A 57,265-nucleotide genomic window follows, 5' to 3' on the forward strand; every position below is an offset into this window, starting at 1 on the left:
CGAAGCCTTTGGAAACGGCTTCCAGGTTGACCAGATTAGGTGCGGGAGAACCAGCCATATCGCGGACCAGGGTATCCGACGACTGACCGCATGCCAGGATCGTCCATGTGCTGACTCCTTCCTGGCTCGACGGCCTCGCTCTGGGGGAACCCGTGTCCTGTGACGTGCTGGAAGGCGGTTATGCCAGCAAGACCTTCCGAGCGCGTACGTCGCTCGGCCGGTCGGTGATCGTGAAGACACACGACGATCCGCCGCCCGGGTTGTACACGTTGGAGGCGGACGGCCTGAACGCCCTCCGGGTACCCGGCGCGTTCGTCGTACCGGAAGTGCTCCGGGTGACGGAGCGCTTCTTGGTCCTCACCGACCTCGGCTCAAGCGTCCTGGCCGATCAAACCCCGGACTTCTGGCGTGATGCCGGTCACCGGCTCGCCATCCAGCACCAGCAGACCGCGGACAAGTTCGGCTACCACCAGGACAACTACCTCGGTGTACTCCCCCAGCGAAACCCCTGGACGGCGGACGGCCACGCCTTCTTCGCCGAACACCGCCTCCTCCGCTACCTCGAAGTCCCCAACTGCGCCAACGCCCTCCCTGCCGAGGACCGCACCCGCCTGGAACGCCTCGCTGCCCGCCTCCGCGATCTGATCCCGGAGCAGCCCGCAGCCCTCCTCCACGGCGACCTCTGGCACGGCAACCTCCTCCCGGCCCCGGCCCTGATCGACCCCGCCGTCTATTACGGCTGGCCCGAAGCCGAACTCTCCATGCTCGACGGCTGCGGCAACATCCCCGAAGACTTCTTCACCGCCTACGAGGAGGCACACCCCCTCACCCCCGGCTGGCAAGACCGCCTCCCCCTCCTCCACCTCCGAGAACACCTCTGCGTCCTAGCCCACTTCGGCCCCACCGAAAGCGCCCTCACCAAAATCCACGACACCCTCGCCCCGTACTAGCTCGCATCCGGCGAGGGCTCGCTCCCACGCCTTTTGGTGGCAGTGGCTCTGGTTGCCTTGGTCCGTCCGCGTTCGGCCAGCAGGTCCAGAACCGCTAGGTCTGTAGCCGCCTGAGCCACCCGCCGCTGCAACCAATCCGACCACTCGTCGAGATCCACTGATCATCAATGGTCATCGTCACGCCTGGTTGAGGTGGAGGAGGTATTGCTTCTGGTTGAGGGGGTTGCCGTCGGTTCGGGGGCGGGTGGGGGTTGGTGCGGGGGCCGGGGTGTAGGTGGTGTCGGTGGTGGTGAGGATGCCTTCGCCGTGGGTTTGGCCGGGGAGGTGGGTTTCGAAGGGGTGGGTGGTGGCGGCCGGGATGGTGCCCTGCAGGGTCGCGATGTCGTCGTGGAGCGTGGTTTGTTCTACCAGGGCTCGGGATTCGGCCAGGAGGGACAGGACTTTCGACAACGAGTCGGGCGGGACGTCCAGGTCGAAGTGGTTGACGGGTTCGTGGACGGTGGTGCCTGCGTCGGCGATGGCCTGCATGAGGACCAAGGGCACGAGGCGGCGAAAGTCGGCGGCGACAGTGCCGGCTGAGTCGTAGCCGGTGTGGGTGACTGCTACCTCGATGTCTGGGATCTCCCAGCCGTAGAGTCCCTGCTGCAGGGTCAGCCCCACGGATTCCTCGATCGCGGTGTGGAAGGCTCGCGGGAGGGCTCCGAGCTCGGACTCGATGCGGTAGTCGACGCCGCCGTCACCGGGCGAAACGCGGAAGCCGACGGTTGCGGTCCAGAGGTTGTCGGGGGCACCCATCTCCCGGTACGCCGTACCGACGCCGTTCAACCGTTCGATGTGGATCGGCCTGGTCTCACTGAAGTCGACGTCGAGGCCGTACTCACTTTCCAGCAGTGATGCGATGACTTCTTTCTGCACCTCGCCGTACAGATGAACCGTGATGTCGTCGGCCTTGCGGACGCGGATCAACGGGTCCTGCTCGGCGAGTTGTGTCAGCGCCTGGAAGAGCTTCACCCGGTCGCGCGCACTGACGGCGGTCTCGAGTGTCGGCGGCGCGAACAACCGTCCGACGCCGCCGACGCGGACGCCGAGGTGGTCACCGATCCGGACATCCTTCAACCCCCGCAGCGCGACGATCTGGCCGGCTTCGGCCCGGTCGACGGTACGGCGGGATCCGCGCTCGAACAGCTCGACAGCACTCGGACGAGCCTGGTACGACGGACCTGCCGCCGGGTGCACGTCGACGTACGAACGCGGCGACAGCGAGCCGGAGAACACCCGCGCCGACGCGATCTTCTGACCGGCCGCTCCGCGCTCGACCTTGAAAACCCTTGCCTGCAAGGACTCCGCAGCCGATCCCGTTGCGCGCGGCAACCAGGACTGGATGCCGGCAATCACCTCCGACACTCCGTCACCGGTCATCGCGGACCCGAAGTAGACCGGGTGCACCTGCGCCGCGCCGACCTGTCGCCGCAGCTCGGTCTCGATGTCATCCACCGTGAGCGACTCCTCCAGGTAGCGGGCCAGGAAGTCGTCGTTGCGCTCGGCAAGCAGTTCGCACAGCGCCTTGTTCTGCAGGTCGAACGGCTCGAAGCGTGCCGCCCGGATACCGAGATCCAGCACCGACCCCATCGGCACGCAGGCCGGGGTCAGCAACCGTCCGACGTCGGCCAGCAGGTCGTCGTACCGGGCGCCGAGGCGGTCGATCTTGTTCACGAACAGCAACGTCGGGATGCGCAGACGCTGGAGGGTGCGCATCAGCAGGCGGGTCTGGACCTGGACGCCCTCCACCGCGGAGATCACCAGCACCGCGCCGTCCAGCACGGACAGCGCGCGTTCGACTTCGGCGATGAAGTCCGAGTGCCCGGGGGTGTCGATCAGGTTGACGGTCAGGTCGTCCAGCTCGAACGACACCACCGCCGAACGGATGGTGATCCCACGTCGCCGCTCGAGGTCCATCGAGTCGGTCTGGGTGTTCCCGTCGTCGACCCGGCCGATCCGGTCGATCACACCGGCGGCGTGCAGCAGCCGCTCGGTCAGGCTGGTCTTACCGGCGTCGACATGCGCCACAATGCCCATCGTCAGAGAGTTCAAGGGTCCTCGCGAATGCGTCGAAGTGATCAGTCCTGTTGAGGTCGATCACTACGCAGCGCATCCCGTTCTCCCTTTCATCACCTAGTCCGAGGGCAAGCGCTTGGAGGGTAGCGCGGCCGCGCATTGAGCCGCGACTGATTTTCCGTGTGCCCTTTCAGCGCGCCCCGGCCTAGTCAAACGCTCGCTTGGCCCACCGACCCGAAAGCCCTTTGTTTTCAGGGGTTTTGGGCTGGTTGGCGAGCCACGAAAGGAGTAATGTCGCCGTCTGTGATCGACTCGGTGACGAGAGTGACCGAGTCGACTCCGTGCCGCCGCCCACGGTAGGAGTACCCATGCCCACTGGTGTGACCGCTGTGATCGTTCCGCCTGCCACGGTCAACGGACCGGTCCCTGCCACCCTCTCCGAGGCCGACCTGAGACGAGCCGCGGCAGCACTCCACCCGCACGACTTCGACCCGCCCCTCGCCGTCCGCTCGCTCCTCACCGGCCTCGCAGCCAACACCCCCGGCGCCGAATCCCTCCTATCCATCCTGACGGGCCGCGCCGGTCCCTCGCGCCATCGAACCCAGAATCCCTTCCAGGCTGAGGCTTTCAGGCCTTGAGGATCGGCACGTCGTACTTGTGGATGAGCTCGTCCCGGGTGACCAGCGTGAGTCGCTCGGTGAGCGCCTGGGCGATCAGCATGCGATCGAACGGATCCCGATGCACGGGCGGCAAGCGGCCCGCACGCTCGGCGTGCTGGAAACGGATCGGCAGCTCGCTCAGTCCGCTCTGCTCGAGCAGCTCGGTCAGATCATCGGGGATCTCGAGTTTCCCCAACGCGGTCTTGATCGAGAGCTCCCAGACGGTGGCCGCGCTGACATGAACCTCGAGCTCGGAGTCGATCCGGTCCTTGAGGTTTTCGGAGAGCTCCGGGCTGTCTTCGAGCCACCACAACAACACCTGCGTGTCCAGCAGAAGTCTGGCCGAGGCAACCGTCACGAGGGCAGACCGAAGTCGCGGGCGATGTCTTCGTTCGTCTCAGCAGAATCCCAGTCGTCGGCCCGGTGGATCCGGCCGGCGAGCGAACCCCGGCCGGCCCGCCGTACGGAGGTCGGCAGAGGCACGACCTTGGCCACCGGCCGGCCCGCACGGCTGATGATGACCTCTTCGCCGTGCTCGACGCGATCGATGATCCGCGAGAGTTGGGTCTTCGCCTCGTGAATGTTGAACTGTGCCGCAGCCGGCTCGCCCATCGGCCCTCCTTAGTCCGCTTAGCTAAGCGTACCTCGGTTCGCGCCCTAGCGGTTGACGGTGGCGGGGAGGATTCGGGCGCCGGGGACTGGGCCTTCGGCTTGGCGGACCATGCGGCAGAGGCCGGATTCGGCGAGTTCCACCGCCAGGTCGACGGCGCTGCGGCTGTCGGCGGCCAGGAAGACACAGGTGGGGCCGGAGCCGGAGACCTGGCCGGCCAGGGCGCCTTGGTCGAGGCCGAACTGGAGGGTGTCGCCGAGTTCGGGCCGCAGCGACAGCGCGGCAGCCTGGAGATCGTTGCTGAGAGCAACCGCGAGGGCGCCTGGCTGGCCGGAGAGCAGGGCCGAGAGGAGCTCGGGGCGGACTTGCGGAGGCTCGACGCGGCGCAGCGGACGCAGCCGGTCGAGCTCGCCGTAGACAGCAGGTGTGGACAGACCGCCGTCGGCGATCGCGAATACCCAGTGGAAGGTCCCGCGCGACATCACCTCGGTGACCTGCTCACCACGCCCCCGGCCGAGCGCCGTGTGCCCGACCAGGCAGAACGGTACGTCGCTGCCCAACTCGCCCGCGAGATGCTGCAACTCGGTCTGCGACAACTGCAGACCCCACAGCCGATTGCACGCCACCAGAGTCGCTGCCGCGTCAGTCGAACCACCCGCCATCCCACCCGCGACCGGGATGGTCTTCCGGACGGTCAGCTCGACGCCCTCCTCGACGTCGTACTCGGCCTGCAGCAGCCGCGCCGCCCGCACCGCGAGGTTGGTCTCGTCCGTGGGTACGTCGGCCGCGAAGTCGCCGACCACCTCGACCGAGATCGACGCGTCGTCGTCCCGGACCACCGCGGTGACATCGTCGTACAGGGCAACGGCCTGGTAGACCGTGGCGACGGGGTGGAACCCGTCCGGGCGCGGCGGACCGACGGACAGACCGAGATTGATCTTGGCCGGGGACCGCACCGTGACCTCAGCAGAAGGTGGCACTCGCACAGGCTAGGGCATGTCCGTCTCTTCCATGCAGTCTCGAGCAGGTGCTCGGCGGAGTGCCTCGGGGTGCTGGGGCGAAGGTTGCGATGCCCCAGCATCGTGACCTTTGCCCCAGTGCCGCGAGGTGCCCGCCGAGTGCCGCGCAGCACGCATGGAGGAGGCGGACATGCCCTAGGTGCCTTATACAGGCCGAGCCGCACCGGCGATCGCCGCGAACTCGGTGATCCCGAGCATCTCGCCACGCAGCTGAGCGTCGATCCCGGTACGGCGGAACACCTCGTCCAGGCGGTCGCGGTCCGGCATCCAGCGGGCCAGCGCGGACCGGACGGTCTTGCGCCGCTGCGAGAAGGCCGCCTCGATCACCGCGAACACCTCCTCGCGCGTCGCCGAGGTGGCCGGTGGCTCCCGCCGTTCGAAGGCGACCAGTCCCGAGTCGACGTTCGGAGCGGGCCAGAACACGTTCCGCCCGATCGGGCCGGCCCGGCGGACCTCGGCGTACCAGGCCGCCTTCGCCGACGGTATGCCGTACGTGCGTGAACCCGGCCCGGCCGCGAGCCGGTCGGCGACCTCGGACTGCACCATCACGAGCCCGTGCCGCAGCGAGTCGGACACCTCGAGCAGATGCAGCAGCACCGGTACGGCGACGTTGTACGGCAGGTTGGCCACACACGCGGACGGCGTACCGATCTCGGCCGGCCCGACGGTCATCGCGTCCGCCTCGATCACCGTCAGCCGATCGGCCTGATCCGGCGCGTACGACGCGATCGTCGACGGCAGCGCCGAGGCCAGCAACGGGTCGATCTCGACCGCGGCGACCCGATGCCCCGCGGCCAGCAACGCGAGTGTCAGCGAACCCAGTCCGGGGCCGACCTCGAGCACCGTCTCTCCGGCGTCGGCGAGCGACGCGGCCCGGACGATGCGGCGGACGGTGTTCGGGTCGATGACGAAGTTCTGGCCGCGCTGCTTGGTCGGGCGGACGCCCAGCGAAGCGGCCAGTGAACGCACATCCGCCGGACCGAGAAGTCTCGGTCCGGCGGAGGTGGATGAATCAGACGAGGTCACCCCGTCAGTGTGGCAGCACCGGTCAGGCGCGCTGACCGCAGACCGGCCAGTCGCCGTAGCCACCGCGAGCCGCCCGGACCTTCTCGGCGATCGCGATCTGCTGCGCCTTGCTGGCCAGGTGGGCGTTGCTGGCGTAGGCGTCGCCGCCGTACGCGACCCAGGTCTGGTGGCTGAACTGCAGGCCGCCGTAGTACCCGTTGCCGGTGTTGGTGGCCCAGTTGCCGCCCGACTCGCACTCGGCGATCCGGTCCCACGCACTGGTGTTCCCGGTGGCCGGCGGCTCGGTGTCGGTCGTCGGCTCCTCCGGCTTCGGCTTGGTGCCGACGGTGACCTTCGCGTCGACCGGCGCGGTGACGACCTTGCTCGTGACCACCTTCGTGGTCGACAGCTTGCCGTCCAGGTAGGTGTACAGGTACGTGATCGACTTCTGGCCGGCCTTACCGGCGGCCGTGGTCTTCTTCGTTCCCTCGAGCACGGTGGCCGACTTGGTCTCGTCGGTCCCGAACGCGATCGCCTCGGTCTTGGTGACCCTCTTCAGGTCGACCTTGACGTAGCCGATCTTGTTCACGCCGGGCTTGAGCGCGGTGGCCGGCGCCGGGCTGATCCGGTCGTCCTTGTCCCAGACGACCTTGGCCGCGGTCAGGGCCTCACCGACGGTCCCGGCCATCGACTTGATGGTCGCGACCTTGCCCTGCCGCACGATCTGCACGGTCTTCGGGGTCTTGACGACGAGCTCCAGCCCTTCGCGCCCGATCGGCGCGCTGCGGCTGGTGGAGAAGACGGCCGCGGTGTCGTAGCGCAGACCCAGGTCCGCGAGCGCCTCGTTGACGCTGTCGGCGGTGGTCCAGAACGCCCTCTTGGTGCCGTCGGCGTTGACGGTCAGCTGGCGACCGTACTCGACCGCGATCTCCTGGCCGTCCTTCAGCTTGGAGTCCGGCGAGGGAGCGACGACGTCGTGCTCGCCGACCTGAACTTTCTGGTCCTTCAGGGCGTCTGCCACGGTGGAGCCGAAGGTGTGCACCTTCCGCACCTGGCCGTCGACGGAGACACTGACGGTCTTGCTCTTGCTGGCATAGGCCACGGAGCCGCCCGCGACGGCAAACGCAGCCGTCAAGCCGACGGCCACGATGATGGACTTACGCACTAACGCTCCCAGGTAGGGCTACCCGGGCACGGGGTCGGACAGCACTGGCGCAGGCCGCGAATGCCGGGATAACAGGGCCCGGAAACCACGGTTCACGCCGAGGGGCGTGCTGCCCGGGATCTTCCCCGATCCCGGCCAACATCACGAGACAGTAACGAAGAAGTCCCGGAAGTGCCAATCCTCTCGTCGGCGAGTCGCAAAAAGGTGTAATGAGGCGATCACGCCTCGTGATGGCCCCACTGCCCTCGATGCACGACTTCCGCCGTACTCCGGCGACCTCGTTCGAGCGACGGCGACCGCTTGTCCGGGGCCCGGTAGCCGACCGACATCAGGCCGATCAGATCGAACCCGGCCGGCACCCCGAACTCCTGGTAGAGCTTGCCCACCTTGTCCGCGGGAGGCCCGAAAAAGCACGCTCCCAGGCCTTCGTCGACGACCGTCTGCAGCATCAGCAGCACCGCCATCCCGGTGTCGACGTACCAGTACGGCGCCGTCCAGCGGGACTCGTCGCGATCGGTCCAGCCCTTGTCCGGCTCGGTGTAGCGATCGAGGTACGCGTCCTTGTGCGCGAAGGCCAGGATCAGCAGCGGCGCGCGGCGCAGGCCTGTGATCCATTCCACATACTTCTCGTCGACATCCTCGGCCGTGATGGCCCAGTACCGGTCCCGGTCGTCGCCCTCGAGGGTCAGGAACGCCCACCCCTGGCTGAACCCGCCGGAGGGTGCGTGCAGGCCGTTCTCCAGGATGCGTTCCCGGATCTCCGCGGGAATCGGGCGATCGGGGTCGTAGTTGCGGACCATCCGGCGCCGCCGGACTACCTCACTGAACTCCATGAGGCACTGTCTATCAGCCGCGCCAGCAGGTACGCCTCGGTCCCGGCGAGCCCGACCGAGCAGAAGATCACGGTCTGATCCGGCCCGGTCTGGCCGGCCGCGTCACCGGCGAGCACCGCGCCCAGGCTGGTCAGCCGGGCGTGCTGCGGCGTCCCGACCAGGATGAACGGCGGCTCGTACGCCGACGTCTGCGCCCGGCATCCGTGAGGACTTTCACCATGCGCCGCCGAAGGCCCTGTTCGCGTTGGTGTTCAGGGCGTCGCAGAGCTCCGCGACCGAGATGTTCAGCACGCCGGCCATCTTCCGGACCGTGTGCGGGATCAGGTACGACGCGTTCGGCTGACCGCGATGCGGTGACGGAGTCAGGTACGGCGCGTCCGTCTCGACCAGCACGTGGTCGAGCGGGGTCACAGCCAGCGCGTCCCGCAGCGACTGAGCGTTCTTGAACGTCACCACCCCGGCGAAGCTCAGGAACGCACCCCGGTTGACGCACTCGCGGGCGAACTCGGTGTCGCCGGAGAAGCAGTGCATCACCAGCCGGTCCGGCACCCCCTCGCGGTCCAGGATCCGCAGGATGTCGTCATGCGCGTCCCGGTCGTGGATCATCAGCGTCTTGTCCAGCCGCTTGGCCAGGTCGATGTGCGCGGCGAACGACTCGTGCTGCGCGGCCCGGCCGTCCTCACCGGTCCGGAAGTAGTCCAGGCCGGTCTCGCCGATCACCCGGACCTTGTCCGAGCTCTTCGCCAGTTGCTCGATCTCGGCCAGCGCGCTGTCCAGCTCGCCGACGGCCTTCAGCTTCGGCGCCTCGTTCGGATGCAGGGCGACGCCGGCGACGACGCCCTTGAACTGCTCCGCGGCCTCGACCGCCCAGACCGCGCCCGGCAGGTCGCAGCCGACCTGGACGATCCGGGTGACCCCGACCGACGACGCCAGCTTGATCGCGTCGGCCGGGCTCAGCCAGGCACCGTCCTCGCCGTCGGCGATGTCGAGATGGCAGTGCGCGTCGACCACACTCATCGGCAGTGGATCGGGCACCGCCGGCCGGGTCCGGTCCCGCGAGCGGCCGTCCTCCCCGATGGCGGCCCGCTCGCGAGTGGGCCGGTGGACCTCCACACCGTCAGCAGACATACGGCCTAGATTACTGACTAATCCTCAGCGCTATTCCTCAGACGCTTCCTTGACCTTCGCCACGAGCATCTCCCACATGCCCTTCGAGTGCGCGGCCTCGTCCTCGCTGCTGTTGTTGTCCTGGGTGAGTGTCAGGTGTGTCGAGGTGCCGTGGTCGTCCAGCGTGTAGGTCAGCGTGTGGTAGTTCTCCGGTACGTCGGGCTGCCCGCTCAACGGGCTGTAGTGCGTCACCCGCAGCGTCCGGCCGGGGTCGACCTCCAGGATCTCGCCCTTGTCCTCGTACGCCTTGCCTTCGTACTCGCCGCTCCAGGTGATCGGACTCCCCTGCTGCCAGTCCGTCTTCACCTCCGCGCCGAACATGAACTTCCTGATCTCGTCCGGATCGGTCAGCACCTCCCACACCCGCGCAGGTGATGCCTTGATATCCGTCTCCGCAGTAGCCAGGTAGTCGGCCATGTCCCTCAACTCCTCTCTACCCCGACCGTACGACGACCCCGCCTTACGCGCTTGTAGAAAAGCGTCAACCGAGCCGCGCGAGCTCCTCCTCGACCACGTCGGGTGCCAGCTTCGTGAAGATCGGCGTCGGCGACGGCACCGGAGTCCCCGGTACGACGGGATCCGACGCCCACCGCGGTTGCGCGGAGTAGTCGCCGGTGATGATCGGGTACGACGGGCCGCCGTCGAGGTCGGCGACCTCGTGGATCTCCGGCTGCGGGAGGAACGTCCCCGTGCCGCCGAGGGCCTCGTGGACGCGTTGGGCCGAGTGCGGCAGGAAGGGTGCGAGCAGTCGGTTGCTGTCGGCTACCACCTGGGCGGCGACGTGCAGGATCGTCGCCTTGCGCTCCGGGTCGGACTCTTTCCAGGGTGCCTGCTGGGAGAGGTACTGGTTCGCCTCGGCCGCGTTGTGCATCGCCGCGCCGATCGCGAGCTTGAGCCGCTGGTGCCGGAGATGGTCGCCGACGGCACCGAACGCCTCATTGCTGGCGGCAAGCAGTTCGCGGTCGGCCGGGGTGAGCTGACCGGCCGCCGGGATCGCACCGAAGCTCTTCGCGATCATCGACGCGGTCCGGTTCACCAGGTTGCCCCAGGTGCTGACCAGTTCGTCGTTGTTGCGGCGGACGAACTCGGCCCAGGTGAAGTCGGTGTCCTGGGTCTCGGGTCCGGCGACGGAGATGAAGTACCGCAGCGCGTCCGGCCCGTAGCGTTCGAGGACGTCGCGGACGTAGATCACCACCGAGCGGGACGACGAGAACTTCCGGCCCTCCATGGTGAGGAACTCGCTGCTGACCACCTCGGTCGGCAGGTTCAGGGCGCCGTACCGGCCAGGAGTTCGGTTGTAGCCGAGGAGCTCGGCCGGCCAGATCTGGGCGTGGAAGGTGATGTTGTCCTTGCCCATGAAGTAGTAGGACTGTGCGTCCGGATCGCACCACCACCTGCGCCAGGCGTCCGGATCGCCCGTACGGCGGGCCCACTCGATGCTGGCGGACAGGTAGCCGATGACGGCGTCGAACCACACGTACAGCCGCTTGTTGGCGTTCTCCTCCCAGCCCGGTAGCGGGACCGGGATCCCCCAGTCGATGTCGCGGGTCATCGCGCGCGGCCGGACGTCGTCGAGCAGGTTGAGGGCGAACTTCAGCACGTTGGGACGCCAGCCGCTGCGAGTCTGCAGCCAGGAGCCGAGCGCGTCGGCGAGGGCCGGGAGATCGAGGAAGAAGTGCTCGGTTTCGACGAAGACGGGGGTCTCGCCGTTGATGCGGCTGTGCGGGTTGCGGAGGTCGATCGCGTCCAGTTGGTTGCCGCAGTTGTCACATTGGTCACCGCGCGCGGCGCCGTACCCGCAGATCGGGCACGTGCCCTCGATGTAGCGGTCGGGCAGAGTGCGTCCGGTCGACGGTGAGATCGCGCCCATCGTGGTCCTGGGGACCAGATATCCGTTGCGGTGAACGGTTCTGAACAACTCTTGCGCGACGGCGTAGTGATTGCGGGTGGTGGTCCGGGTGAACAGGTCGTACGACAGTCCGAGCCCCTGCAGGTCCTCGACGATCACCCGGTTGTACCGATCGGCGAGCTCGCGCGGGCTGACACCTTCCCGCTCGGCCTGCACCAGGATCGGCGTACCGTGCTCGTCCGTCCCCGACACCATCAGCACGTCATGACCGGCCATCCGCAAGTACCGGCTGAACACATCGGAGGGGACACCGAAGCCGGAGACGTGGCCGATGTGCCTGGGACCGTTCGCATACGGCCAGGCCACGGCGGACAGGATGCTGGTCATGGGGCCTCCCGGCCTGGACTGAGGAGCGCAGGGAGCGAAGCGACTGGAGTGACGAGGGAAGGCCGGGAGTTGAAGCCCCATGACCTCCGCGCCGGAGGCGCGGCATTCAATACAGTCATGCTGCCGACTGTAGAAGGACCGCCGGGGTTACGCAGCCGGATTGTGTAGGAAGTCAGCAGGTCCGGCGATGTTCGGGCAGCCTCCGCCGCATTAGGTTGCGAGTCGGTTCCGCCGACCGACAGGAGCATCCGATGACCAGGAAATCCCGGATCAGCGCGGCCCTCGCCGTACTGGGTCTGGTGGTGGGGACCACCGCCGCGCCCAGTGAGACAGCCGCGACCGTCACCCCGATCCCGGTGCAGGTTCTCAGCCTGACCGACCTGCACGGCTACCTGTCCGAGACCGAGAATCTGACCATCGCCGGGCCGTCGGGCACCTTGGCCGTCGGTGGCGCCGGCTATCTGAAGGCACATCTGGACAAGCTGCGGGCCGGGCAGCCGAACAGCTTCCTGATCGGTTCGGGCGACCAGTTCAGTGGCTGGCCGGACTACACGCAGGCGTTCGCGAACGAGCCGACGATCGAGGTGCTGAACGCCCTCGGGATGGACTTCGACGTGGCCGGGAACCACGAGTTCGACCGGGAGTTCCCGTTCCTGCGCCGGATGACGACCGGCGCCTGCTACGGCACGCCGGGCTTCGACTCCTGCTTCAAGGACTCGACCGGACGGAACTTCCACGGCACCGACTACGCCTACCACGCGGCCAACATCGTCGACCCGCGGACAGCACGTCCGGTGCTGCCGCCGTACTGGATCGCCAACGCCGGCTCGGCCCGCATCGGCTTCATCGGACTGGGTTTCCCGGGGACGCCGACCGAGACTCTGTCGATCGGCGGGTCCGGGTTCAACTTCCAGGGCCTGGTCGAGGCGGCGAACCGGGCCGCGGCGGAGCTGAAGGCCCAAGGTGTGAACGCGATCGTGGTCAGCATGCACGAAGGCGGTCAGCAGGGCGGCCTGTACGACGAGTGCAAGAACCCGATCGGCCCGATCTTCGACGCCGCCCGGGCGATGTCCCCCGACATCGACGTGATCCTCGGCGGCCACTGGCACACCGCGTTCAACTGCATGATCCCCGATCCGAACGGCGTACCGCGTCCGGTCCTGGAGGCGAGCAACCACGGTCGCGTGCTGGGTGAGGTGAACCTGTCGCTCGACCCGGCCACCGGTGAGGTCATCCGGTCCGCGACCACGGCCGCCAACCATGCGGTGACCAAGAACCTGACACCGGATCCAGGGATCCAGAAGACGGTCAAGTACTGGATGGACAAGTGGGCGGCTCGTCAGAGCCAGCCGCTGACCACGCTCGACCGTGATCTCGACTTCGCCAAGACGGCCGAGAGCCGCACCGGCAATCTGGTCGCCGATCTCTACCGCGCAGAGGCTGCGCACGACGACGCCGACTTCGCCCTGGTACCGGCCGACCTCGGCATCGACGTGATCGCCGCCGGTCTGCAAGCAGGGACAGTGATGTACGGCGAAGCCTGGCCGGTCGCCGGGATCTCGCCGATCACCACGCTGTCGATGAAGGGATCGACGGTCGAGGCGGTCCTCGAGCAGCAGTGGATCCCGCCGGCGTACGGCTGCAGCAGATTGTCGTCACTCGCGACCTCGGCCAACTTCCGCTACACCTACGACCTGGGCAGACCGGTCGGCGACCGGGTCGATCCGGCGAAGGTGCTCGTCGACGGCAGGCCGCTGCGGCTCGACCGCACGTACCGGGTGGCGACGACTGCGGTGATGCCGCTGCATGGAGCGCAGTACGGCTATCCGGGCTTCCAGCAGTTCACCGATCTCGACCGGGCGCCGCGGATGGGCCAGGAAGTGTTCCTGAACCACCTGCGGACGCACCAGCTGATCAAGGCGCCGGCGCTTGGCCGGGTGACCGCGATTCCGGGCACGCCGCCGCCGGTCGACGGGCCGTTCGGTCCGCTGAACCTGCTGCCACAGCAGGAGATGACGGCAACCGCGACCAGCCAGGGATCGACCGCCTACAGCGCGGCCGCCGCGCTCGACGGGAACTGCGCGACCATGTGGCACTCGAACTGGAGCCCGCACGCGCCGCTGCCGCAGCACATCACGCTCGACCTCAAGACCATGCGAGCGATCGAGGCCCTCGTCTACACCCCACGCCAGGACGCCGCGGTCCCGAACGGCCGGATCTCGTCGTACGACGTCCAGACGAGCACCGACGGAGTCACGTTCACGTCGGTCGCGACGGGCAGCTGGGACGGCACTGTGGATGCCAAGATCGCCCGGCTGCCGTCCGGTACGACGGCCCGCTACGTCCGGCTGATCGGCCTGGCCGGCGGCGCGGACTACGCGGCCGCGACCGAGCTCAATATAGCTCTAGCTCCGGGTTCCTGACCGCGTCGCGGTGGGCCGTCGGGGCCATCCCGTACCGGCGGCCGAACTGCCGGCTGAAGTAGTGCGCTGACTCGAACCCGACCGCGCGGGCGATCTGTGCGACGGACATGTCGGTGGCACCGAGCAGCTCGGCCGCCCGCTGCAATCGCAATGCCATCACCACGTTCATGATCGAGTCGCCGACCTGTTCCTTGAACAGGTGCGCGAGCCGGGAGACCGAGATCTGCGCGATCCCGGCCAGCGAGGTCAAGGTGTGCGGCCGCGCCGGGTCCGCTGAGATCGCGTCGAGCACGAGCTGGACCCGTGCGTCGAGGTGCTGGGTCTCCCGGCGCAGGCTGGCGACAGCGGTCAACAGCACCTCCTCGATGCCGTTCATGGTCAGTTCGACCGCGACGCTCTTCTCCAGCAGGTGCAGCTCGGTGTCGCCGGTCGGCGACAACCCTGCGCGCTGTGCGTCGCGGTGCAACCGGTCGAACGCCGACACCATCCGGTCCGTCTCCGACGACCTGGTCAGCCGCACGTACGACAGGCCCGGCATTGCCTGCGGCAACGAGAGCCAGGTGTGCCACTCGCGCCGCGGCTGGAAATGCGCCCACCAGGATTCCCAGTAGGTCCCGACGGTTCCGTAGTCGTGCGGGGTGCCCGGGCTGACCAGGACCAGGTCGCCGTGGCGCAGCGTGAGCCTGTTCGTGCCGATCACGTACCGGCCGGTGCCGCCGGCGGTGTAGAGCAGGTACCAGCTGCCCACGCCGTCCGGCCGGACGACCCGGTAGTCACCGCCGCTGTGGAAGTGGCCGGTGACCAGTTTGCTCGGTGGCGGGATCTCGCTGTAGAGCTCGATCAGCACCTGAGTAGCAAGATCGTGGTCGAAGTCAGCAGGCTCCGTCATGGTCGATCCCCTCGTTGGCGCTCCAAGATTAGCGACACAGCAGCAAGATCCTGCACCCCCAGCGAATCGAGGATCCCGTGGGTTTCAGCACTGTCGCCGAGCTCGGGTACGACGCCACCACCCTGGTCTTCGAGCACGGTTGGCAGTCGTGGAGCCCGAGCGGCTGGTACCGGCTCGACGACAGTCCGCCCCGGCCGACCGCGCCGAACCACCACGTGATGGCGTATCGGCCGGGCATCGCCGCCGGCCGGTTCCAAGGCGAGGGTCTGCTCGCGGTAGCCACCGGCGGCGAGGTCGTCGTGGCGGCCGCTACCAGCCCTGACGCGGTCCCGTCGATCCGCGCCGAGGTCCGGGACGGCCGGCTGGTGATCTCGGCCGACGGCGAGGTGAAGCTCACCACGAGCACCCAGACGAACCCGAATCAGGCGCTGGCCGACTGGGCCGAAGCCTTCGGTACGACGCCCGTCCGGGTGTTCGGACCGTCCTGGTGCAGCTGGTACGCGTACTGGGGCAAGGTGACCGAGCGGGACGTGATGAACGACGTCCGGCAGTTCGACCAGCACGATCTGAGCGTCGACCTGGTGCTGCTGGACGAGGGTTACCAGGCGGATATCGGCGACTGGCTCACGCCGCGCGACGACTTCGGGTCGACCGTGCGGCTGGCCGCCGACATCCGATCGAGCGGCCGCCGGGCCGGGATCTGGGTGGCCCCGTTCCTGGTCGGCAGCGCCAGTGAGACCGCCCGCCGGCACCCGGACTGGCTCGTCCCCGGAATCAGCGCGGGCACCAATTGGGGCCAAGAGCAACTGGTTCTGGACGTCACGCACCCGGGTGCCGCGCAACATCTGCAGGACGTGTTCACCGAGTTGTGCCGGCAGGGCTACGACCACTTCAAGCTGGACTTCCTCTACGCCGGCGCGATCGAAGGCCCGCGGCACGAACCGATCGACGGTATCGCCGCCTACCGGCACGGGATGCGACTGCTGCGGCAGGCAGTCGGGCCGAACCGGATCCTGCACGGGTGTGGCGCCCCGATCCTTCCCAGTCTCGGGTTGGTCGACTGCATGCGGATCTCGCCCGACACCGATCCGCTCGTCGACCCGCCGTCCGGCGACATCAGTCAGCCAGGGCAGCGCGGTGCGCGGTCCACCTCGGTCGCACGCGAGTTCCTGCACGGCCGGTGGTGGGCGAACGACTCCGACTGCCTGATCGTGCGGCCCGACATCCAGCAGCGAGAGCGCTGGGCCGATCACATCGACGCCGGCCCTGGGTTGCGGATGTCGAGTGACCCGATCGGCGAGCTCGACCGCTGGGGCCTCGACCGGACCCGTGAGTTGCTGGTCCCGAGTTCGCCTCGCCCGCATCCGCTCAAGGATCCCGATGCTTAGGCCGGCGCCCCGCCGTACCCGGCGAACCGGCCGCGGGCGGCAGACCCTGGCCGCCTACGCGCTGCTGGCACCGAGCATGGTCGGTGTCATCGGCTTCCTGCTCGCGCCGGTGCTGATCGTGATCGTGCTCAGCCTGTTCGACTGGAAACTGCTGGCGACGCCGGAGTTCGTCGGGCTGGCGAACTACCGCGAACTGGCCACCGACTCCGATGTCTGGCATTCGCTGCTCGTCACCTTGTACTACGTCGTGATCTGCGTCCCGGGGACGACGATCCTCTCGCTGCTGCTGGCCCTGCTGGTCGATCGCAAGCTGCGCGGGATGAAGTACTTCCGGGCCCTGCTGGTGATTCCGTGGATGGCGACACCGGTCGCGCTCGGACTCGTCTGGACGTGGATCTTCGACCCCGGCCGCGGCGCGATCAACCAGTTCCTCGGGCTGTTCGGTATCGACGGCCCGGCCTGGCTGTCGTCCTCACTGCTGGCGATGCCGAGCGTCGCCGCGGTCCACATCTGGCAGTTCGCCGGCTACAACATGCTGTTCTTCCTGGCCGGTCTGCAGCACATCCCACGATCGTTGCGGGAGGCATCGTCCTTGGACGGTGCGTCGCCGGTCGCGCACTTCTTCTCGATCACCCTGCCGTTGCTCCGGCCGACCATGCTGTTCGTGCTGATCACCAACGTGATCGGCTCGTTCCAGGCCTTCGACACGATCTTCGTGATGACCGAGGGCGGCCCGGGTGACAGCACCGAGGTGGCGACGTACCTGATCTACGACGAGGCGTTCCGCAAGTTCGACTTCGGCTACGCCTCGACCATCTCGGTGCTGCTGTTCGCCGTGGTGCTGATCGCCACGATCTCCCAGTTCGTGTACTTCGAACGCCGTACGACCTACGACTTCTCCTGAGGTGGTGTCACCGTGAGACTGCGCTTCCTGCCGTACGGCGTCCTGGTGGCCGGCTGTGTGTTCGCGATCTTCCCGTACTTCCTGACCGTCCTGACCGCATTCAAGGGCCCTGGGCAACTGTCGGAAACGCTGCCGTGGGAGCCGGGCCTGCCGCCGAGCACGGCCGCCTTCGACCGGCTGTTCGCGTCCGGTTTCGGCGGCTACCTGGTGAACACGGTGCTGGTGACGGCCGGGATCACGGCCGGCCAGGTGGTGTTCGCGATCCTGGCGGCGTACGCGTTCGCGCGGCTGTCGTTCCCAGGCCGGGACGCCTTGTTCTGGGTGTACCTGTCGACGTTGATGGTGCCGCCGGTGGTCACCATGATCCCGCTCTACCTGATGATGCAGAAGCTCGGGCTGGTCGACACCTGGGCCGGCCTGATGCTGCCGACGATGCTCGGCACGCCGTACGCGATCTTCCTGCTCCGGCAGTTCTTCCGCGGCATCCCGGCCGATCTCGAGGACGCGGCCCGGATCGACGGCGCCGGCCGGATCCGCACCCTGGTCGCGATCGTGCTGCCGCTGTCGAAACCCATCCTGGTCACCGTCACCACCCTGGCCGTGGTCGCCAACTGGAACAGCTTCCTCTGGCCGCTGATCATCACCAGCAGCGAGGACAAGCGGCTGCTCTCGGTCGGCATCGCCTTGTTCAAGAGCGAGATCGGCGTCGACTACAACGCCGTGATGGCCGGCAGCCTGGTCGCGCTGGTGCCGCTGCTCGTGCTCTTCGTCGTTTTCCAGCGCTTCATCGTCCGCTCGGTCGCGGTCACCGGGCTCAAGTAGGAGGCTCACATGTTCCCGAAGAATTCACCACAGCCCCTGTCCCGGCGGACCTTCCTGATCGGCGCCGGCTCTGTGCTCGCGCTGGCCGGCTGCGGGTCGTCGAACGACAACGCGAGCAGCAGCGGCGGCAAGGCCGAACTCGTCTACCGTCTGTGGGACGAACAGCAGGAGGTCGGCTACAAGGCGGTGTTCGCGGCGTTCACCGCCGAGAACCCGGACATCACCGTCCGGATGGAGGTGCTGCCGTGGGACCAGTACTGGACCAAGCTCACCACCGAACTGGCCGCCGGCAAGGCGCCGGACGTGTTCTGGCTGACGGTCGAGAACTTCCCCGACCTGGCCGGCAAGGGCGTGCTCGCGCCACTGGACGACCTGATCGGCAAGGCCGGCCTGAAGCTCGACTCGTACCACCCGAACGTCGTGGAGTCGTACAAGTTCGAGGACAAGCAACTGGGGATGCCGAAGGATCTCGGCGTGGTCGGGCTGCTGTACAACAAGGACCTGTTCGCGAAGGCCGGCGTGACGATGCCGGCCGAGCTGACCTGGGCCCCGGACGGTTCGGGCTCGTTCGTCGAGCTCGCCCGCAAGCTGACCGTCGGCACCAAGCAGTGGGGCTTCTGCTCCTGGAACCACAGCCAGACCCAGTGGCTGAACTGGATCGCCTCCAACGGCGGCCACGCGATGGACAAGCCGTACGGCACCTTCGACTTCGCCGGTCAGAAGTCGGTCGAGGCGCTGCAGTGGGCGCGCGACCTGATCTTCAAGTGGCGCGTCTCCCCCGATGGCACCCGGACCAACCCGCCGACCGGGCAGGCGACCGAGATGTTCTACCGGGGCGAGGTGGCGATGTTCCCGGCCAACAACGCGCTGCTGCCGTTCGCGCTGCCGGAGGTGAAGTTCCCGATCGGGGTCGCCCCGATGCCCGCCGGACCGTCGGGCCGCACAGTCGTGATCAACGGGCTCGCCGAGGTGATGTTCGCCAAGACCAAGCACCCGGAGCAGGCCGGCAAGCTGGTCGCCTTCCTCGGCTCGGAGAAGGCGCAGAAGCTGATGGGCGACGCCGGCTACATCATCCCCGCGCTGAACGACGCCGGTGCCGGGTACACGGCGTTCTGGAAGAAGAAGGGAGTCGACGTCCAGCCGTTCCTGGACTCGGCGGCCGGCAGCACGGTGAACATGCCGATCGCGTCCGGTTGGACCGCGAAGGTCGCCGAGATCAACAAGGCGGTCAACGACCTGTACGTCGACAAGGTGGAGGTCGCCGCGATCGCGGCGTCCATGGACAAGATCGGGAATGACAAGTGAAAGAACTGACCGACTCGTCCGGCATGCTGACGGACGCCGCCGTACTGCGGGCCCGACTGGCCGAGGACGGCTACCTCTTCTTCCGCGGACTGCTGCCCGTCGGCGTGGTCGACGACGTGCGGGAGCAGCTGGCCCGGATTCTGCACGACAGCAACTGGCTCGCGCCGGGCACTGACGCCCAGGATCTGGTCGCGTCGGATCGGGCCGTTGAGGAGGGATCGCCGGGGTTCTTCGGTGCCTACACGGCGATCCAGAGCACCGAGGCGTTCCATCAGCTGGCCGTGCGGCCCGAGTTGCTGGACCTGACGAGCCGGCTGCTGGGTGAGGAGGCGTTCGCGCACCCGGCGCACATCTGCCGGATCGCGCCGTCGTCGCCCGGGGCGAACCCGACGCCGATCCACCAGGACTACCGGTTCATCCAGGGCAGCATCGACACGCTGACGACCTGGCTTCCACTCAGCGAGGCACCGCCCGAGATCGGTGGTCTGCGGGTACTCGCGGGCTCGCCGCGGCTCGGTGTCCTTCCGGTCAAGGCGTCCGACGGGCCCGGGATGATGCGGGCCGAGGCGGACGAGAACCACCCGGAGTGGCGGACGACGTCGTACCGGCCGGGCGACGTACTGCTGTTCGGGAGCCTGACCGTGCATGGCGCGATGCCGAACCGGACCAAGCAACTGCGAGTGTCGGCCGACTTCCGGTACCAGGCCGTCAGCGCGCCGATGGCCAGGGACATGCTCGGCACCGGGAAGCCGCACTACCACCCGGACGTGCCGGACTTCCCGACGCTCACTCGCGGGTGGACCTCGACGGCCTGCGTCGAGATCCCGGATGGGGTTCGGTTCGTCGACCGCTGGGATCCGCGGTTGGACGACGTACCGGCACCAGCCTCGCGATTCGCGTACGTCTGAACTGTGCGGGCGGGTGTCCCCGCCCGCACAGTTCTCAGATCAGTACGACGACCTTGCCCTGGGCGTGGCCGGATTCGCTCAGCTCCTGGGCCTTGGCGGCGTCGGCGAGCGCGAAGGTCTCGGCGACCCGGACCTTCAGGTTGCCGTCCGCGGCGGCCTGGAGCTGCTTCGACAGCGCGGCGCCGATCTCCTCGGGCGAGGCCGAGCTGGCCGCCGAGAGCGCGACGCCCAGCGCTCCGGCCTGCATGTCGGCGATGGTGATGATGCGGTCGGTGCCGCCGCGGAGCTCGATCGACTCCTGCAGCCCGCCCTGGCCGGCGGCGTCGAACACCGCGTCGACTCCCTGCGGCGCCGCCTCGCGGACCCGGTCGAGCAGTCCGTCGCCGTACGCGACCGGGATCGCACCGATCTCGCGCAGGAAGTCGTGGTTCGCGGGTGACGCGGTACCGATGACCGTGGCGCCGGCGGCCTTGGCGAGCTGTACGGCGATCGAGCCGACAGCACCCGCGGCTCCGTGCAGCAACAGGGTCTCGCCGGCCTTGAGCCCGAGCTCGTCCAGGACCCGCTGAGCCGTCTCACCCGCGACCGGCAGACCGACCGCCTGCTCCCAGCTCACCCCGGCCGGCTTCGGTACGACGTTGCCGACGACCGCCTCCTCGGCGTACGAACCGGTCTTGGACCAACCGACGACCTCGTCGCCGATCGCGAAGTCCGCACCCTCACCGACCTCGTCGACCACACCGGCGACCTCGAGCCCGGGCGTCGCCGGGAAGGTGACGTCGATGAAACCCTGCGTCCAGCCGCGGCGGATCTTGAAGTCGATCGGGTTCACCCCGGCGGCTCGGACGCTGACCCGCACCTCCCCCGGTCCGGCATGCGGCTCGGCCACGTCCTCGGTCCGCAGCACCTCGGGACCGCCGAACTCCTCGAATACCACCGCTTGCATGTTCTGCCTCCATCGATTGATTGATGCTTCAATCAAGGGTGGCGGGACGCCGTGCTTTTCCGACTGGCCGTTCGGACAGTTGTCCACCGCCCGAAAGACGGGCTCGGGTGGACGCATCAACCGACGTACTCTGAACACCATGCTGATGACAGGCGAGAGTGTCGGAGTGGCGGAGGTGCTCGCGTCGGTCGCGCAGATCATCGACGGACCGCCGTCGGAGCTCCTCGAGCGCCTGTCGGCGGCGACCGCCGAACTGATCCCGCACCGCGCGGTCGCTCAACTCGCGTCCCAGTGCGCGTCCACGCCGGTCACCGCGCACGGAGAGCCCAAGCTGGCCGAGGCTGTTAGCGGTGCCGACCTGGCCGCCCTGCTCGGCACCATCACCGCCGGTCAGCCGTGGCAGGGCGTCGTACCGATCGCAGGCTCGGACCACCCCGTCCTGGCCGTCTCCAGCGACCGGGCACCACGCGGATCCGTGGTCGTCTTCATCCGGTACGACGAGACGCCGACGCCCGCCGCCGTGATGATCCAGGAGCTGTGGGACCTGGTCACCGCGCACATGTACCGACTCACGCTCGAGCGGGAGCCCGGCGCCCTCGCACAGAACCGGGCCGTGGCGGAGGCTCGCGCCGACGTCGCCGCCGAGCTCGGCGAGGCTCACGCAGCCACGCTCGCGACTCTCCTCGGCGTACTGCGAAACCAGCGGATCGACGACGCCTCGGCCCGTTCGATGGCGGTCGAGTTGGCCCTGAACGGCCTGGCGGAGCTCCGCACCGACACCCAGCGGGACCGGGTGTGCAGCGGCGAGGAACCGGCCGGCAAGGCCTTCGACCGACTCGCCGATTCGCTCCGCGCGCTGCTCCGGCACGGGCCGGTCGAGCTCGAACTGGATACCCCTGGCAATGACCGGCTGATCCCGGCGGGTGTCGCGCACCGGGCCCGGGTCGCCGTCCGGTCCGTCGTCCTCGCGATGCTCACCCAGGACCGGGTACGCCGGATCCGGGTCGGCTGGCGGTGGACCGGCACGGAACTCCAGGCGACGATCCGCGACGACGGCCCCGGTCGGCTCGAGGACGTCCTCGACCTCGGTCAACTGGCCGAACGGCTCCGCCTGCACGAGGGCGACCTGGACCTGGACGCCGTCCCCGGCTGGGGCCTGACCGCCCGGATCACCCTCCAGGCGAACTCGGCACCGCAGACGATCACCTCAGACCCGCTGGCCGCCCTCGGCACCCGCGAACTCGAAGTCCTCGAACGCCTCGCCGAAGGTCACCGCAACCGCTCCATCGCCGAAGCCCTCCACATCAGCGAATCCACAGTCAAGTTCCACGTCGCCAACATCCTCACCAAACTCGCCGTCACCAGCCGAACCCAAGCCGCCGCCCTCTACCACGCAACAGCGGTCTAGGACTCCTCGAGGCGGGGGAACAGGGCGTCGCCCTTGGTGAGGGTGGCGCCGGCGGGGAGTTGGCCCCAGGTGCCGGCGTCCTGGATCCGCTGGTCGGCGAGCGAACCGAGCTTCTCCTCGGCGCCGAGGAGGGTCCAGAGCTTGGCCGACGTCTTGGGCATGGTCGGGTTGTGCAGTACGGCGACCGCGCGGAGAGCCTCGGCGGCCGAGTACAGGATGGTGGCGAGGCGGTCGCGCTGGGACTCGTCCTTCGCGACCTTCCACGGCTCCTGCTCGGTGACGTACCCGTTGATCGCGCCGACCAGGTCGTTGATCGCGGCCAGCGCGTCGTGGAACGCCAGCGTCTCGATCGCCTTGTCCGCGGTCGCCACGGTCTGGGCGAGCTTGTCCGCGAGCGCCTGCTCGGCCGGGCCGTGGTCGGTCGGCTCGGGCAAGGCACCGTCGTAATACTTGCCGACCATCGCCGCGATCCGGCTGGCCAGGTTGCCCAGGCCGTTGGCGAGCTCGGAGGTGTAGACCGCGCTCAGGTGCTCCCAGGAGAACGACCCGTCCGAGCCGAACTGGATCGTGCGCAGGAAGTAGTACCGGAACGCGTCCGACCCGAAGTGGTCGGTGATCTCGTGCGGCGCGATCGCGGTCAGCTTGGACTTGCTCATCTTCTCGCCGCCGACCAGCAGCCACCCGTGCGCGAACACCTGCCTCGGAACCGCGACCTCCGCAGCCATCAGCATGGCCGGCCAGATCACCGCGTGAAACCGCAGGATGTCCTTGCCGACCAGGTGTACGTCGACCGGCCACAGCTGCTCGAAGCGCTCCGGGTCGGTGCCGTACCCGGCCGCGGTCACGTAGTTCAGCAGCGCGTCGATCCAGACGTAGAGGACGTGCTCCTCGTCCCACGGGACCGGGATACCCCAGTCGAAGGTCGACCGGGTGATCGACAGGTCCTGGAGACCCTGCTTGACGAACGCGATCACCTCGTTGCGGGCGCTGGCCGGGGCGACGAAGTCCGGCTGCGACTCGTACAGCTCCAGCAGCTTGTCGGCGTACGCCGAGAGCCGGAAGAAGTAGTTCGTCTCCGAGACCGTCTCCAGCTCGGTGCCGTGGATCATGCATCGCTGGGTGCCGTCCTCGTCGGTGCGGATGTCCGCGGGGAGCTTGAACTCCTCACAGCCGACGCAGTACATGCCCTCGTACTCGCCCTTGTAGACGTCGCCCTTGTCGTAGAGCGTCTGCCAGAACTCGCGGACCCGCTCGGTGTGCCGCTGCTCGGTGGTCCGGATGAAGTCGTCGTACGCGATGTCGACGTCGCCCCAGGCCGGCTTCCAGGCCTCCTCGACGAGCTTGTCGGTCCACTCCTTCGGCGTCATGCCCTGGGCTTGCGCACTGCGCATCACCTTCTCGCCGTGCTCGTCGGTACCGGTCAGGTACCACTTCCGCTCCCCGCGTTGCGCGTGCCAGCGGGTCAGGACGTCCCCGGCCACGGTCGTGTACGCGCTGCCGATGTGCGGCGCCGCCGTGACGTAGTAGATCGGGGTGGTGACGTAGTAGGCCTTGTCTTCGGGCATACGAAAAGGGTAGTGCCGCGCGCCAGCGCTATTTACCAGGGCCACCCGGTGCAGATCGACAGGAGGTGTGCCGCCCCCGAGGGCGAGCCTGCGCCTGGGCAGCGGACCTACCTGTCGATTTCGGGCTATACGTCCTGTCGATCTGCACGCTGTTTGGCCAGGACGGCGTCGTAGACGGTGCGTTTGGGCACATTGAAACGCTTGGCCACGTCTGAGATTGCCTGCTTACGGGGCGTACCCGCCGCCTCATCGGCGGCCACCTCCTCGGCCAGTTGCTCCGGGGTCAGCACCTTGTGCGGGTCGGCGCCGGACACCACGACCGTGATCTCGCCGCGGACGCCGTCCTTCGACCAGGTCACCAGCTCGTCGAGCGGCCCGCGCTTGACCTCTTCGTACGTCTTGGTGAGCTCGCGGCAGACCGCCGTACGACGTTCTGCGCCAAAGGCCTCCGCCATCGCCTCGAGCGACGCGGCCAGCCGGTGTGGCGCCTCGAAGAACACCATCGTCCGCGGCTCGTCCGCCAGCTCACCCAGCCGCCGGGCCCGCTCCCCCGGCTTCCGCGGCAGGAACCCCTCGAAGGTGAACCGGTCCACCGGGAGGCCGGAGAGCGCCAAAGCAGTCAGTACGGCGGACGGCCCCGGTACGGCTGTGATGTCGACGCCGGCCTCGATCGCCGCGGCCACCAGCCGATACCCGGGGTCCGAAACACTCGGCATCCCCGCATCGGTCACCACGACCACCGTCTGCCCCGCGGTCAGCGCGTCCAGGAGCTCCGGGGTCCGCTCCCGCTCGTTGCCCTCGAAATAGCTGACCACCCGGCCGGGGACCACCACTCCCAGCCCCGACGTCAGCCGCCGCAATCGCCGGGTGTCCTCGGCCGCCACCACATCGGCCTCACCCAGCACCTTCCCGAGCCGAGGCGACGCATCCTGCACATCCCCGATAGGACTCCCAGCCAGCACCAATCGCCCGGTCACGGGCCCCATCATCGCAGCCCCGGACAGCACGCCGGGGGTCAGTGCTACTGGGGGCTCCGTACCATGGCGGGCGTGACTGCTGCTTTCGAGGATGGATCCGCCCAGTGGGAGGACGCCCGCCGAGGGCGTGACGTGCTCGGGCGGGACGTGCTCGGGAGACGGCTGCCGCCGCTGAAGGAGCGGTTGTACCCGCCGATGCCGAAGGACTTCGAGGGCGGCTGGATCGCGACGCTGGTGATCACCGCGATCGCCGCGTTCCTGCGGTTCTGGAACCTCGGCGACCCGGTGAAGTTCGTCTTCGACGAGACGTACTACGCCAAGGACGCCTTCAGCCTGCTCAAGTTCGGCTACGCCCGGCAGTTCATCGACCAGCCGGAGGGCGCCGCGGACAAGGCGATCCTGGCCGGCAACCTGGACGTCTTCAAGGACACCCCGAGCCTGACCGTGCACCCCGAGGTCGGCAAATGGATGATCGCCGCGGGCGAGCAGCTGTTCGGGATGAACACGTTCGGCTGGCGGTTCATGCCCGCCCTGGCCGGCACCCTGACCGTGCTGCTGGTGATCCGGACCGTACGGCGGATGACCCGGTCCACCCTGATCGGCTGTGTCGCCGGCCTGCTGCTCGCGGTCGACGGCCTGCACTTCGTCATGTCCCGGGTCGCGCTGCTCGACATCTTCCTGGCGTTCTGGCTGGTCGCCGCGATCTCCTGTCTGGTCGCCGACCGGGACTGGACCCGCCGCCGGCACGCCGAGTCCCTCGACACGCCAATTCCTGAGGGCGAACGCCGTACCCTCGGGCGCTGGCTGCTCATCCGCCCGTGGCGGATCGCGGCCGGCATCTGCTTCGGGCTGGCGCTCGGCACCAAGTGGTCCGCGGTCTGGGTGATCGCCGGTTTCGGCATCCTCGTCTTCGCCTGGGACTTCGGCGCCCGGCGCGCGCTCGGTGTCCGGCACGCGTTCATCAAGTCGGCGCTGGTCGACGGCATCCCGGCGTTCCTCAGCATCGTCCTGGTCGCCCTCGTCACCTACACCGCGACCTGGACCGGCTGGCTGCTGCACGACAACGCCTACGACCACGACTACGCGTCCAAGAACCCGGCGCACGGCGTGATGAAGGTCGTCCCGGACGACTTCCGGTCGCTGATCCACTACCACCAGGAAGTGCTCGCCTTCCACACCGGCGACTACATCAAGAACGCCACCCACCCGTACGCCTCGAACCCGGCCGGCTGGCCGATCATCGCCCGCCCGATCGGGTTCGACGCGGTCAACGACATCAAGCCCGGTACGGCGGGCTGCACCGCGTCGGCCGGGACGAACTGCCTGTCGGTGATCTCCGCGCTCGGTACGCCGCTGCTGTGGTGGGGCGGCGCGCTGGCGCTGCTCGCCGCCCTGGTCTTCTGGATAGCCCAGCGCGACTGGAGATTCGGCATCCCGATCGTCGGCTACATCACCTGTTGGGTGCCGTGGTTCGCCTTCGACGACCGGCCGATCTTCTTCTTCTACGCCGTCACGATGATCCCGTTCACGGTGATGGCACTGGCCCTCGTGCTCGGCAAGATCCTCGGCCCGGCCCGGACAGCACTCGGCCAGGCGACACCACGCCGGCTGATCGGCAGTGCGGTGGTCGGCGCCTTCGTCGTCCTGGTCGTGCTGAACTTCGCCTACATCTGGCCGATCCTGACCGACGAGGTGCTGCCGCACCCGGACTGGCTCAACCGCATGTGGTTCAAGTCCTGGATCTAGGGTGCGTCTCTCAATTCCCTGCGTGCTGCGCCCTAGGCCTCAGTGGCCGAGGTGGCCGTGGCCCTTGGACTTGTTCTTGTGGCGTTTGGAGGACTTCTGGCCGCCGACGCCGCCGAACAGCGCCAGGCCCTTGACCACGACGACCGGTGCGTTCGGGTCCGGATCGTCGCCGCCGCGAACCCCGAAGCCGCCGAAGATCCCGACGCCCTCGCTGCGGACGGTGACCGCGTCCGGGACCGTGATGTCGATCCCGCCGAAGATGGCGAAGGCCCACACCGTCACCTCGCGGCCCTCGAAGACCGCGTTCGTCATGTCCAGGTCGTGCCCGCCGAAGATCGCGACCGCGTTGGTCCGGCGCCGGACCCGCCAGCGGCCGGACCGCTCACCGCCGCCGAAGACCGCGAACATGGTGTCGAAGCTGTCCGACGGGTTGGCCGGCTCCTCGATCGGCACCGGGCTGTTCGACGCTGCCGGACTCGCGGCCGGCATCGCCTGCTGCGGTACGACGAGATCCTGCGTGATCGGCTCGAGCTCGCCCAGCGTCCTCGCCTGCAGCGTCTGCTCGAGCCGCTCGGCATGCTCGTCCTGCGACAACCGCCCGGACATCAGGGCATCTCGCAGTACGTCGACAACCCGGTCACGATCGGTGTCTGACGCGCGCAGGTGCGCATGCGGATGCGGGCGCTCGGGCAGGTTCTCCATAAGACGGAACAATAACCCCGTCAGCGGCGTACTCGCAGGGCAAAAAGCACCGCGATCAGGGTGATCGACGCGAAAGTCAGGGCGGTGCCCGGGTAACCACCGAGGCCGAGGCCCAGACCGCCCAGCGCGGCACCCAGAAAGGTGCCGAGACTCATCCCGGCGGCGTTGACGCTGAGCGCCGAACCGCGGAGGTCGCCACTGCGCCGGACGAGCAGCGTCGTGACGCAGGCGGCGACCGTTGCGTGGCTGGCACCCATCAGTGCCGTGAGCAGCAGAGTGAGCGGGAGCGTCGGCGAGAAGTAGAAGGCCGCGACACTCGTCAGAGCGACTCCGAGACCGATCAGCAGCATCTTCTCGGGGCCGATCCAGGGACGCTCGAGCGCGATGTAGCGGCCGGCCAGCAGGTTGCCGAGGAAGAAGGACGCACCGCTGAGCGACCACACCAGCGCGAACCAACCCGGCGCGAGGTCGAACTTCTCGTCGTAGAACGCGGCCAGGTAAGCCAGGTACCCCATGAACGCTGCCGTCCGCAGCATCGCGACCACGAGCAGTGGCAGCGCGCCGGGAACCCGGGCCAGCTCCCGGTACGTCGCCAGGTAGCTCATCCGCTGACCGCCATCCGCCCGGAGCGGCGCCTTCCGCCCGCGGCCGCGCCAGAAGAACGCCGCCGACAACGCGAGCGAGACAGCCGACGCTGCGAGCAGGTTGCCCCGCCAGCCCCACAGCATCCCCGGTACGGCGAGAAGCGGTGCAGCCAGCATCGCCATCGCCGACGTTGTCGCGGACACCAGTGTCGCCGCTCGCCCGGCAGCCGCTGGCGACGTGAACCGGTCGGCCGCGGCGGCGCCGATCGACGGCGCCAGGATCGAGGTCGACGCACCGATCAGCAGGCAGAACGCGGCCAGCGCGAACACGTTGCCGACAGCACCCAATGCGGCCGAGATCCCCAGCAGCGCCAGGCCTCCGGCGGCCACCAGTTCACGCGCCATCCGGTCGATCAACGGCGCCAGCGAGAACCCGACGACGAGCGCCGCCAGACCGCCGAGCCCCCGCAGCCCGCCGATCTCCGCCACGCTCCCACCGGCCGCCGCCGCGATCGGCACCAAGTACATCCCGAACACCGTGAACGGAATCAAACTCACCGCCGACGCCAGCAAGAAAGGCCAAAGCCGCCGCGCCATCCGCCAGTCCCCAGGCACCTCCGCCCCCGCGCTGCGCGCGTGGGCAGAGGGAGGAGCTGCGTTCAGCGCAACAGCGGGGCGAGGGCCGGCGGCAGGCGCCGAGTTGGGGGTACTGCTGCTCATGTGTCCGTCCTGGGGTAGCGGTAGAGGCTGCTCGGGCGGGAGCTGAACTGGGAGAAGGGAAAGGGTTCGGCGGAGAGGGCTGTGACACCGGAACCGAGGAAGGACCGGATCACGGCGCTTCCGGTCTGAGCATAGACCGCCAACGGCTTCTCTTGCTGACGGCAACGATCAACGAGGACGTCGAAAGACCCATTGGACAAGGTCATTCCGGTCGCCACGACAGCATCGGCGGCATCGATAACCTCCGTCATGTCGCGGGAAACCGGCAGCCCGGACGCGGTCTCGCGAAGGTTGAAATCACAGGGCAGACAGACCCCACCGCGCGCGGTGATCGCGTCGACGAGCGGGTTCACCACTCCGATCAACGCGACCTTGGTGCCCTCGGCAACATCCAGCAACCCCGCGACGGCCGCATCCCGGGCCCGCGCCCGCACGTCCGGCGTACCAGCGGGAAGCACGATCTCCTCGGCCAGCGGCGACGCGTGATGCGGCTCGACCGCGGCCAGATAGGCGTCCAGCGCCGCGATCCGCACCGGCAACGCAACGCCTTCCGAGGACAACAAGTCCTGAATCGTCAGGCCCGAGGTGTCAGCGCAGTACGACGGATCGAGCTCGCCCGCCTCGAACGAGCACGCACCGAACACCTCGCCAACCCGGAGCAGCACGTAGTAGTTCCGATAGGTGACGTCCGCACCGGGCAGCCGGGTGGTGTGGTGAAGCCAGAAGGCACTGGTGATGGGCATCTCAGCAGGAGAAGGACCAAGTGCGGCGGACAGCACGGAGGAGGTCAGGGCAGCCACGGAAGCGGTCATGGCAGGTCGGCCAGCCTTTCGGGGTTGTAAGTGAGGGCGGATAACTCTGGACGACCCGCGGGCTGGAAGCAGTGCAGCAGCGAGCGCCGATCGGACGCGGTCCGCAGCAGCACATACCCCGTCACACCCTCAGACTAATGCGACGGGGTCGCAGATGGGAACTCCTCGCGCTGGGCCAGCGCCGAGTCCCGCCGGTCCCATGACATCGCCGACCACGGCACCGCGAGCTCGTCCAGCGAGGCGATCTCCTGCGGCCGCATCGACGCCATCGGCCGCGCCTCGGCATGACGGGCAAAAGCCGACTCGACGTACCGCGTCCCGGTGTCGGCGGCCAGGAAGACGTGCTTCCGGCTGCTGTCGCAGTTGTGCTCCCAGAGCGCCGACAGGTACGCCGCTCCGGCCGAGAGGCCGGCGAAGACCCCTGACGTCCGGAGCAGGTCGACCGCGGCCGACATCGCGTAGTCGAACGACACCCAGTGCAGCCGGTCGTACAACTCGTGCCGCACGTTCCGGAACTCGATCGAGCTGCCGATCCCGGCGATGATCATCTCCGGGTCCTGGGTGTGCCCGGCCCCGAACGTGATGCTGCCGAACGGCTGCACCCCGACCAGATTGACGTCCCGCCCGCGATTGCGCAGGTACTCCGCGATCGCACCGGTCGACGCACCGGTCCCGACCCCGCCGACCAGACACAGCGGCCCGGTCGGCGCCACCTCGTTCACCAGGTCGGCCACCGCGCCGTACCCGAGATAGTGGATGTCGTCGTGGTACTGCTGCATCCAGTGGTACGTCGGATTGTCGCGCAGGATCTCGCCGATCCGCCGGACCCGGAGGTTCTGGTCCAGCTGCAGGTTGTTCGACGACGGCACCTGTTCCACGGTCGCGCCGAGGATCTCCAGCTGGACCCGCAGCGTCCGGTCGACAGTGGTGGAGCCGACGATGTGGCACTTCATCCCGTACCGGTGACAGGCCAGCGCCAGCGCGTGCGCGTAGATCCCGCTCGAGCTGTCGATCAGCGTGTCGCCAGGGCGGACGGCCCCGGTCTCCAGCAGGTGGCGTACGGCGCCGAGCGCGGAGTACACCTTCATGGTTTCGAACCGCAGGCAGATCAGGTCATCGCCGACCCGGATCGGGTCCGGGTCCTTGATGGCCTCCGCCAGGTGGTCGTGCAGTCGCGTCATCGGCGCGGTTCGCTCCTCGTGTCGGCACAGGTGGTCAGCACGGGCGGAGGTTCTGGGGTGTGTCCGATCCGCGCGGCCCTCACCAGCCGCTGGGTCAGTTCTTCATTCGGTGCGGTCATCACGGTCGCGGGTGGACCGTGCTCGATCACCCGGCCGGCGTCGATCACCAGGACGTGGTCGGACACCGCCGCGACCAGGCCGAGGTCGTGCCCGATCCAGACCAGCGCGGTCCCGCGGTCCTTCAGCTCGGCGAGCAGTTCGACGACGAGCGTCGTACCGCGGTCGTCGAGGGCTGTGGTGATCTCGTCGCAGATCAGTACGTCGGGGTGCGCGAGGACGGCCCTGGCGAGTGCGGCGCGTTGCAGCTCTCCACCGGACAGCCGGCTCGGCGGCCGGGCCGCGGTGTCGGCCGAGACGCCCAACCGCGCCAAGGTCGAGACCGCTTCGGCATGGGCGTCCTTGAAGCCAAGGCCGCGTAGCCGTTGGGCTGTGCGAGCGACCTGCTGGTCGACCGGGCGGCGTTCGTCGAACGAGCCGCGGACCTCCTGCCAGACGTACTGGACTCGGCGGTTCTGTTCCAGCGATCGCTTCCGCAGGACGGGCAGGTCATCACCGTCCAGGAGGATCCGGCCCGTCGAGCGCTCGTGCAGGCCGGCCAGGCAGCGGGCGAGCGTGGTCTTGCCACTGCCGGAGCGACCGACGATGCCGACGCACTGTCCCGGCCGGACGGCGAGGTCGACCTCGTGCAGGATGGGATCACGGCCGCGGGGCCGCAGCGACGCTGACAGGTTCATTGCCTGAAGCAATGGTTTGCCCGGGCTCGGCGTTCCCAGCGACTGCAGCTCGAGCGTGGCCGGGAGCACTTCGGGACCACCTGAGTCGATCACCTGCCCTGCGGACAGTACGACGACGTGCTCGGCCAGCGCCCGGACGAGATCGAGGTCGTGGCTGAGCAGCAGGATACCGAGCCCGCTCGTCGCCAGATCCTGCAGCTCACTGACGAGTTGCAGCCGGGTGATCGAGTCCAGACCGGTGCTCGGCTCGTCCAGCACCAGGACCTTCGGTCGGCAGGTCAGCGCCTGCGCCAACGCGATCCGCTGCCGCTGCCCACCTGAGAACTGATGCGGAAACCGCCGCAGCGTGCTGCGATCGATCTGGGCCGCCCGGAGCGCTTCAGGGACAACCGACTCACCCGGATGATGCAGCCGCTCGAGCTCCTGCAGTGTCTTGCCGATTCGTCGCGCGGGGTTGAGCGCACTGCCGGGATGCTGCGGCATGTACGCCACCACCCGACCACGTACGGCGGACGCGGCAGTCGTCGGCCCGTTGCCGTCGACAACCACCTGCCCATCGACCTCGACCGTACCCTCGAGCCGCACACCGTTCCCGTGCTCACCGAGCAGCGCAAGAGCGGAAGTCGTCTTGCCAGAGCCAGACGCACCAACCAACGCTGTCACTCGCTCAGGCCAGACCTCGAACGAGACGCCGTCGACGAGGATCGACGATCCGGCGGTCGCGGCCAGGGCGCTCACTCGTACCAGCGCCTCCTCACCCGGCCCAGAGGTCGGCGTGGAGGTGTGAGAGCGCGGGCTCATCCGCTCACCTCGGCCAGGCGGCGCGAGCGGTGCACCACGCGGTCGGCCAGCAGGTTGAAGCCGAGCGTGAACGACACGAGCATCAAGGCAGGTGCGATCACAGCCCACGGCTGGAGCAGGAGACCTTCACGGTTGCGGGACACGCTGACCGCCCAGTCGGGGGCGGTCGGGCTCAGCCCGAGGCCGAGGAAGTTCACGGAGGCGACGAGAAAGACGGCCAGGGTGATGCGGGTACCGATGTCGGCGGCAACAGGGCCCAGTACGGCGCGACCGACGTACCCGAGATGGATGCCGATCCAGCTCTCCCGCTGCATCCGGAGCGCCTCAACGACCGGTCCGCTGGCCGCGTCGAGGGCCGCCGCGCGGACGAGTCGGGCGACGGTCGGAACGTTGACCATGGCAACAGCCAGGGTGATCGCGAACGCCGACGCCCGCCAGCCGACGGCGACCACGCTGATCACCAGGAGCGAAGGCAACGGCAGCAGTACGTCGAGCGGCCGGATCAACGCTTCGTCAAGCCAGCGGTGCCGGGTGGATGCCGCAGTCAGCCCGATCAGACCGCCCACGAGGTAGGCGATCAGCACCGCGCCGAAGGCCATGCCGAGAGCCGTCCGACCACCGTCGAGCAAGAGCTGCAGGACATCCCGTCCCGAGCCGTCGGTGCCGAGCAAGCCCTGCGAGTCGTAGGGAAGACCGGGCGTGGTCCGCACGTCGAGGAATGGCCCGAAGACGGCGACCAGGAGCGGCACGACGACCAGCGCGGTCGATACCGCGATCGGCAATTGGGCGGTGAGGGCCCCAGATCGTGCGCGGGCTGTCATCGGAGCAGTTCCGTCCGCGGGACCAAGCGGTTGCAGACCAGGTCGGCGCCGAGGTTGATCACCAGCGCCGCGACCGCGAGCACCAGCGTCAGACCCTGCACGACTGGCACATCCCGCGTCTCCACCCCATCCACGAGCGCAGTCGCAAACCCAGGAATCGCGAAGATCGCCTCCACGACCAGCACCCCACCCAGCAGGGTGTCCCCGGTCCGCGCCAACTCCTGCACACCCGGCACAGCGGCGTTCGGCAGCACATGCCGCAGCAGCAACCGCCGCCGCGGAACCCCGAGCCGCCGAGCCTGTACGACGTACTCCGCCTGAAGCGCCGTGATCGTGCCGGCCCGGACCTGCCGGGACAGCAGACAGACCGTCCGCCCGAACAGCACCGCGACCGGCAGCACCAGCAACACGGGACTGGCGACCAGATCGCCACCGATCCACGTCGCCGGCAACCAACCGAGCTTGAGGGAGAACACCGCCACCAGCAGGACCGCGATGACGAAGTCCGGAATCGCCGAAAGCGCCAAGGTGACCGAGGTGATCGCCCGATCCAGCCGGCCGTTCTCGCGTGTCCCCATCACGATGCCCAGGGCAACGGCCAACGGGACCACGACCGCCAGCGTGGCCAGCGTGAGCACCAGCGTGGCGCCGACCGAGTCCTTGACGATGTCGATCACCGGGCCGCCGCTGATCAGCGACGTACCGAGGTCACCCGTCAGCACGTTGCCAAACCAGTGCGTGAACCGTTCGACTGCCGGCTGATCGAGCCCGAGCTGCGCGCGCATCCGATCGACCTGCTCAGGTGTCAGCGTCTCGGTGAACCGCATCTCGGCCGCGTCCCCGGGAAGCAATGCGGTCAGGAAGAAGACGAGGACGGACAGTACGGCGAGCTGGACGACGGCGAGTGCGGCGCGTTGCGCTGCGTATGACCGCATTCAGGCCAGCCACACCTTGTCGAACCTGCCCGAGTCCAGGGTGTTCGGCGGGACCGCCTCCACACCCTGCACCTTGGCCGACACGGCGACCAGGTAATCCGGTAGACCCCAGGCGAGGATGCCACCCTCGTCCCGGAGCGTCTTCTGCAGTTCGCCGTACTTGGCCGACCTCGCCGTCTCGTCGGTCAGCACCTGCGCGCCCGCGAACGCTGAGTCGAAGGCCGGCCGGCGCCAATGCGTGACGTTGAACGGCGACTTGGACAGCAGCCGGTCTGTGACGTACTGCGGGATCGGCATCGCACCGGACCGGTGGTTGCCGATGACACCCTTGGTCAGCAGGTCCTTCGCGTAGGTCTGCGAGCTGCCGGTGGTGACCTTCAGCTTCACCCCCGCCTCCCCGACCTGCTCGGCGAACAGTGTGGCCGCCTCGACGAACCCGGCCGACGCGTCGGCGGTGAAGATCTCGATCTCCTTGTTCACCAGACCGGCCTTCTTCAGCAGCGCCTTCGCCTCCTCGACGTTGCGCTCCCGCTGCGGCAGGTCGGCCGGGTAGTACTGGTAGCCCTTGCCGAACAGGTCGTTGCCGACGGCACCACGACCGGCGAGCACCACGTCGACCAGCCGCTGCCGGTCGGCGAGCAGCTTGAAGGCCATCCGGACGTCCGGGTTGTCGAACGGCGGCCGGTCGCACTTCATCACGAACGCCTGCATCGTGCTGGCCTTCGCCGCGACGATCCGGACTGTCTTGCCGGCTTCCGCCGTACGGGCGAAGGTCGCGGTCATGTCGTTCGCGTACTCGGCCTGTCCACCTTGTACGGCGTTCGCCCGGGCCTCGGCGTCGGCGGACAGGATGTGCAGTTCGTCGATCCGCGCCGGGTCGTCCCAGTAGTCGTCGTACCGGCTGGCCACCATCGACCGGCCGGCGTCGAACGAGACGAACCGGAACGCGCCGGTGCCGATCGGCCTGGTCGGGTCGGCGAAGCCGTTGCGGACGATCTGGGTGCCGATGCCGGCCAGCAGGGCGGGGAACTCCGCGTTCGCCGCGGACAGGGTCAGTTCGACGGTCCGTGGGTCGATCGCCTTGCTGCGGCGCAGATCCAGGGTGGTGAGTGACGCCTGCGCGACGCGGTCCGGGACCTTCGGGTCGGCGATCCGGGCCAGGCTGTAGAGAACGTCCTCGCTGGTCAGCTTGTTGCCGTCGTGGAAGGTCGCGTCCCGGAGCGTGAATCGCCAGGTCGTCGCCTGCGCGTCGCTCTCCCACTTCTCCGCCAGCCGCGGCACCGGCTTCAGATCAGGGCCGAGCTCGACCAGCTTCTCGTACATCGCCTTGTGCCGCGCGATGTCGACGAACAGGCTCTGGACGTGCGGGTCGAGCACCTCCTTCGCCCCGCCGCCGGCGTACACGGCCCGCAGCCGGCCACCCTGCGTGGGCTGGGCGGCTGCTTGACCGTCAGCTCCGCACCCGGTCAGCGCCGCCAGTCCCAGTCCACCGGCCAGCCCCAGGAATCCTCGCCTGTTCAGTGCATCGGACATGCGCGCTTCCTTCACGGTAGAGGTCCCGACGAGGTCGCCGTCGGTGAGAGATCCTGCCGTTAATGAAAATCGTTGTCAAATTCAGCGCGCATCCGAACGAGACGAGATCATTCTTTCCGGCTCACCCACCCCCTGCGCTCCGTGACGGCGTGTCACCATCCCCTACCTCCGAGTACCGGCAGTCACCACCGTTTTCGCAGCCGCTACCGGCCATCACCTTGTGCACCAGTTGAGTACGCCGAGCGCTGCTCCGTACTGAACTGGTGCACAAAGTGCGCCGCGTCCGGGGAGGTGTCTAGTCGGCGCAGTCGGCGGATCCGCAGGGGTCCGCGGGGATGTTCGCGACGATGCGGTCGAGAAGGATCGCGAGTTGGTCCTGTTCCTCGGGGCTCAACCGCTCGAAGAAGTACGTCCGGACCGCGTCGACGTGGTCCGGTGCGGCCGCGTCGATCGCTTTGCGGCCCAGGTCGGTGAGGCGGACCATCGAGCCGCGGGCGTCGGAGACGCACTCCTCGCGGCAGACCAGGCCGCGCTTCTCCATCCGGCTGACCTGGTGCGACAACCGGCTCCGCTCCCAGCCGACCGACTTGCCGAGGTCACGGGTCCGCAGGACGCCGTGCTCAGCGACGGACAACGGGTGCAGCAGGGCGTAGTCGGCGCCGGACAGGCCGGAATTGCCGATCAGCCGGCTCTCCAGGGCGCGCATCAGCTCGCGGTACGCGTCACGGTACGACTGCCACAGACGCGCCTCGCGCGCGTCCAGCCACCGTGGTTCCGTCATCCGACCATCATACGGACTTCTGTTGACATATCACCGAGTCCGACGCTCACGGCGTGCGCGATAAGGCAACGGCGAGTCCCACGGTCGCGGCCATGATCAGCAGCTCGACCACCGCCAGCCGCCGGAAGGCCGCCGGGTCCCCGGCCGCCAGGTCCGGGAGCGTCGTACGCCGATGCCACCAACCGACCGTGACGAGGACCGCGAACGCAACCGTCTTGGCGAAGACCAGAGCGCCGTACCCGCTCGTCACCCATTGCGTGATCAGGCCCCAGCCGTCCTCCCGGTCGCCGAGGTGGATCTCCCCCGTCAGCAGCCCGGTGACGCCCATCGCGATCGCGCAGACCAGGGCCAGCCGGCTGAACTGCTCGACCGCGTGCCGCCCCCGGGCATAGTGCAGTACGGCGCCAAGACCGCCGATCCATGCGGTTGCCGCGAAGACGTGCACAACCAGAGAGCTGGTCGCGAGGACCGACCAGAAGCCGGTGCGCTCGATCGCGCCGTGACCGGTGAGCAGCGGCCCGGTCAACGCCGCCGCGGTGAGGACCACCGCGAAGCGGGCTCCCCGGGTCGTGCGGCAGCCGCTGAGGATCACCGCCAGGATCGCCGTGAGTACGACGGTGACCGCGAGAGCCCTGACCTGGTCGAGTTCGCCTGCCGCGGACGCGTGGTCGGCGAGGTGGGACAGCGGGATGCCGAGAATGACGGCCGCGGACGTGATCAGTCCACCGACACTCGCCACCGCCCAGACACCCGCCGCGACAGCCGCGTCCTGGCAGGCCCGCAGTGCTTGCGGACCGAGCTTCCCATCAGTTGCTGGAAGCAACAGTACGCCAGCCAGCAGCGCACCGCCCGTCGCGATCGCAGCCGCGTCCGCGATGAAGCGCAGTACCGGAACCGACCAGGACAAAGGCATTCCGGCGCCGATCAGGCCTTCCGGTGGTCGCTGCGGCGCACCACCCGCGGCGGCCAGGGCGATGACCATCACCACGATGCCGACAGCAACCATCCCGACGGCGAGCACCCAGCTCGACCGCCGGCCGCTCCCCTGCCCGGCGCTCACCGGGCTGGGCGAGCCGGCGCTCATTGCGAGGCCGGACGGCGACGGACGATGACGACGGCCAGGGCGACGACGACCAGCATGACGAGGCACATGGCGACGATGGTGACCGTGTTCGAGTTGCCGCTGTCGGCGGTGGGTGTGGTGCCGGCCGGTTGTGTCGCCGGGTGGCCGGCGTGGGTCACGGTGAAGGATCCGGTGACGGTGATCGGGTGACCGTCGGCGGACACCAGCCGGGCGTCGACCTGGTACCGGCCGGCCTCGATCATCGCACCGACCGGCTGGGTCACCTTGTTGTCGAGCACCTGGACATCACCGGTGGCGACGTTCTTCCCGCTGGGGGACTTCACCTGGACCTGGGTGCCGTTGCTGCCGACCGGTTCGCTGAAGGTCAGCACCACCTGGGTCGGCGGGGCGGCCATGGACGACCCGTCGGCCGGTGTCATCGACTCGAGCTTGGCGTGCGCCGCCGCCACCCCGGTGGAAACCACCAGGGCGAGCAGCGACGCCACCAGAACAGCAATCAACCGGCGCACGGTTACGACTGTGCCTTCCCTGAGTCCGTCGGACCAGCCGCGGCTGCGGCCTTTCTAGCCCGCAGGCCGAAGGCGAGGCCGAGCAGGCCGACCACCAATCCACCAGCGGCGAGCCAGCGCGCCACCGGGTCGGACGAGTCCTTGCTCTCAGCGGCGGCCGTGGAGACCTGGGTGATCGTGGCGGTCAGCTTGAGCGTGGGTGCCGGGTGCTCCGGCGCGTCGGCGCCGTCCTTGGCGGCATCGGCCCACTTGACCACCTCGCCGTCGCTGTACGTCTGGTCGGCTGGGAAGCTCAGCGAGTCCACGCCCTCGGGCATCCGGCCCACCGACAGGGCGAACTCGTCGAAGTCGTTCGGCGGGATGCCTGCGCCGGTGGCGGTCCAGGTGACCGTCGTGACCGCCTCGGACAGGTTGACGTCGCCGACCTTGACCGGCGCGGGCAGCTTCTCGGTCTTCTTCTCCACCTTCCACCCGTCCTTCACCAGCGCCCCGACGTGGGCGAACGGGTGGTCCTTGGGCAAGGAGACGACGAGCTTGGTGGTGCTGGTGTTGTCGGACTCGGTCGGGACCCGGAAGACCAGCTTGGCGTACCCGCCGGGCTTGGCGTCCGGCGACGACACCGTGACATGGGCCGATGCCGAGGTGGCGGCACCGGCCAGAACGAGTGTGGACGCCGCGGCGATCGCGGCAGCACGCAGGACGAACTTCTTGGGCATGAAAGGACCTTTCACGGTCACACGAGTTCTACCGACCGCGATGTGACGCGGCCGGTCAGGACGGAGCTGGGATGACTCGTGTGAGCGGTGGTCCACGCCGGGAGACGTTCGCAGTCAGCCACCGTTGCAGCAGTCGGGGCGTCGGAGGCTCTGCGAGCAGTACGGCGGCACAGCGTCGTACCGGGATCAGAACCGGAAGCCTCGGCAGCAGCCGCTCGAAGATCCGCAGGACACGGTGAACCCAGTGGTGCGCGCGGCTGATCGCGAGGACCCCTGCGAACAGGACCGCCAGGTGGGCTGCGGTCATGAACAGACTGCCGCTGATCCCACGATGCATCGTCTCGTGCCCCGTGTGCGCCGCATCCAACGTGACGTGGACGAAGAGCTGCACACACGCGAGGACAAGTCCGGACAGCAGGCGTTCGCCGGCCAGGTACTCACCGAGCAGCCAGCACACCCCGGTCAGAGCCAGGAGCGGTGCGACCACCCCGAGCGGCACCGGCCCGCCACCCGCGAGCACGTGGCCGAGCACCGCGACCACGACGCTCAGCGCCGCGACCACGGAGGTCGCTCTGCTCTCCGCGGGCATACCTGTCCCCTCAAGTGCCGATCAAGACACTCTACGAACAAAGCCCACGACGGAGTTCCGGAACGCGTCCGGCTCCTCGAGATGGCCGAGATGCCCGCTCCCGGCGAGGACGACCAGCTCCGAACCCGGGATCCCGTCGGCCAGCTCCTGCGCCGAGTTCAACGGGGTGATGAAGTCCGCCACCCCGCCCAGCACCAGCGTCGGTACGACGATCTCGCCGAGCCGGTCGCGGATGTCCCAGTGCTCCTCCTGCCGGTTCGGGTCGAGGGTGATCTCGAGTGCCGTCCGCCAGTCGGTGAGCCGGGTCTCGATCGCCGCGTAGTCCTTGAAGTACATGGGCAGCAGCCGCCGGAACGCGTCCATGTGGGCCTCAGGCTCCGGCGGATCGTCGTGCCACGCCTGGACGATCTGCTCCGACAGCGGATCTCCCGGTGAGCGCCCGGCGACCCACGCCTCGATGTTGCGGTACGCCTGGTCGAACAGCTCAGGGCCGTAGAAGGCCGTACCGCCGTACACGATGATCCCTGCCAGCCGGTCGGGGAAGTCCAGCGCCGTCTGGAGGGCGACGAACGCGCCGTGCGAGTGGCCGAGCAGGAAGACCTTCGACTCCCCCAGGTGCCGGGCGAGGTGGTCGGCGAACGACGCGTACCGCTCGATCGAGTAGTCGCCGTCGGACAGCAGGCCGGAGTTCCCGCTGCCGGGCGGCTCGACGTACACCGTCGTCAGGTGCTCCTCGAGCATCGGCAGCCGCAGGTAGCGCCAGTCGAATCCGGGGCCGCCGGGGTAGACCAGGCACACCGGGCCGGTGCCATGGACGTGGTAGGTGAACCGCACACCGTCGACCATGAGCTCATGCACGGAAGAAATCTTGCCGCACCGTGCAACCGAATGGGCCGCCGATCACGTTGACACCGCACGACCCTGGGGGAGGCGGAGGGTGTGAAGAAAGAAGTCGAGCAGGACTACGTCGACTTCGTGACCCATCAAGCCAACTCTCTGTGCCGAACCGCTTACTTACTGTGCGGAGACTGGAAGCGGGCGGAGGACGCGACCCAGGAGGCGTTGATCCGGCTGTACCGGGTCTGGGGCCGGATCCAGCGGAAGGGCAGCGTCGGAGCATACGCGCGAAAGGTGGTGGTCTCGACCACGCTGGACGGCCTGCGCCGCAAGTCCAGCCAGGAGGTCGTCGGCGGTGACGGGTACTTCGCCGCCGAGGCCGACACCGCCAACCCGCTCGGCATGCTGGAGAACCGCATGGTCATCACGCAGGCCCTGGCCGAACTCCCGGCCCGCCAGCGCGCGTGCGTCGTACTGCGGTACTTCGACGAACTCTCGGTCGACGAGACGGCCGCTGTGCTGGACTGCCGGCCGGGAACGGTCAAGAGCCAGACACTGCGGGCCCTCGACAAACTGCGCAGCCATCCCGCCCTCGCGGAACTTTCGGACCTCGCCGGACTGGGAGGCTGACATGACGCGTGAACTCAAGAACCTGATGGACCGCGCGACCGAGCGGCCCGACATCTTCCTGCCGAATCCGGAAAAGCTGGTCGCCGCGGGGCGTCGGCGGGTGCGGAACCGCAGACTGGCCGGCTCGCTCGCCGCGGTCGTCTTCCTGTTCGCCGGAGTCACCGTCGCACTCGAGGCTCAGGACCCGAGTGGCGTCGCGCCGGCGACCCAGCCCTCCACCGCCCCGACCGGTCCGAACCGGCCACAGGACAACTACAAGCTCTGTACGGCGTCGAACGGACGGACGCTCGGATCCGAGGTCTGGGCCTGGAGTGAGGTGCTGGCGATCAGCGACGACTACGGGTCGGCCTCCATCCGACGGGAGCCCGGCGAGAGGAACGCGTCCATCGACATGTACGCGTTCTGCGTCACCCAGCCGGCCGCTGCGGCCAACGCGCCGACCGGCGGCCGTGGCGGCATGCTGCTGCGCAAGAGCCCGATCGACTCGACCAGGAGCATGACGACCGTCTTCGGCCGGGCGTACGGCGAGGCGCTGAAGGTCGTCGTCGACACCGGCGACGGCAGGAGCGGCGAGGGAGTGGCCAAGTCCGACTTCTTCGTCTACCGGCACATCGAGGCGCGGCCGTGGCCAGGCGTGATGCCGACCGCGGTCATCCGGATCTACGACGCGCGCGGCGGTCTCGATGCCGTGGGCAAGTGGTGATGCCCGGGATGAACTGCGCGGTCGTGGATGATGGGCGGCATGGACGTACCGGTGCTGGAGGTCGGGGGTAGCCACGTGACGGCGGCCGTGGTGTCGTCGGACACCTGGGCCGTGAACGTGGTGGAGCGAGCGGACCTCGAGTCGCAGAAGGCGGCCGAGGTCGTTCTCGGGCAACTCGCGACCGCGGCCCGGAAGTTGCCGCTGGCAAAGGGTCTGGCGGTGGCACTGCCCGGCCCGTTCGATGTCGAGACCGGGATCGCCTGGTACCGCGGGCAGGGCAAGTTCGACAACCTCTACGGCTACAACGTCGGCGAAAGCCTGCGCGACCTGCTGGACCTCGAGCAGATCCTGTTCATGAACGACGCGGAGGCGTTCGCGGTCGGCGAATGGACGGCGGGCGAGGTCCGCGGTATCGACCGCTGCGTCGGCGTCACCATCGGCACCGGCATCGGTACGGCGTTCCTCGCCGACGGCTGGGTGGTGCGTGAGGGCGAGACAGTGCCGCCGGGCGGTGAGCTCTACCGGACGTCGTACGACGGTAAGCCGTTGGAGGACTGGATCTCCGCCCGCGCGATCCTGCGCGCTTACTTCGACCGGACGGGCACCGAGGAGCCGGAGATCGGCGTGAAGGAGATCGCCGAGCGGGCCCGTGGTGGAGCCGATAACGCGCGAGACGTGCTGCTCGAGGCGTTCGGCGTACTGGCGGCTGCGTTGACGCCGTGGCTGGAGCGGTTCGGGGTGACGAAGGTGGTGCTGGGCGGCTCGATCTCCGGCGCCTTCGACATCGTCCGGAAGGTGTTCGACGTCGAGGTCGAGGCCACCCAGGACACCGAGCACTCGGCCCTGATCGGTGCGGCCGCGCACTACCTCCGGTCACGCTGACGGCTGTCGGTGGCACTGGTTACGGTCGCCACATGGCCACTCGGAAGATCGCCGTACCGCGGTTGCGGACCCAGCTCGACGCCGCCTCCCCCACCTCGGACGACATCGACGACGAGGCGCGGTTGCTCGATCTCGCGCTGGAGGACGTCGACCTGAGCGACCTGGCCGCCGAGCATGTGGAGCTCAGCGGCTGCCGGCTGACCCGGTGCAACCTGGGCGGCTCGGACCTGGACAAGCTGATCCTGGTCGACTCCGAGCTGTCCCAGTGCGACCTCGCCAACGCCCGCTGGTCCGATGCCGCTGTGACCCGGCTCGCGGTCGCGTCCTCGCGGCTCACCGGGTTCGCCGCGCCGGGGACCAGCCTCCAGCACGTCACGGTCCGCGACAGCGTGCTGGACTTCGCGTCGTTCCGGTTCGCGAAGTTCGTCCGGGTCGAGTTCAGCGACTGCCGGCTGCAGAGCGCGGACTTCGTCTCCGCGGACCTGAGCGGCACGGTGTTCCGGCGCTGCGACCTGACCTCGGCCGAGTTCTCCCAGGTCAAGGCGGCCGGCGCCACCTTCGTCGACTGCACCTGGGAGGGCACCCGCGGCATCGCCAGCCTGGCCGGAGCCACCATCGCGAACGCCTCCCCGATCGACATGCTCGCCGTCACCACCGCTCTCGCGTCCGCGCTCCAGATCAAGCTCGCCCACCCGGACGACCTCGACGGAGCGTGAACATGGACACGTCCGGGCCAGGCGGGCCGGGACGCCTATTAGGGTGGGGATCGCCGCCACGGGCGGCAGGACGCAAGCAACGAGTGAAGCGGAGCACGTGGTGACTGACTCGACCATCATCTACACCCACACCGACGAGGCTCCGGCGCTGGCCACGTATTCGTTCCTGCCGGTGATCCAGGCGTACGCCGGCCAGGCCGGGGTCGGGGTGGAGACCCGGGACATCTCGCTGGCCGGGCGGCTCCTCGCGCTCTTCCCGGACTACCTGAAGGAAGATCAGCGGATCGCGGACGCGCTGGCCGAGCTCGGCGACCTGGCCAAGACGCCCGAGGCGAACATCATCAAGCTGCCGAACATCTCGGCCTCGATCCCGCAGCTGAAGACCGCGATCGCCGAGCTGCGGAGCCAGGGCTACGCGCTGCCGGAGTACCCGGACGAGCCGAAGACCGACGAGGAGCGCGACATCCGCGCCCGCTACGACAAGGTCAAGGGCTCCGCGGTGAACCCCGTGCTGCGCGAGGGCAACTCCGACCGCCGCGCACCCGCCTCGGTGAAGAACTACGCGAAGGCCCACCCGCACCGGATGGGCGCCTGGACCGCCGAGTCGAAGACCAACGTCGCCACCATGGGCCAGAACGACTTCCGGTCGACCGAGAAGTCGACCGTGATCGAGGCCGACGGCACCCTGCGGATCGAACTGGTGGCCGAGGACGGCAGCACCACCGTGCTACGCGACTCGGTCCCGGTGCTGGCCGGTGAGGTCGTCGACGCCTCGGTGATGCACGTGGCCGCGCTGCGCGAGTTCCTCGGTGCGCAGGTCGCCCGGGCCAAGGCGGACGACGTCCTGTTCTCGCTGCACCTGAAGGCCACCATGATGAAGGTCTCCGACCCGATCGTGTTCGGCCACGCGGTCCGCGTCTTCTTCCCGAAGACCTTCGCGCAGTACGGCGAGACGCTCGCAAACGCCGGCCTGTCCCCCAACGACGGGCTGAATGCGATCCTGTCCGGGCTCGCCGAGCTTCCGGACGGCGCCGAGATCAAGGCCTCGTTCGACGCCGAGCTGGCCGACGGCCCGGCGCTGGCGATGGTCGACTCCGACAAGGGCATCACCAACCTGCACGTCCCGTCCGACGTGATCGTGGACGCCTCGATGCCGGCCATGATCCGCACCTCCGGCCACATGTGGGGCCCGGACGGCCAAGAGCACGACACCCTCGCGGTGCTGCCGGACAGCAGCTACGCCGGCATCTACCAGGTCGTCCTCGACGACTGCCGCGCCAACGGCGCCTTCGACCCGGCCACGATGGGCTCGGTGCCGAACGTCGGCCTGATGGCGCAGAAGGCCGAGGAGTACGGCTCGCACGACAAGACCTTCGAGGTCGCCACCGCCGGCACGGTCCGGCTGGTCGACGCGGCCGGCACCGTCGTCCTCGAGCAGGCGGTCGAGGCCGGTGACATCTTCCGCGCCTGCCAGACCAAGGACGACCCGATCCGCGACTGGGTCAAGCTGGCCGTCACCCGGGCCCGCGCCACCGGCGACCCGGCGGTGTTCTGGCTGGACGAGACCCGCGCCCACGACGCGAACCTGATCGCGAAGGTCAACGAGTACCTGACCGAGCACGACACCGAGGGCCTGGACCTGAAGATCCTGGCGCCGGTGGACGCGATCAAGCTGTCGCTGGAGCGGATCCGCCGCGGCGAGAACACCATCTCGGTGACCGGCAACGTGCTCCGCGACTACCTGACCGACCTGTTCCCGATCCTCGAGCTCGGCACCAGCGCGAAGATGCTCTCGGTCGTCCCGCTGATGGCCGGCGGCGGTCTGTTCGAGACCGGCGCGGGTGGCTCGGCGCCCAAGCACGTGCAGCAGCTGGTCAAGGAGAACTACCTGCGCTGGGACAGCCTGGGTGAGTTCTTCGCGCTGGCCGCGAGCTTCGAGCACCTGGCCCAGGCGACCGGTAACGCCCGCGCCCAGATCCTCGCCGACACCCTGGACCGGGCCACCGCGACGTTCCTCGAGGAGGACAAGTCGCCGACCCGTCGGGTCGGCGGGATCGACAACCGCGGCAGCCACTTCTACCTGTCCCTGTACTGGGCCCAGGAGCTGGCCAAGCAGACCGACGACGCCGAGCTGGCCAAGGAGTTCACCCAACTCGCCGAGACCCTCGCGGCGAACGAGGAGACCATCGTGGCCGAGCTGCTCGCCGTCCAGGGCAGCCCGGTCGACCTCGGCGGCTACTACCAGCCCGACCCGGCCAAGGCCGCCGCCGTCATGCGCCCCTCCAAAACCTGGAACGACGCCCTCGCCTCGATCTGATCTCGACGACAGCGCCCGGTGACCACCGCGGTCACCGGGCGAGATACCTGCGGACGTCGTCGGCTACCTGGGCGCGGTTGGCCATGCCGTACTTGCGCAGGATGGCGCTCAGGTGGGTCTTGACGGTGTTCAGGCTGATGCCGAGTTCCGCGGCCAGCTGATCGTTGTCGAGGCCGTCGACCAGGCGGACTGCGACGCCCTGCTGGGCCTTCGTCAGGCTCCCGTACCGGCGCTCCGGACCCTCGTCGGTGTCCATCAGCATCTCGATCAGCTCGGACTGGATGTGCTCGGTGGCGTCGACGATCCGGGTCAGGTGGCTCTGGACCGCGGCAGTCACGTCGGCTTCGTCCATGGCCTCGACCGCGATCTCCCGGATCGACCCGACCCGGTGCGCCAGGTACTCCATCACGTGGTCGGACGTCAGCAGGTTCGGCCCGATGTCACCGGCGGGCAGCCGCCGGAGCGCGTCCCGGTCCTCGCCCTCCCGGGTCAGCACCCGCTCGACCACGCCGCAGAGCCACTCGAACGCCCGGATGGCGTTGTCGTCGTAGCTGTTCGGCACGTAGCTCTGCATCGACAGCATCCCGAACAACTGGTCCGGCCCCTCCTTCGAGGGCCGGAAGATCGGCACCGTCACCGCGTCCTCCGACCGCCGCCCGACATCCCCGATCGAGACGCCGGCATGCAGCGCGGTCCCGTCGTCGTAGGCGAGGCGATAGGTCTGCCGGTGCTTGAGCAACCACGCGGTCTGGCCGTTCGGGCCGAAGATGTGCGTGTCCGGGTCGACGTACCGGCCGTCGTCGTACGCGTAGGGATACCGGACCCGGCTGCTGCCCTGCAGGAAACCGACGAAGAAGGTGTCGACCCGGGCGACCTTGCCGGCCACCACCCGCACGTAGTCGTAGAGGCCGTAGTGGTCGGCCCGGAACAACGCCTCGATCTTGTGGTACGCCTCGCGCAGGATGATCGCGGTCTCGGCATCAACCCGCAGCGGAGCGGCCGCCTTGTCTCCTTCCACGACATCGGCTCCCCACGCTGCTCTATCGATCACTCGACTATGCCGCCGTACGTGGACCGTGCCAAGGCCCTCAGCGTGTCAGTCTGGTCCAACTCGGCTCGTCGATCCAGACCGAGTCCGGATCCAGGTACGGGCGGAGCACGGCGCTGACCTCGGCGTCGTCGGAGTCCTTCAGCTGGTCCGAGGCGATCTTGCGCGCCACTCCGGCGAGGAAGTCGGCGACCTGGACCCGCTGGTCGGTGAAGGAGTCGATCTGCTCCAGCCCGGCGAACCCCGGGGCCGATCGGCGGAGCGTGAAGACGCGCTCGGTCGACAACGTGGTCTGCCGGTCGTGCGCGATCGCCACCGGCTGCCCGCCCGCACCCCAGTGCTCGACCGCCCGCACGATCGCCGGCATCAACGGATCGAGCGGCGAGACGACCGGCTGCTCATCCCGGAACCGGGTCCGGAGGAAGTCGTTGGCCGCGACCAGGAACGCTTCGGCGTCCCCGGTACGACGGCCGGCGTCGTACAGGAACCGGGTCAGTGACGGCCGGGCACCGAGGAAGGTGACGAGCTGGGAGGCCAGGAAGTAGGTCTTGTCGACCAGGTACACCTGAGCGTTGCCGAGCAGCGGTCCGTCGGGTCCCAGCAGCCACAGCAGCACCGACCGGTGCTTCGACCTGAGCAGATGGTTGGCCTTGTACATCGTCGCCGGCGACCGGATCCGCAGCCGTAACTCGGTGATGCACTCGGCCGCGGTCTCCTCGTCGATCCGGACACTCGCATGCGCGAACACGTCGGTCACGCCGCCGACCAGCTTCTCGCCTTCGTACCCGGACTCGTCGCACACGATCTCGAGAGCCGCCGGTGCGGTCTCCGTCCTCGCTGCGTCGGTCACGCCCCGACTCTCTCACCCAGAGCAAGCGCGGTGCACACGATTACTGTGCGCAGACAGCAGTCGCGGGTGGTGGGTCCGAGTTCCCGAGTCGCCCTCCCAAGCCTCGGTCGAACTCCACACCACCACCCGCAACTACGGTTCGGGACGCCTGTGCAGTGATCCCCCGCGTCGTTCGATCCCACGCCCCCTGCGAGATCGGCGACCCCCCGACAGTTTGCTCAGCGTCCCTACCTCCACCCCCCGTTGACTACACGGTGACATCTTGGTCCGGACCTGCCTATCGCCCGGGGCATGAGATTGTTGTGTCCTCAATCTCACCCCGGGAATGAGACTCTCTGTAGTCGTTTACGCAACCCCTACGGGGCGGAAATCGACGTCCGACGGAACGCTCCTGTCACCAACTGGTGTCAAGGGGCTTGCCTTCGGTGTAGCCGGCCGCGGTCTGGATGCCGACCACGGCCCGCTCGTGGAACTCGGCCAGGTCGCCGGCACCGACGTACGTGCAGGAACTTCGGATGCCGGAGACGATCGAGTCGAGCACGTCCTCGACACTCGGGCGCTCCGGGTCGAGGTACATCCGGGCGGTCGAGATTCCCTCGCCGAAGAAACTCTTCCGGGCCCGCTGGAAGGGCGTGTCCTCCACTGTCCGTGACCGAACCGCGCGGGCCGACGCCATCCCGAAGCTCTCCTTGTAGATCCGGCCGTCGTTGTCGCGATGCGGATCGCCGGGCGACTCGTACGTCCCGGCGAACCACGACCCGATCATCACACTCGACGCCCCGGCGGCCAGCGCCAGCGCGACGTCGCGTGGATGCCGTACGCCGCCGTCCGCCCACACGTGCTTGCCGAGCTGGCGAGCCCGCTCGGCGCATTCCAGTACGGCGGAGAACTGCGGCCGGCCCACCGCCGTCTGCATCCGCGTCGTACACATCGCGCCCGGTCCGACGCCGACCTTCACGATGTCCGCACCGGCCGCGACCAGGTCGCTGACCCCCTCGGCAGTGACCACGTTCCCGGCGACGACCGGCACCTCCGGAGCGAGAGCGCGGACCAGCTTGAGCACCTCGATCATCCGCTCCTGGTGCCCGTGCGCGGTGTCGATCACGAGGACGTCGATGCCGACGTCGAGCAGCGCCTTCGCCTTCTGTTCGGCGTCGCCGTTGATCCCGATCGCGGCGGCGACCCGGAGCTTCCCGTTCGCGTCGACGGCCGGCTCGTACAGGGTCGCCCGGAGCGCGCGCTGGCGGGTGAGGATACCGACGATCGTGCCGTCGGCATCCACCACCGGCGCCAGCCGATGCCGGCCGTCGTGCAGCAGGTCGAAGGCCTGCTCGGCGTCGATCCCGGTCGGCAGGGTCAGCAGCTCGCGGGACATGATCCCGTCCAGCTGGGTGAACCGGTCGACACCTGCACAGTCGGCCTCGGTCACCACACCGACCGGCCGCCCGTCGTCGACCACGATCACCGCGTTGTGACCGCGTTTCGGCAGCAGGTTGAGCGCCTCGCCGACGGTCCCGGTCGGTGGCAGCACCAGCGCAGTGTCGTGCACGGTGTGCCGTTCCTTGATCCAGGCAACCACCTCGGCGACCACGTCGACCGGGATGTCCTGCGGGATCACCGCCAGCCCGCCACAGCGTGCGATCGTCTCGGCCATCCGCCGCCCGGACACCGCGGTCATGTTGGCCGCGACGATCGGAATCGACGTACCGCTGCCGTCACTCGTGGACAGATCCACGTCCAGCCTCGACGCGACCTTGGACCGGTTCGGCACCAGGAACACGTCACTGAAGGTCAGATCCCCAGCAGGCTCCCGATCATGGTGAAACCGCATGGCAATCTCCTTCAGACGAACAACTCTGAGCCCCGCCAGCCTGACACGCGCCCCGACCACGAACAAGCGACGTCGTCACCACCGGACGCCACCGCGCCGGACCACTCACCCGGATATGAGGAGACCGGCTCCCCCGGATTCAGGGAGCCGGTCTTCTGTCACGTGCGGGTCAGCGCAGGTCGAAGCGGTCGAGCTCCATGACCTTGGTCCAGGCCTTGGCGAAGTCCTGGACGAACTTCTCCTTCGCGTCGTCGCTGGCGTAGACCTCGGCGAGGGCGCGCAGCTCGGAGTTGGAGCCGAAGACCAGGTCGGCCCGGGTGCCGGTCCACTTCACCGCACCGGCGGCGTCGCGGGCCTCGAAGACCTCCTGATTGTCGTCGACCGCGGTCCACTCCGTGCCCAGGTCGAGCAGGTTCGCGTAGAAGTCGTTGGTCAGCGAGCCCGGGGAGTCGGTGAAGACACCAAGCTTGGAGCCGTCGTAGTTCGCACCCAGGACGCGCAGGCCGCCGACGAGGACGGTCAGCTCCGGAGCGCTCAGGGTCAGCAGGTTTGCCTTGTCGAGCAGCAGGAACTCGGCCGGCAGCCGGTTGCCCTTGCCGTGGTAGTTGCGGAACCCGTCCGCGGTCGGCTCGAGCGCGGCGAAGGAGTCGACATCGGTCTGCTCCAGCGATGCGTCCACCCGACCCGGGGTGAAGCCGACCTCCACGTCGTACCCGGCGTTCTTGGCCGCCACCTCGACACCCGCCGTACCGGCGAGGACGATCAGGTCGGCCAGCGAGACCTGCTTGCCGCCGGCGGCGTTGAAGGACTCCTGGATGCCCTCGAGCGTGCGCAGGACAACGGCGAGCTCGTCGGGGTTGTTGACCTCCCAGCCGGACTGCGGCTCGAAGCGGATGCGGGCACCGTTCGCGCCGCCGCGCTTGTCGCTGCCGCGGAACGACGACGCCGCCGCCCACGCGGTGGAGACGAGCTGCGAGACGGACAGCCCCGAGGCGGTGATCTGGGCCTTCAGCGCGTTGATGTCATCGGCACCGATGACCTCGCCCTCGACCGCCGGCAGCGGGTCCTGCCAGATCAGCGTCTCGGCCGGGACCTCCGGGCCGAGGTAGCGCACGATCGGGCCCATGTCGCGGTGGGTCAGCTTGAACCAGGCGCGGGCGAATGCGTCCGCGAACGCGTCCGGGTTCTCCAGGAAGCGCCGGGAGATCGGCTCGTAGATCGGGTCGAGCCGCAGCGACAGGTCGGTCGTCAGCATCGTCGGCTTCTGCTTCTTCGCCGTGTCGTAGGCGTCCGGGATGATCTCCTCGGAGTCCTTGGCGACCCACTGGTGCGCGCCGGCCGGGCTCTTGGTCAGCTCCCACTCGTACCCGAAGAGGATCTCGAAGAAGCTGTTGCTCCACTGAGTCGGCGTCGTGGTCCAGGTGACCTCGAGGCCGCTGGTGATCGCGTCGGCGCCCTTGCCGGTGCCGTACGTGCTCTTCCAGCCCAGGCCCTGCGCCTCGATCGGCGCGCCCTCAGGCTCCACCCCGACGTTGTCGGCGGGACCGGCACCGTGGGTCTTGCCGAACGAGTGGCCGCCGGCGATCAGGGCCACCGTCTCCTCGTCGTTCATCGCCATCCGGGAGAACGTCTCGCGGATGTCCCGGGCCGCGGCGATCGGGTCCGGGTTGCCGTTCGGGCCTTCCGGGTTCACGTAGATGAGGCCCATCTGGACCGCACCCAGCGGGCTCTCCAGGTCGCGGTCACCGGTGTAGCGCTCGTCGCCCAGCCAGGTGGTCTCCGGACCCCAGTAGACATCCTCGTCCGGCTCCCACACGTCCAAGCGGCCACCGGCGAAGCCGAACGTCTTGAAGCCCATCGTCTCCAGGGCGACGTTGCCGGTGAGGATCATCAGGTCGGCCCAGGAGATCTTCTGGCCGTACTTCTTCTTGACCGGCCACAGCAGCCGGCGGGCCTTGTCCAGGTTCCCGTTGTCCGGCCAACTGTTCAGTGGGGCGAACCGCTGCTGACCGGCACCGGCGCCACCGCGACCGTCGCTGATCCGGTACGTGCCCGCGCTGTGCCAGGCCATCCGGATCATGAACGGGCCGTAGTTGCCGAAGTCGGCCGGCCACCAGTCCTGCGAGGTGGTCAGCACCTCCGCGATGTCCTGCTTCACCGCGGCCAGGTCGAGGGTCTTGAACTCGGCGGCGTAGTCGAACTCCTCACCGAGCGGGTTCGCCACGGCCGGGTTCTTGGCCAGGATCTTCAGGTTGAGCCGCTCCGGCCACCAGCCCCGGTTGCCACCACCCTGGGTCGGGTGCGGCGCACGACTGGTGTGCGCGACCGGGCACTTGCCCTCGCTTTCCGGGGTCGATTCGGCGGGCAGTGGTGGGTGGTTCTCGGACATCGGATTCCTTCCAGACTGGACGTTTCACGGAAGTCAGGTACTGCGTGTGGAGCAGTCAGGTTCTGTGTGTGGAGCAGTCGGAGCACAGGCCCCAGTAGATGACCTCGGCCTCGTCGATCACGAAACCGTGGTCGTCGGACGCGGTCAGGCAGGGCGCATGACCGACAGCACAGTCGACATCGGCGATCACACCGCACGACCGGCAGACGACGTGATGATGGTTGTCCCCGACCCGCGACTCGTACCGGGCCACCAGACCGAGCGGCTGAATCCGCCGCACCAGCCCTGCCGCCGTCAACGTATGCAGCGAGTCGTACACCGCCTGATGCGAAACCTCAGGAATGTCGTTGCGCACGGCACCAATAATCGTGTCGGTATCCGCATGCGCGTGCGTGTGTACGGCGCCAAGCACGGCCAACCGCGGCCGAGTCACCCGCAACGCAGCCCCCCGCAACAACCCCTCGAGCTCCTCCACCGTCGGCACCCCCGCAGTCTTCCACCCTTTTCTGGAATCAGTCAAGATTAGCTTCCACGACACACGTCGCATCGGGATCAACCATTGCTCAACGTAACAATCTGCCCCTCGCCCTCGCCTGCCACTGGACGACACTGCTACAGACTGTCACTCTCACCTTGAGATCCATGGGGGGACCATGGCGGGACAGGGGGATCAGATGTCCAGCGACAAAGTGCAATGGCCAGGCAAGGCGGTCAATGCGAGCGGCGATGACCTGAGCGGACCGGTACAGCAGTTCCTCCGCGATCTGCGGTTGCTGGAGAAGAAGTCCGACGTTGCCACCGTGTTCGGTACTCCCGCCAGTCTCCAGGTCATCACCGCCGGTGCCACGAGCCTGGGAAAGGTCTGGCCGTCGATCGTGGCCGCCATCGGCGGTGGCAGCGCGATCCTGACAGGCTTGATGGGCTTCGGCGTCGGCCCAGATGGTGGCAACATCGTGCAGCGGGCTGCCTTCACGGTGTCGGCGTGCTGGCCTCAGCCGTGGCGATCGCCATCGCCATCATGGTGCGCGCAGATGTCAACGCACGTTCTGCAGCCTCCGCGGCACAGTTCGAGGCGCGCGCCGCGGTGACCACAGCCATCCTCGCCAGTTCACAGTTCGGCCGCCCCGTCGCGGCGGCGCCGGCGGCCCAACCGGACTACATGCTGAGGACAGACAACGACGAGTGGCTACCCGTCATCAGCTTCACGCTGCAGGACGGCGCCGTCGTCGCCGACGTCGGCAGGGACGCCCCCATCCTCTCCCAGAACTTCGTGGCCCTCGTCCCCACCAACAGTTGGCACGCGAACGGCTCCACCCCGGCATAACGCAAGACGGCGAGGGAGCGGTCCAGCGTCCCGAGACCGGTCCCAGCACCGGCTGTGCGTTGTCGCGCGCAACCACCTCGCAGTTGAATGAGCGGCGAACACCCCAGCCGCCGAGCGAAGCGACGGCGCCAGGGGGTGCGGGTGGCGAAGCCCCCGCTCGCGGCAAGCGAAGCGCAGCCGCACAAACGACGAAGGCGAGGCAGTCCGCGCTTTCCGCGGACACACCTCGCCTCTCGCCTTCGTGGAGCTGAGGGGACCGTATTACAACACAAACGCGCTGGTCAGAGACCTGGAACGGCTGGTCAGAAGGCTGCCCAAGCGGATCTCGGCGCGCGAGCCAGCCACCGCACCGCGGAGGCGGCCTCGGACAGCCAGACAACTAAACACCGAGCAGACGGCTCAACTGGTCGCCAGCTACCAAGCCGGTGCGAAGCTGCGTGAGCTCGGCATGCGGTTTGGCATCCACCCGGAGACAGCTGGATCGATCTGCGGAGGAACGGAATCCAGATGCGCGCACGGGGACTCTCGCCCGAGCAGGAGGTGGAGGCTGAAAGGCTATATGCCACGGGCCTGTCACTCAAGCGAGTAGGTCAGCGACTTGGAGTTGATGCCGAGACTGTCCGATGTGCCCTCAGGAACCGTGGCGTGCAGTTGCGGGACCGACACGGCCGCTTGTGACAAGTCCCCTCTGGCTCAGCCAAGTCGCTCCTAGCCGATCAGCTCCCCCGCCACCCGACCCCGACATGCGCCGCCACAGCCTGCCCCGGACCAGGTCGACGCCGTCACCTCTACAACTCCAGCTGGTACTCGCACGAGTCGGCGAGCGACCCGGCGTCGATCCGACCACGGATCGAACCTCCCTCGGGGACCTGGCGTCGAAGCACGAGTCAACACACTGGGGTGCGTCGTCAGACAGCGGCACCGCGAGCCGATCCTCCCGCGATGGCTACACTGCCGCGTCATGGCAAAGAGCGCTCGCAAGTCCATGGTGCGGTTGACCGGCCGGTGGCGGATCGTGGAGATGAGCGGGTGGGACCGTGATGCCATCGATCTGGTCGAGCCGGGTTTCATCGAGTTCACCGGTCGGACCGGCCAGTTCGGTTTCATCGCCGTCCGCGGCTGGTTGGACTGCCGCCCAGTCGAGCGGGGCGGCCAGATCAGTGTCGAGTTCACCTGGGAGGGTGTCGACGAGGGCGATCAGGTCAGCGGGCGCGGCTGGGCGTCTCTTGCCGATGACGAGACGGTCGACGGGCATTTGTACTTCCACAACGGAGACGATTCGAGTTTCCGGGCAAAGCCCTTCACCGCTGACGATCGCGCGGAGGGATTGTGAGCGAGTACCAGTACTACGAGTTCCTGGCGATCGACCGACCGCTGGACGATGACGAGCAGGCTGCGGTGCGGTCCCTGTCGACCCGGGCGAGGATCACCGCCACCAGTTTCGTGAACGAGTACCACTGGGTCACAGGATGTGCTGCCGGCGGGCGGTGTCGGGAATTTGATCGCCGCGCCTCTGCACGGCAGGGCGCGCCAGGACGGTGCGACAGTATTCCTTGACCTGGCCACGATGGAGCCGCACGACGACCAGTGGGCCTACTTGTCCTCGCTCGGCCGGATGAGCCCTGCCGAGGCCACTGGAGTTGCGCGCCGTGCCGGCCGGGTGACGGTCGGCACCAGCATCGACAAGATCGGCGCAGCATTCTCGACCCGGATCCGGGCCAGCTCTCCAGCCGTTGTACACGCCGATCTCACCTCAGGAATCCGCCTTGCGTCGGACGAGCTGACCCCGGCACTGCACGCGACGCTGAAACATGCCGCGTCCATGTCGAACCCGTTGTTCTACGAGCGCCAACGGCTGCGCATGTCCACCCGGGACATACCGCGGTTCCTACGCAGCTACGACGAAACCTTGGACGGCAAGCTCGTCCTTCCGCGAGGCCTGCAGGAGACGGTGGCGTCGTTAGTCGAGCAGACCTCCAGCCGCCTTGAGGTCACGGACGAACGGCATACCGGCGAGGCGCAGGAGTTCACGTTCACCGCCACCCTGACCCGCGAGCAACACGGCGCCGTGGACGATCTGCGCGACCATGACCTTGGCGTGCTGGTCGCACCGCCGGGCGCGGGCAAGACCGTGATCGCCTGCGCGATGATAGCCACTCACGCGACCTCAACGCTCGTACTTGTCGACCGAAAGGCCCTGGCCGATCAGTGGCGGGCCGCATCAGCGACCTGCTGGGTGTCAAAGCCGGCCAACTCGGTGGCGGCCGCCGCAAAACCCGTGGGGTAGTTGACGTCGCGATGCTGCAAACACTGGCCCGCAAGACCGATATCGAGCACCTCACCAGCGGCTACGGGCTGATCGTCGTGGACGAGTGCCACCACATCCCCGCTGCGGCGTTCGAGCACGCCGTCAAGCAGATCCCAGCCCGCCGCTGGCTCGGGCTTACTGCCACACCGTACCGTCGCGACAAGCTCGACGATCTGATCGCCCTCCAACTCGGTCCGGTCCGCCACACCATCACCCACTCCACGCCACCAGGCACCGACGGCCCGCCCCAGCTCGAGTTCGAGTTCGAAAAGACCGCCCAACGCCCAACGCCCGTACTCCACGTGCACGAGACCACCTACCGCCACCTCGGTGACGCCGACCCGACGAAGCCCGGTGGTATGGCCGCCATCTACCGAGACCTTGTCGCCGACGAGACCCGCCTCACCCAGGTCGTGAATGACGTGACCGCCGCGCTGAAACACGGTAGGCACTGCCTGCTACTCACCCAGTGGACAGCCCACATCGATCGGTTCGAAGAGCAGCTCCGACAACGTTCTCTCGACCCAGTCGTGCTTCGCGGCGGACTGAGCACAACGGCCCGCCGCGACGCCCTCGCCCGGCTACGCACACCCATCGACGGCACACCACTGCTGGTCGTCGCCACCGGACCATTCGTCGGCGAAGGATTCGACTGCCCAATCCTGGACACCCTCTTCCTTGCCGCACCGATCGCATTCAGGGGCCGCCTGGTCCAGTACGCCGGCCGGATCCTACGAGCGTATCCCGGCAAGACCACCGCCGAAGTCCACGACTACCACGACATCAACACCGGCGTCCTGGCCTCATCACTGGCCAGACGCGCACCCGGCTACGCCAGCCTCGGTTTCCCCGATCCCCGTCGACCAACATCAGTCCGCTGAGTACGAGGCCCGTCAATAGACATGCATCGGACGAGGTGACCACACGAGCAGGGCACGGCTGATTTGGCACCTCGGTCGACGATAGGACGTTTGTGCGGGTGACGAGCAGCACCCGGCTGCGGCTGATCGTCGTGCACATAGTGTCCGCCTCGCTCGCCGAGCGAAAATCCCAGTTGGCTGAGCCGATTTCGCGGCTGAGACTGGGGCATGTCTGGCGTGTGCCCCGGATCGCCCGCCAACGCCAGCTGTCATGTGACTGGCACACCTCTCATATGACTGGTAGTTTGGTCATATGTTCTTCAATGAGCCGTTCGGCGGGATCATCCCCGGGGCGCGTGGCGCAGTGCTCGCGGCCCTGCTGCGCACCGATACGCCCCTGACAGGGCGACAGATCCATGGCCTGCTCAGCGATGATTACAGCCTGTGGACTGTCCAAGAAGCCCTGAAGGCGCTGACCAAGCTCGGTCTGGCGGAGACCCAGACCATCGGGCGGGCCGGCGTACACACCATCAACGAGGAGCACGCCTCCGTGGCTCCGCTGCGGAATCTGCTGGACCCGGTGGCAGCCCTGCGAGAAGCGGTCAGCGCGGTGACCGACGGCGACGTGCAGGCAGTGCTCCTCTTCGGGTCAATCGCTCGCGGAGAGGCAACGCCGGACAGCGACATCGACCTAGCGGTCATCGCGCCGCCCGACTGGGACAACCGCGTTGAGCTTGAGGACAGTGTCCGGATGCATCTCGGCAACGATTGCGATGTCCTCGTCTTGACCGAGGCCGACTTCAATCGGCTGGCTGCCTCGGGAGAGCCGGTCGTCAGCGACATCCTCCGTGACGGTGTCGCGCTGATCGGCACCAAGCCGCGAGTCAAGCACGGAGCTGCATGATGGCCACGGCCGAGCAGCGCAACCACGCCAAGAGCTTCCTCAAGAAAGCCGAGGAGTATCTCGCCTCGGCCGAAGCCAACCTTGCCGCCACGCGGTACACCCCGGCAGCCGGCGACGCGATCCA

55 protein-coding genes (1 of these 55 only partly in view) are annotated in these 57,265 nt (G+C 68.2%); 21 read left to right on the forward strand and 34 right to left on the reverse strand.

Features of this window, described 5'->3' with window-relative positions:
* Positions 1-107: 107 nt before the first annotated feature.
* The gene (locus tag EV652_RS08160) at positions 108-950 is read left to right on the forward strand and encodes a fructosamine kinase family protein (protein WP_158441113.1); all 843 of its coding nucleotides are present in this window, start codon (positions 108-110) and stop codon (positions 948-950) included.
* A 177-nt stretch (positions 951-1,127) separates the two neighbouring features.
* Here the strand turns inward: EV652_RS08160 and EV652_RS08165 are convergent, their stop codons facing one another.
* The 11 genes from EV652_RS08165 to metG (EV652_RS08210) all read right to left on the reverse strand — a co-directional run bounded on the left by EV652_RS08165 (position 1,128) and on the right by metG (EV652_RS08210) (position 11,699).
* Positions 1,128-3,026 carry an elongation factor G gene (locus EV652_RS08165; protein WP_132208371.1) on the reverse strand — a complete coding sequence of 633 codons (1,899 nt, stop codon included), beginning with the start codon at positions 3,024-3,026 and terminating at the stop codon, positions 1,128-1,130.
* Positions 3,027-3,632: 606 nt separating this feature from the next.
* Complete coding sequence (locus EV652_RS08170) at positions 3,633-4,022, reverse strand: type II toxin-antitoxin system VapC family toxin (RefSeq protein WP_132208372.1); 390 nt, start codon at positions 4,020-4,022, stop codon at positions 3,633-3,635.
* On the reverse strand, positions 4,019-4,276 hold the full coding sequence (locus EV652_RS08175; protein WP_132208373.1) for a type II toxin-antitoxin system Phd/YefM family antitoxin: 258 nt from the start codon (positions 4,274-4,276) through the stop codon (positions 4,019-4,021). The genes EV652_RS08170 and EV652_RS08175 overlap by 4 nt, the downstream gene beginning before the upstream one ends.
* A gap of 45 nt (positions 4,277-4,321) precedes the next feature.
* The gene (locus EV652_RS08180; protein WP_132208374.1) at positions 4,322-5,260 is read right to left on the reverse strand and encodes a 4-(cytidine 5'-diphospho)-2-C-methyl-D-erythritol kinase; all 939 of its coding nucleotides are present in this window, start codon (positions 5,258-5,260) and stop codon (positions 4,322-4,324) included.
* A 177-nt stretch (positions 5,261-5,437) separates the two neighbouring features.
* Positions 5,438-6,319, reverse strand: coding sequence for a 16S rRNA (adenine(1518)-N(6)/adenine(1519)-N(6))-dimethyltransferase RsmA (rsmA, locus tag EV652_RS08185; protein WP_132208375.1), 882 nt, complete (start codon positions 6,317-6,319; stop codon positions 5,438-5,440).
* A gap of 22 nt (positions 6,320-6,341) precedes the next feature.
* Positions 6,342-7,463, reverse strand: a complete 1,122-nt coding sequence (locus EV652_RS45745) for a resuscitation-promoting factor (protein WP_132208376.1) — start codon at positions 7,461-7,463, stop codon at positions 6,342-6,344.
* Positions 7,464-7,681: 218 nt separating this feature from the next.
* A complete protein-coding gene (locus tag EV652_RS08195) occupies positions 7,682-8,296 on the reverse strand; it encodes a nitroreductase family protein (protein ID WP_132208377.1) in 615 nt (204 codons plus the stop codon).
* Positions 8,278-8,412 (reverse strand): hypothetical protein, encoded by a 135-nt coding sequence (locus tag EV652_RS45750; RefSeq protein ID WP_255512581.1) that lies wholly within the window; start codon positions 8,410-8,412, stop codon positions 8,278-8,280. The genes EV652_RS08195 and EV652_RS45750 overlap by 19 nt, the downstream gene beginning before the upstream one ends.
* Before the next feature lie 97 nt (positions 8,413-8,509).
* A complete protein-coding gene (locus EV652_RS08200; RefSeq protein ID WP_132208378.1) occupies positions 8,510-9,424 on the reverse strand; it encodes a TatD family hydrolase in 915 nt (304 codons plus the stop codon).
* Positions 9,425-9,454: 30 nt separating this feature from the next.
* Entirely contained in the window at positions 9,455-9,880 is a 426-nt protein-coding gene (locus EV652_RS08205) for an SRPBCC domain-containing protein (protein WP_132208379.1), read from the reverse strand.
* 64 nt (positions 9,881-9,944) lie between these two features.
* The gene (gene metG / locus EV652_RS08210) at positions 9,945-11,699 is read right to left on the reverse strand and encodes a methionine--tRNA ligase (RefSeq protein WP_132208380.1); all 1,755 of its coding nucleotides are present in this window, start codon (positions 11,697-11,699) and stop codon (positions 9,945-9,947) included.
* 251 nt (positions 11,700-11,950) lie between these two features.
* On the opposite strand from metG (EV652_RS08210), the gene EV652_RS08215 reads away from it, so the two are divergent.
* Positions 11,951-14,122, forward strand: coding sequence for a discoidin domain-containing protein (locus EV652_RS08215; protein ID WP_132208381.1), 2,172 nt, complete (start codon positions 11,951-11,953; stop codon positions 14,120-14,122).
* Here the strand turns inward: EV652_RS08215 and EV652_RS08220 are convergent.
* Positions 14,094-15,011, reverse strand: a complete 918-nt coding sequence (locus EV652_RS08220) for a helix-turn-helix domain-containing protein (RefSeq protein WP_132208382.1) — start codon at positions 15,009-15,011, stop codon at positions 14,094-14,096. The genes EV652_RS08215 and EV652_RS08220 overlap by 29 nt on opposite strands.
* 77 nt (positions 15,012-15,088) lie before the next feature.
* Here EV652_RS08220 and EV652_RS08225 point away from each other — a divergent pair, with 77 nt between their 5' ends.
* Genes EV652_RS08225 through EV652_RS08245 form a run of 5 tightly spaced genes read left to right on the forward strand, consistent with a single transcriptional unit; the run spans position 15,089 to position 20,338 of the window.
* Positions 15,089-16,399 (forward strand): glycoside hydrolase family 36 protein, encoded by a 1,311-nt coding sequence (locus EV652_RS08225; RefSeq protein ID WP_132208383.1) that lies wholly within the window; start codon positions 15,089-15,091, stop codon positions 16,397-16,399.
* The gene (locus EV652_RS08230; protein ID WP_242001627.1) at positions 16,392-17,303 is read left to right on the forward strand and encodes a carbohydrate ABC transporter permease; all 912 of its coding nucleotides are present in this window, start codon (positions 16,392-16,394) and stop codon (positions 17,301-17,303) included. The genes EV652_RS08225 and EV652_RS08230 overlap by 8 nt, the downstream gene beginning before the upstream one ends.
* A gap of 12 nt (positions 17,304-17,315) precedes the next feature.
* Positions 17,316-18,125, forward strand: coding sequence for a carbohydrate ABC transporter permease (locus tag EV652_RS08235; RefSeq protein ID WP_132208384.1), 810 nt, complete (start codon positions 17,316-17,318; stop codon positions 18,123-18,125).
* Between the two features lie 9 nt (positions 18,126-18,134).
* Positions 18,135-19,430: an ABC transporter substrate-binding protein gene (locus EV652_RS08240; RefSeq protein WP_132208385.1), complete on the forward strand. Its 1,296-nt coding sequence runs from the start codon at positions 18,135-18,137 to the stop codon at positions 19,428-19,430.
* Positions 19,427-20,338: a phytanoyl-CoA dioxygenase family protein gene (locus tag EV652_RS08245; RefSeq protein ID WP_132208386.1), complete on the forward strand. Its 912-nt coding sequence runs from the start codon at positions 19,427-19,429 to the stop codon at positions 20,336-20,338. The genes EV652_RS08240 and EV652_RS08245 overlap by 4 nt, the downstream gene beginning before the upstream one ends.
* Before the next feature lie 34 nt (positions 20,339-20,372).
* Here the strand turns inward: EV652_RS08245 and EV652_RS08250 are convergent, their stop codons facing one another.
* Complete coding sequence (locus tag EV652_RS08250) at positions 20,373-21,284, reverse strand: NADP-dependent oxidoreductase (RefSeq protein WP_132208387.1); 912 nt, start codon at positions 21,282-21,284, stop codon at positions 20,373-20,375.
* A gap of 139 nt (positions 21,285-21,423) precedes the next feature.
* On the opposite strand from EV652_RS08250, the gene EV652_RS08255 reads away from it, so the two are divergent.
* Positions 21,424-22,692, forward strand: coding sequence for a helix-turn-helix transcriptional regulator (locus EV652_RS08255; RefSeq protein WP_242001628.1), 1,269 nt, complete (start codon positions 21,424-21,426; stop codon positions 22,690-22,692).
* Here EV652_RS08255 and metG (EV652_RS08260) read toward each other — a convergent pair.
* Positions 22,689-24,257 carry a methionine--tRNA ligase gene (gene metG, locus EV652_RS08260; protein WP_132208388.1) on the reverse strand — a complete coding sequence of 523 codons (1,569 nt, stop codon included), beginning with the start codon at positions 24,255-24,257 and terminating at the stop codon, positions 22,689-22,691. The genes EV652_RS08255 and metG (EV652_RS08260) overlap by 4 nt on opposite strands.
* A gap of 125 nt (positions 24,258-24,382) precedes the next feature.
* On the reverse strand, positions 24,383-25,243 hold the full coding sequence (gene rsmI / locus EV652_RS08265) for a 16S rRNA (cytidine(1402)-2'-O)-methyltransferase (protein WP_242001652.1): 861 nt from the start codon (positions 25,241-25,243) through the stop codon (positions 24,383-24,385).
* Positions 25,244-25,429: 186 nt separating this feature from the next.
* On the opposite strand from rsmI, the gene EV652_RS08270 reads away from it, so the two are divergent.
* Positions 25,430-26,980, forward strand: a complete 1,551-nt coding sequence (locus EV652_RS08270) for a dolichyl-phosphate-mannose--protein mannosyltransferase (RefSeq protein ID WP_369410005.1) — start codon at positions 25,430-25,432, stop codon at positions 26,978-26,980.
* A 39-nt stretch (positions 26,981-27,019) separates the two neighbouring features.
* Here EV652_RS08270 and EV652_RS08275 read toward each other — a convergent pair whose 3' ends face one another.
* The 14 genes from EV652_RS08275 to EV652_RS08345 all read right to left on the reverse strand — a co-directional run bounded on the left by EV652_RS08275 (position 27,020) and on the right by EV652_RS08345 (position 40,400).
* A complete protein-coding gene (locus EV652_RS08275; RefSeq protein WP_132208391.1) occupies positions 27,020-27,682 on the reverse strand; it encodes a DUF1707 SHOCT-like domain-containing protein in 663 nt (220 codons plus the stop codon).
* A 20-nt stretch (positions 27,683-27,702) separates the two neighbouring features.
* On the reverse strand, positions 27,703-28,863 hold the full coding sequence (locus EV652_RS08280; protein WP_132208392.1) for an MFS transporter: 1,161 nt from the start codon (positions 28,861-28,863) through the stop codon (positions 27,703-27,705).
* Between the two features lie 119 nt (positions 28,864-28,982).
* Complete coding sequence (locus tag EV652_RS08285; RefSeq protein ID WP_242001630.1) at positions 28,983-29,729, reverse strand: Rossmann-like domain-containing protein; 747 nt, start codon at positions 29,727-29,729, stop codon at positions 28,983-28,985.
* A gap of 203 nt (positions 29,730-29,932) precedes the next feature.
* Positions 29,933-30,979 (reverse strand): pyridoxal-phosphate dependent enzyme, encoded by a 1,047-nt coding sequence (locus EV652_RS08295; protein WP_199238059.1) that lies wholly within the window; start codon positions 30,977-30,979, stop codon positions 29,933-29,935.
* The gene (locus tag EV652_RS08300) at positions 30,976-32,574 is read right to left on the reverse strand and encodes an ABC transporter ATP-binding protein (protein WP_132208394.1); all 1,599 of its coding nucleotides are present in this window, start codon (positions 32,572-32,574) and stop codon (positions 30,976-30,978) included. The genes EV652_RS08295 and EV652_RS08300 overlap by 4 nt, the downstream gene beginning before the upstream one ends.
* On the reverse strand, positions 32,571-33,395 hold the full coding sequence (locus EV652_RS08305) for an ABC transporter permease (RefSeq protein WP_132208395.1): 825 nt from the start codon (positions 33,393-33,395) through the stop codon (positions 32,571-32,573). Before EV652_RS08305 ends, EV652_RS08300 begins: the two co-directional genes overlap by 4 nt.
* Complete coding sequence (locus tag EV652_RS08310; RefSeq protein ID WP_132208396.1) at positions 33,392-34,330, reverse strand: ABC transporter permease; 939 nt, start codon at positions 34,328-34,330, stop codon at positions 33,392-33,394. Before EV652_RS08310 ends, EV652_RS08305 begins: the two co-directional genes overlap by 4 nt.
* The gene (locus EV652_RS08315; protein WP_132208397.1) at positions 34,331-35,863 is read right to left on the reverse strand and encodes an ABC transporter substrate-binding protein; all 1,533 of its coding nucleotides are present in this window, start codon (positions 35,861-35,863) and stop codon (positions 34,331-34,333) included. It lies immediately after the preceding gene.
* Positions 35,864-36,158: 295 nt separating this feature from the next.
* Positions 36,159-36,644 (reverse strand): MarR family winged helix-turn-helix transcriptional regulator, encoded by a 486-nt coding sequence (locus EV652_RS08320; protein ID WP_132208398.1) that lies wholly within the window; start codon positions 36,642-36,644, stop codon positions 36,159-36,161.
* Positions 36,645-36,690: 46 nt separating this feature from the next.
* Positions 36,691-37,728 carry a CopD family protein gene (locus EV652_RS08325; protein WP_132208399.1) on the reverse strand — a complete coding sequence of 346 codons (1,038 nt, stop codon included), beginning with the start codon at positions 37,726-37,728 and terminating at the stop codon, positions 36,691-36,693.
* Complete coding sequence (locus tag EV652_RS08330) at positions 37,725-38,237, reverse strand: copper resistance CopC family protein (protein WP_242001631.1); 513 nt, start codon at positions 38,235-38,237, stop codon at positions 37,725-37,727. The genes EV652_RS08325 and EV652_RS08330 overlap by 4 nt, the downstream gene beginning before the upstream one ends.
* 2 nt (positions 38,238-38,239) lie before the next feature.
* Complete coding sequence (locus EV652_RS08335) at positions 38,240-38,953, reverse strand: YcnI family copper-binding membrane protein (RefSeq protein ID WP_132208400.1); 714 nt, start codon at positions 38,951-38,953, stop codon at positions 38,240-38,242.
* A 55-nt stretch (positions 38,954-39,008) separates the two neighbouring features.
* Positions 39,009-39,542, reverse strand: a complete 534-nt coding sequence (locus EV652_RS08340; protein ID WP_132208401.1) for a hypothetical protein — start codon at positions 39,540-39,542, stop codon at positions 39,009-39,011.
* Between the two features lie 21 nt (positions 39,543-39,563).
* Positions 39,564-40,400 (reverse strand): alpha/beta fold hydrolase, encoded by an 837-nt coding sequence (locus EV652_RS08345; RefSeq protein WP_132208402.1) that lies wholly within the window; start codon positions 40,398-40,400, stop codon positions 39,564-39,566.
* Between the two features lie 81 nt (positions 40,401-40,481).
* On the opposite strand from EV652_RS08345, the gene EV652_RS08350 reads away from it, so the two are divergent.
* From EV652_RS08350 to EV652_RS08370, 5 genes are all read left to right on the forward strand, one after another.
* Positions 40,482-41,009, forward strand: coding sequence for a SigE family RNA polymerase sigma factor (locus tag EV652_RS08350; RefSeq protein ID WP_158441114.1), 528 nt, complete (start codon positions 40,482-40,484; stop codon positions 41,007-41,009).
* 1 nt (position 41,010) lies between these two features.
* Positions 41,011-41,712, forward strand: a complete 702-nt coding sequence (locus EV652_RS08355) for a hypothetical protein (RefSeq protein WP_132208404.1) — start codon at positions 41,011-41,013, stop codon at positions 41,710-41,712.
* Between the two features lie 39 nt (positions 41,713-41,751).
* Complete coding sequence (locus tag EV652_RS08360) at positions 41,752-42,594, forward strand: ROK family protein (protein ID WP_242001632.1); 843 nt, start codon at positions 41,752-41,754, stop codon at positions 42,592-42,594.
* A 32-nt stretch (positions 42,595-42,626) separates the two neighbouring features.
* Complete coding sequence (locus tag EV652_RS08365; RefSeq protein ID WP_242001633.1) at positions 42,627-43,310, forward strand: pentapeptide repeat-containing protein; 684 nt, start codon at positions 42,627-42,629, stop codon at positions 43,308-43,310.
* A gap of 100 nt (positions 43,311-43,410) precedes the next feature.
* A complete protein-coding gene (locus EV652_RS08370; protein WP_132208406.1) occupies positions 43,411-45,627 on the forward strand; it encodes an NADP-dependent isocitrate dehydrogenase in 2,217 nt (738 codons plus the stop codon).
* A gap of 31 nt (positions 45,628-45,658) precedes the next feature.
* Here the strand turns inward: EV652_RS08370 and EV652_RS08375 are convergent, their stop codons facing one another.
* The 5 genes from EV652_RS08375 to EV652_RS08395 form a co-directional block, all read right to left on the reverse strand.
* Positions 45,659-46,645, reverse strand: a complete 987-nt coding sequence (locus EV652_RS08375; RefSeq protein ID WP_132208407.1) for a response regulator transcription factor — start codon at positions 46,643-46,645, stop codon at positions 45,659-45,661.
* Positions 46,646-46,715: 70 nt separating this feature from the next.
* On the reverse strand, positions 46,716-47,525 hold the full coding sequence (locus EV652_RS08380) for an HAD family hydrolase (protein WP_132208408.1): 810 nt from the start codon (positions 47,523-47,525) through the stop codon (positions 46,716-46,718).
* Between the two features lie 394 nt (positions 47,526-47,919).
* Positions 47,920-49,356, reverse strand: coding sequence for a GuaB1 family IMP dehydrogenase-related protein (locus EV652_RS08385; protein WP_132208409.1), 1,437 nt, complete (start codon positions 49,354-49,356; stop codon positions 47,920-47,922).
* Between the two features lie 169 nt (positions 49,357-49,525).
* A complete protein-coding gene (gene katG, locus EV652_RS08390; protein WP_132208410.1) occupies positions 49,526-51,745 on the reverse strand; it encodes a catalase/peroxidase HPI in 2,220 nt (739 codons plus the stop codon).
* A gap of 55 nt (positions 51,746-51,800) precedes the next feature.
* Complete coding sequence (locus EV652_RS08395) at positions 51,801-52,229, reverse strand: Fur family transcriptional regulator (protein ID WP_242001634.1); 429 nt, start codon at positions 52,227-52,229, stop codon at positions 51,801-51,803.
* A 190-nt stretch (positions 52,230-52,419) separates the two neighbouring features.
* Here EV652_RS08395 and EV652_RS08400 point away from each other — a divergent pair, with 190 nt between their 5' ends.
* The 7 genes from EV652_RS08400 to EV652_RS08440 form a co-directional block, all read left to right on the forward strand.
* Entirely contained in the window at positions 52,420-52,833 is a 414-nt protein-coding gene (locus tag EV652_RS08400; protein ID WP_132208412.1) for a hypothetical protein, read from the forward strand.
* A complete protein-coding gene (locus EV652_RS08405) occupies positions 52,830-53,069 on the forward strand; it encodes a hypothetical protein (RefSeq protein WP_132208413.1) in 240 nt (79 codons plus the stop codon). The genes EV652_RS08400 and EV652_RS08405 overlap by 4 nt, the downstream gene beginning before the upstream one ends.
* A gap of 961 nt (positions 53,070-54,030) precedes the next feature.
* Positions 54,031-54,402, forward strand: a complete 372-nt coding sequence (locus EV652_RS08415) for a hypothetical protein (protein ID WP_242001635.1) — start codon at positions 54,031-54,033, stop codon at positions 54,400-54,402.
* A 138-nt stretch (positions 54,403-54,540) separates the two neighbouring features.
* Complete coding sequence (locus tag EV652_RS45755) at positions 54,541-55,356, forward strand: TOTE conflict system archaeo-eukaryotic primase domain-containing protein (protein WP_439649047.1); 816 nt, start codon at positions 54,541-54,543, stop codon at positions 55,354-55,356.
* 11 nt (positions 55,357-55,367) lie between these two features.
* Positions 55,368-56,258, forward strand: coding sequence for a DEAD/DEAH box helicase (locus tag EV652_RS08430; RefSeq protein ID WP_132208416.1), 891 nt, complete (start codon positions 55,368-55,370; stop codon positions 56,256-56,258).
* A 292-nt stretch (positions 56,259-56,550) separates the two neighbouring features.
* Positions 56,551-57,141, forward strand: coding sequence for a nucleotidyltransferase domain-containing protein (locus EV652_RS08435; protein WP_132208417.1), 591 nt, complete (start codon positions 56,551-56,553; stop codon positions 57,139-57,141).
* Positions 57,138-57,265: the beginning of a hypothetical protein gene (locus EV652_RS08440; protein ID WP_242001636.1), read on the forward strand. It continues 277 nt past the right edge of the window; only the first 128 of its 405 coding nucleotides appear in the window; it begins with the start codon at positions 57,138-57,140; its stop codon lies off the right edge, out of view. Before EV652_RS08435 ends, EV652_RS08440 begins: the two co-directional genes overlap by 4 nt.

It is taken from the genome of Kribbella steppae (assembly GCF_004342025.1).
Lineage (GTDB): Bacteria > Actinomycetota > Actinomycetes > Propionibacteriales > Kribbellaceae > Kribbella > Kribbella steppae.

Excerpts from the sequence above, each read along its gene's own strand:
- EV652_RS08315 (WP_132208397.1), bottom strand. The coding sequence starts at position 35,863 with ATGTCCGATGCACTGAACAGGCGAGGATTCCTGGGGCTGGCCGGTGGA.
- EV652_RS08385 (WP_132208409.1), bottom strand. The coding sequence starts at position 49,356 with ATGCGGTTTCACCATGATCGGGAGCCTGCTGGGGATCTGACCTTCAGT.
- EV652_RS08300 (WP_132208394.1), bottom strand. The coding sequence starts at position 32,574 with ATGAGCCCGCGCTCTCACACCTCCACGCCGACCTCTGGGCCGGGTGAG.
- EV652_RS08165 (WP_132208371.1), bottom strand. The coding sequence starts at position 3,026 with ATGGGCATTGTGGCGCATGTCGACGCCGGTAAGACCAGCCTGACCGAG.
- rsmI (WP_242001652.1), bottom strand. The coding sequence starts at position 25,243 with ATGGGGCCCGTGACCGGGCGATTGGTGCTGGCTGGGAGTCCTATCGGG.
- EV652_RS08220 (WP_132208382.1), bottom strand. The coding sequence starts at position 15,011 with ATGACGGAGCCTGCTGACTTCGACCACGATCTTGCTACTCAGGTGCTG.
- EV652_RS08415 (WP_242001635.1), top strand. The coding sequence starts at position 54,031 with ATGGCAAAGAGCGCTCGCAAGTCCATGGTGCGGTTGACCGGCCGGTGG.
- EV652_RS08360 (WP_242001632.1), top strand. The coding sequence starts at position 41,752 with ATGGACGTACCGGTGCTGGAGGTCGGGGGTAGCCACGTGACGGCGGCC.
- metG (WP_132208380.1), bottom strand. The coding sequence starts at position 11,699 with ATGACCAGCATCCTGTCCGCCGTGGCCTGGCCGTATGCGAACGGTCCC.
- EV652_RS08240 (WP_132208385.1), top strand. The coding sequence starts at position 18,135 with ATGTTCCCGAAGAATTCACCACAGCCCCTGTCCCGGCGGACCTTCCTG.
- EV652_RS08365 (WP_242001633.1), top strand. The coding sequence starts at position 42,627 with ATGGCCACTCGGAAGATCGCCGTACCGCGGTTGCGGACCCAGCTCGAC.
- EV652_RS08310 (WP_132208396.1), bottom strand. The coding sequence starts at position 34,330 with ATGCGGTCATACGCAGCGCAACGCGCCGCACTCGCCGTCGTCCAGCTC.
- EV652_RS08250 (WP_132208387.1), bottom strand. The coding sequence starts at position 21,284 with ATGCAAGCGGTGGTATTCGAGGAGTTCGGCGGTCCCGAGGTGCTGCGG.
- EV652_RS08340 (WP_132208401.1), bottom strand. The coding sequence starts at position 39,542 with ATGCCCGCGGAGAGCAGAGCGACCTCCGTGGTCGCGGCGCTGAGCGTC.
- EV652_RS08325 (WP_132208399.1), bottom strand. The coding sequence starts at position 37,728 with ATGAGCGCCGGCTCGCCCAGCCCGGTGAGCGCCGGGCAGGGGAGCGGC.
- EV652_RS08275 (WP_132208391.1), bottom strand. The coding sequence starts at position 27,682 with ATGGAGAACCTGCCCGAGCGCCCGCATCCGCATGCGCACCTGCGCGCG.
- EV652_RS08435 (WP_132208417.1), top strand. The coding sequence starts at position 56,551 with ATGTTCTTCAATGAGCCGTTCGGCGGGATCATCCCCGGGGCGCGTGGC.
- EV652_RS08320 (WP_132208398.1), bottom strand. The coding sequence starts at position 36,644 with ATGACGGAACCACGGTGGCTGGACGCGCGCGAGGCGCGTCTGTGGCAG.
- EV652_RS08205 (WP_132208379.1), bottom strand. The coding sequence starts at position 9,880 with ATGGCCGACTACCTGGCTACTGCGGAGACGGATATCAAGGCATCACCT.
- EV652_RS08295 (WP_199238059.1), bottom strand. The coding sequence starts at position 30,979 with ATGACGCGACTGCACGACCACCTGGCGGAGGCCATCAAGGACCCGGAC.
- EV652_RS08215 (WP_132208381.1), top strand. The coding sequence starts at position 11,951 with ATGACCAGGAAATCCCGGATCAGCGCGGCCCTCGCCGTACTGGGTCTG.
- EV652_RS08355 (WP_132208404.1), top strand. The coding sequence starts at position 41,011 with ATGACGCGTGAACTCAAGAACCTGATGGACCGCGCGACCGAGCGGCCC.
- EV652_RS08195 (WP_132208377.1), bottom strand. The coding sequence starts at position 8,296 with ATGGAGTTCAGTGAGGTAGTCCGGCGGCGCCGGATGGTCCGCAACTAC.
- metG (WP_132208388.1), bottom strand. The coding sequence starts at position 24,257 with ATGCCCGAAGACAAGGCCTACTACGTCACCACCCCGATCTACTACGTC.
- EV652_RS08400 (WP_132208412.1), top strand. The coding sequence starts at position 52,420 with ATGTCCAGCGACAAAGTGCAATGGCCAGGCAAGGCGGTCAATGCGAGC.
- EV652_RS08430 (WP_132208416.1), top strand. The coding sequence starts at position 55,368 with ATGCTGCAAACACTGGCCCGCAAGACCGATATCGAGCACCTCACCAGC.
- EV652_RS08255 (WP_242001628.1), top strand. The coding sequence starts at position 21,424 with ATGCTGATGACAGGCGAGAGTGTCGGAGTGGCGGAGGTGCTCGCGTCG.
- EV652_RS08175 (WP_132208373.1), bottom strand. The coding sequence starts at position 4,276 with ATGGGCGAGCCGGCTGCGGCACAGTTCAACATTCACGAGGCGAAGACC.
- EV652_RS08270 (WP_369410005.1), top strand. The coding sequence starts at position 25,430 with ATGCCGAAGGACTTCGAGGGCGGCTGGATCGCGACGCTGGTGATCACC.
- katG (WP_132208410.1), bottom strand. The coding sequence starts at position 51,745 with ATGTCCGAGAACCACCCACCACTGCCCGCCGAATCGACCCCGGAAAGC.
- EV652_RS08285 (WP_242001630.1), bottom strand. The coding sequence starts at position 29,729 with ATGCCCATCACCAGTGCCTTCTGGCTTCACCACACCACCCGGCTGCCC.
- EV652_RS08335 (WP_132208400.1), bottom strand. The coding sequence starts at position 38,953 with ATGCCCAAGAAGTTCGTCCTGCGTGCTGCCGCGATCGCCGCGGCGTCC.
- EV652_RS08305 (WP_132208395.1), bottom strand. The coding sequence starts at position 33,395 with ATGACAGCCCGCGCACGATCTGGGGCCCTCACCGCCCAATTGCCGATC.
- EV652_RS08230 (WP_242001627.1), top strand. The coding sequence starts at position 16,392 with ATGCTTAGGCCGGCGCCCCGCCGTACCCGGCGAACCGGCCGCGGGCGG.
- EV652_RS08200 (WP_132208378.1), bottom strand. The coding sequence starts at position 9,424 with ATGTCTGCTGACGGTGTGGAGGTCCACCGGCCCACTCGCGAGCGGGCC.
- EV652_RS08280 (WP_132208392.1), bottom strand. The coding sequence starts at position 28,863 with ATGGCGCGGCGGCTTTGGCCTTTCTTGCTGGCGTCGGCGGTGAGTTTG.